This is a genomic window from Kitasatospora sp. NEAU-69 (assembly GCF_057158765.1).
The window spans coordinates 57439-115109 of record NZ_JBWXUE010000012.1; the positions used below are offsets into that span (position 1 = coordinate 57439).

General features: G+C 72.0%; 41 protein-coding genes and 3 tRNA genes (2 of these 44 only partly in view). 37 read left to right on the forward strand and 7 right to left on the reverse strand.

Features of this window, described 5'->3' with window-relative positions; all coding sequences use genetic code 11:
* From AC060L_RS15885 to AC060L_RS15895, 3 genes are all read left to right on the forward strand, one after another.
* Positions 1 to 1260, forward strand: the 3' end of a protein-coding gene (locus AC060L_RS15885; RefSeq protein WP_483799390.1) for an ATP-binding protein. 1299 nt of this gene lie to the left of the window's left edge; 1260 of the gene's 2559 nt are visible here — the last part of the coding sequence; its start codon lies beyond the left edge, outside the window; the stop codon is at positions 1258 to 1260.
* Positions 1257 to 1970 (forward strand): response regulator, encoded by a 714-nt coding sequence (locus tag AC060L_RS15890; RefSeq protein ID WP_483799391.1) that lies wholly within the window; start codon positions 1257 to 1259, stop codon positions 1968 to 1970. The genes AC060L_RS15885 and AC060L_RS15890 overlap by 4 nt, the downstream gene beginning before the upstream one ends.
* 290 nt (positions 1971 to 2260) lie before the next feature.
* A complete protein-coding gene (locus tag AC060L_RS15895; RefSeq protein WP_483799392.1) occupies positions 2261 to 3805 on the forward strand; it encodes a hypothetical protein in 1545 nt (514 codons plus the stop codon).
* 48 nt (positions 3806 to 3853) lie between these two features.
* Here AC060L_RS15895 and AC060L_RS15900 read toward each other — a convergent pair whose 3' ends face one another.
* Positions 3854 to 5368 carry an amidohydrolase family protein gene (locus tag AC060L_RS15900; protein ID WP_483799393.1) on the reverse strand — a complete coding sequence of 505 codons (1515 nt, stop codon included), beginning with the start codon at positions 5366 to 5368 and terminating at the stop codon, positions 3854 to 3856.
* A 318-nt stretch (positions 5369 to 5686) separates the two neighbouring features.
* Between AC060L_RS15900 and AC060L_RS15905 the strand changes: the two genes are divergently transcribed.
* The 17 genes from AC060L_RS15905 (at position 5687) to AC060L_RS15985 (ending at position 32694) form a co-directional block, all read left to right on the forward strand.
* Positions 5687 to 5759: transfer RNA gene (locus AC060L_RS15905), tRNA-Thr, on the forward strand.
* 40 nt (positions 5760 to 5799) lie between these two features.
* Positions 5800 to 5872 (forward strand) — tRNA-Met (locus AC060L_RS15910).
* Between the two features lie 83 nt (positions 5873 to 5955).
* Positions 5956 to 6120, forward strand: coding sequence for a 50S ribosomal protein L33 (rpmG, locus tag AC060L_RS15915; RefSeq protein ID WP_006604855.1), 165 nt, complete (start codon positions 5956 to 5958; stop codon positions 6118 to 6120).
* A 123-nt stretch (positions 6121 to 6243) separates the two neighbouring features.
* Complete coding sequence (locus AC060L_RS15920; protein WP_483799394.1) at positions 6244 to 6705, forward strand: FAS1-like dehydratase domain-containing protein; 462 nt, start codon at positions 6244 to 6246, stop codon at positions 6703 to 6705.
* 2 nt (positions 6706 to 6707) lie between these two features.
* Positions 6708 to 7130 carry a MaoC family dehydratase gene (locus tag AC060L_RS15925; RefSeq protein WP_483799395.1) on the forward strand — a complete coding sequence of 141 codons (423 nt, stop codon included), beginning with the start codon at positions 6708 to 6710 and terminating at the stop codon, positions 7128 to 7130.
* A gap of 706 nt (positions 7131 to 7836) precedes the next feature.
* Positions 7837 to 8112: an acyl carrier protein gene (locus tag AC060L_RS15930; protein WP_483799396.1), complete on the forward strand. Its 276-nt coding sequence runs from the start codon at positions 7837 to 7839 to the stop codon at positions 8110 to 8112.
* Positions 8102 to 8968 carry a thioesterase domain-containing protein gene (locus tag AC060L_RS15935; protein ID WP_483799397.1) on the forward strand — a complete coding sequence of 289 codons (867 nt, stop codon included), beginning with the start codon at positions 8102 to 8104 and terminating at the stop codon, positions 8966 to 8968. The genes AC060L_RS15930 and AC060L_RS15935 overlap by 11 nt, the downstream gene beginning before the upstream one ends.
* Before the next feature lie 15 nt (positions 8969 to 8983).
* Positions 8984 to 15610 (forward strand): SDR family NAD(P)-dependent oxidoreductase, encoded by a 6627-nt coding sequence (locus AC060L_RS15940; protein ID WP_483799398.1) that lies wholly within the window; start codon positions 8984 to 8986, stop codon positions 15608 to 15610.
* An 80-nt stretch (positions 15611 to 15690) separates the two neighbouring features.
* Entirely contained in the window at positions 15691 to 22953 is a 7263-nt protein-coding gene (locus tag AC060L_RS15945; protein WP_483799399.1) for a beta-ketoacyl synthase N-terminal-like domain-containing protein, read from the forward strand.
* A 35-nt stretch (positions 22954 to 22988) separates the two neighbouring features.
* Entirely contained in the window at positions 22989 to 24623 is a 1635-nt protein-coding gene (locus AC060L_RS15950; RefSeq protein WP_483799400.1) for a PfaD family polyunsaturated fatty acid/polyketide biosynthesis protein, read from the forward strand.
* A 41-nt stretch (positions 24624 to 24664) separates the two neighbouring features.
* Positions 24665 to 26440, forward strand: a complete 1776-nt coding sequence (locus tag AC060L_RS15955; protein ID WP_483799401.1) for an acyl-CoA dehydrogenase family protein — start codon at positions 24665 to 24667, stop codon at positions 26438 to 26440.
* 32 nt (positions 26441 to 26472) lie between these two features.
* Positions 26473 to 28275: an acyl-CoA dehydrogenase family protein gene (locus tag AC060L_RS15960; RefSeq protein ID WP_483799402.1), complete on the forward strand. Its 1803-nt coding sequence runs from the start codon at positions 26473 to 26475 to the stop codon at positions 28273 to 28275.
* A 33-nt stretch (positions 28276 to 28308) separates the two neighbouring features.
* Positions 28309 to 28539, forward strand: coding sequence for a hypothetical protein (locus AC060L_RS15965; protein WP_483799403.1), 231 nt, complete (start codon positions 28309 to 28311; stop codon positions 28537 to 28539).
* Entirely contained in the window at positions 28536 to 29249 is a 714-nt protein-coding gene (locus AC060L_RS15970) for a 4'-phosphopantetheinyl transferase family protein (protein WP_483799404.1), read from the forward strand. Before AC060L_RS15965 ends, AC060L_RS15970 begins: the two co-directional genes overlap by 4 nt.
* A gap of 49 nt (positions 29250 to 29298) precedes the next feature.
* Positions 29299 to 30603: an NAD(P)/FAD-dependent oxidoreductase gene (locus AC060L_RS15975; protein ID WP_483799405.1), complete on the forward strand. Its 1305-nt coding sequence runs from the start codon at positions 29299 to 29301 to the stop codon at positions 30601 to 30603.
* Positions 30604 to 30741: 138 nt separating this feature from the next.
* Positions 30742 to 31152, forward strand: coding sequence for a DUF3291 domain-containing protein (locus tag AC060L_RS15980; RefSeq protein WP_483799406.1), 411 nt, complete (start codon positions 30742 to 30744; stop codon positions 31150 to 31152).
* An 84-nt stretch (positions 31153 to 31236) separates the two neighbouring features.
* On the forward strand, positions 31237 to 32694 hold the full coding sequence (locus AC060L_RS15985; protein WP_483799407.1) for an MFS transporter: 1458 nt from the start codon (positions 31237 to 31239) through the stop codon (positions 32692 to 32694).
* A 90-nt stretch (positions 32695 to 32784) separates the two neighbouring features.
* Here AC060L_RS15985 and AC060L_RS15990 read toward each other — a convergent pair whose 3' ends face one another.
* On the reverse strand, positions 32785 to 33411 hold the full coding sequence (locus tag AC060L_RS15990; RefSeq protein WP_483799408.1) for a MerR family transcriptional regulator: 627 nt from the start codon (positions 33409 to 33411) through the stop codon (positions 32785 to 32787).
* Here AC060L_RS15990 and AC060L_RS15995 point away from each other — a divergent pair.
* The gene (locus AC060L_RS15995) at positions 33404 to 34528 is read left to right on the forward strand and encodes a UDP-N-acetylmuramate dehydrogenase (RefSeq protein WP_483799409.1); all 1125 of its coding nucleotides are present in this window, start codon (positions 33404 to 33406) and stop codon (positions 34526 to 34528) included. The genes AC060L_RS15990 and AC060L_RS15995 overlap by 8 nt on opposite strands.
* A gap of 38 nt (positions 34529 to 34566) precedes the next feature.
* On the opposite strand, the gene AC060L_RS16000 is transcribed toward AC060L_RS15995, so the two are convergent.
* From AC060L_RS16000 to AC060L_RS16010, 3 genes are all read right to left on the reverse strand, one after another.
* The gene (locus AC060L_RS16000; RefSeq protein WP_483799410.1) at positions 34567 to 34707 is read right to left on the reverse strand and encodes a hypothetical protein; all 141 of its coding nucleotides are present in this window, start codon (positions 34705 to 34707) and stop codon (positions 34567 to 34569) included.
* 102 nt (positions 34708 to 34809) lie between these two features.
* Positions 34810 to 35874 (reverse strand): adenosine deaminase, encoded by a 1065-nt coding sequence (locus AC060L_RS16005; RefSeq protein ID WP_483799411.1) that lies wholly within the window; start codon positions 35872 to 35874, stop codon positions 34810 to 34812.
* A 151-nt stretch (positions 35875 to 36025) separates the two neighbouring features.
* Positions 36026 to 37261: a pyridoxal phosphate-dependent aminotransferase gene (locus AC060L_RS16010; RefSeq protein WP_483799412.1), complete on the reverse strand. Its 1236-nt coding sequence runs from the start codon at positions 37259 to 37261 to the stop codon at positions 36026 to 36028.
* 213 nt (positions 37262 to 37474) lie between these two features.
* On the opposite strand from AC060L_RS16010, the gene AC060L_RS16015 reads away from it, so the two are divergent.
* From AC060L_RS16015 to AC060L_RS16070, 12 genes are all read left to right on the forward strand, one after another.
* A tRNA-Trp gene (locus AC060L_RS16015) sits at positions 37475 to 37547 on the forward strand.
* Between the two features lie 123 nt (positions 37548 to 37670).
* Positions 37671 to 38030 carry a preprotein translocase subunit SecE gene (gene secE, locus AC060L_RS16020; RefSeq protein WP_483799413.1) on the forward strand — a complete coding sequence of 120 codons (360 nt, stop codon included), beginning with the start codon at positions 37671 to 37673 and terminating at the stop codon, positions 38028 to 38030.
* A gap of 275 nt (positions 38031 to 38305) precedes the next feature.
* A complete protein-coding gene (nusG, locus tag AC060L_RS16025; RefSeq protein WP_483799414.1) occupies positions 38306 to 39235 on the forward strand; it encodes a transcription termination/antitermination protein NusG in 930 nt (309 codons plus the stop codon).
* A gap of 155 nt (positions 39236 to 39390) precedes the next feature.
* A complete protein-coding gene (rplK, locus tag AC060L_RS16030) occupies positions 39391 to 39825 on the forward strand; it encodes a 50S ribosomal protein L11 (protein WP_483799415.1) in 435 nt (144 codons plus the stop codon).
* 72 nt (positions 39826 to 39897) lie between these two features.
* Positions 39898 to 40620 (forward strand): 50S ribosomal protein L1, encoded by a 723-nt coding sequence (gene rplA, locus AC060L_RS16035; protein WP_483799416.1) that lies wholly within the window; start codon positions 39898 to 39900, stop codon positions 40618 to 40620.
* 204 nt (positions 40621 to 40824) lie between these two features.
* Positions 40825 to 41745: an SCO4651 family lipoprotein gene (locus AC060L_RS16040; RefSeq protein ID WP_483799417.1), complete on the forward strand. Its 921-nt coding sequence runs from the start codon at positions 40825 to 40827 to the stop codon at positions 41743 to 41745.
* Between the two features lie 23 nt (positions 41746 to 41768).
* Entirely contained in the window at positions 41769 to 42719 is a 951-nt protein-coding gene (locus AC060L_RS16045) for an SCO4651 family lipoprotein (protein WP_483799418.1), read from the forward strand.
* A gap of 50 nt (positions 42720 to 42769) precedes the next feature.
* Positions 42770 to 43669, forward strand: coding sequence for an SCO4651 family lipoprotein (locus AC060L_RS16050; protein ID WP_483799419.1), 900 nt, complete (start codon positions 42770 to 42772; stop codon positions 43667 to 43669).
* Positions 43670 to 44058: 389 nt separating this feature from the next.
* Positions 44059 to 44622 (forward strand): 50S ribosomal protein L10, encoded by a 564-nt coding sequence (rplJ, locus tag AC060L_RS16055; RefSeq protein ID WP_483799420.1) that lies wholly within the window; start codon positions 44059 to 44061, stop codon positions 44620 to 44622.
* 116 nt (positions 44623 to 44738) lie between these two features.
* Complete coding sequence (rplL, locus tag AC060L_RS16060; RefSeq protein ID WP_483799421.1) at positions 44739 to 45119, forward strand: 50S ribosomal protein L7/L12; 381 nt, start codon at positions 44739 to 44741, stop codon at positions 45117 to 45119.
* 772 nt (positions 45120 to 45891) lie between these two features.
* Positions 45892 to 49368 carry a DNA-directed RNA polymerase subunit beta gene (gene rpoB / locus AC060L_RS16065; RefSeq protein ID WP_483799422.1) on the forward strand — a complete coding sequence of 1159 codons (3477 nt, stop codon included), beginning with the start codon at positions 45892 to 45894 and terminating at the stop codon, positions 49366 to 49368.
* 102 nt (positions 49369 to 49470) lie between these two features.
* On the forward strand, positions 49471 to 53361 hold the full coding sequence (locus AC060L_RS16070) for a DNA-directed RNA polymerase subunit beta' (protein ID WP_483799423.1): 3891 nt from the start codon (positions 49471 to 49473) through the stop codon (positions 53359 to 53361).
* A 78-nt stretch (positions 53362 to 53439) separates the two neighbouring features.
* Here the strand turns inward: AC060L_RS16070 and AC060L_RS16075 are convergent, their stop codons facing one another.
* Positions 53440 to 53964 carry an SRPBCC family protein gene (locus AC060L_RS16075; protein WP_483799424.1) on the reverse strand — a complete coding sequence of 175 codons (525 nt, stop codon included), beginning with the start codon at positions 53962 to 53964 and terminating at the stop codon, positions 53440 to 53442.
* Positions 53961 to 54470 carry an RNA polymerase sigma factor gene (locus tag AC060L_RS16080; RefSeq protein WP_483799425.1) on the reverse strand — a complete coding sequence of 170 codons (510 nt, stop codon included), beginning with the start codon at positions 54468 to 54470 and terminating at the stop codon, positions 53961 to 53963. The genes AC060L_RS16075 and AC060L_RS16080 overlap by 4 nt, the downstream gene beginning before the upstream one ends.
* Before the next feature lie 166 nt (positions 54471 to 54636).
* Here AC060L_RS16080 and AC060L_RS16085 point away from each other — a divergent pair, with 166 nt between their 5' ends.
* The 4 genes from AC060L_RS16085 to AC060L_RS16100 all read left to right on the forward strand — a co-directional run.
* Positions 54637 to 55158, forward strand: coding sequence for a DUF3995 domain-containing protein (locus tag AC060L_RS16085; protein WP_483799426.1), 522 nt, complete (start codon positions 54637 to 54639; stop codon positions 55156 to 55158).
* Between the two features lie 78 nt (positions 55159 to 55236).
* A complete protein-coding gene (locus AC060L_RS16090; RefSeq protein ID WP_483799427.1) occupies positions 55237 to 55929 on the forward strand; it encodes a DUF4097 family beta strand repeat-containing protein in 693 nt (230 codons plus the stop codon).
* A gap of 100 nt (positions 55930 to 56029) precedes the next feature.
* The gene (locus tag AC060L_RS16095; protein WP_483799526.1) at positions 56030 to 57220 is read left to right on the forward strand and encodes a sensor histidine kinase; all 1191 of its coding nucleotides are present in this window, start codon (positions 56030 to 56032) and stop codon (positions 57218 to 57220) included.
* An 8-nt stretch (positions 57221 to 57228) separates the two neighbouring features.
* Positions 57229 to 57671, forward strand: partial view of a response regulator gene (locus AC060L_RS16100; protein WP_483799428.1) — the 5' portion only. The gene runs 244 nt beyond the window's last position; the window shows 443 of its 687 coding nt (coding positions 1-443); the start codon lies at positions 57229 to 57231; its stop codon lies beyond the right edge, outside the window.

Consider the following 57671-nt stretch of genomic DNA (forward strand, 5'->3'; position numbering starts at 1 on the left):
GGCGCGGCCTCGGCGCTGATCGCCTCGCTGATCGCCTCACTGCTGCTCAACTACTACTTCATCCCGCCGGTGCACACCTTCACCATCGGCGAGCCGAACAACGTGATCGCGCTGCTGGTCTTCGCGATGGTCGCGCTGACCGTCTCCACCGTGGTGGACCGGGCCACCAGACTGACCGGACGGGCCGCCCGGGCGACCGCCGAGGCGGAGACGCTCAGCGCGCTGGCCGGCACGGTGCTGCGCAGCCGGGAGGCCGCCCCGGGCAGCGGCGGATCGGCGATCCCGACCCTGCTGGAGCACTCCCGCAACACCTTCGGGCTGGACTCGGTCGCGCTGCTCTCCCGGGAGACCCGCGAGGCGATCGCCCGCAGCGACGCCTCCGGCGCGGTCACCGCCGATCCGGAGGTGACCGAGATCCCGGTCGGCTCCGACGCGCTGCTGATCCTGACCGGCCGCCGGATGCCGGCCGACGAGCAGCGGGTGCTCGCCGCGTTCGCCGCGCACGTGGCCGCCGCACTCGAACGCGACCGGCTCGCCGCGGTGGCCGCCGAGGTCGAGCCGATCAAGGCCGCCGACAAGATGCGCACCGCGCTGCTCGCCGCGGTCAGCCACGACCTGCGCACCCCGCTGGCCGCGGCGCTCGCCTCGGTCGGCTCGCTGCGCAGCCCCGACGTCGAGTTCTCGCCCGAGGACCAAGCCGAGCTGCTGGCCACCGCGGACGAGTCGCTGGTCAAGCTGAACCGCCTGGTGGACAACCTGCTGGACATGAGCCGGCTGCAAGCGGGCGCGCTCACCCTGCACCTCGCGGCCGTCCACGTGGACGACGTGCTGCCGCGCGCGCTGGACTCGCTCGCCGACCCGGACGCGCCGGTGCAGCCGCTCGACCTGGAGACGGTGCCGCCGGTGCTCGCCGACCCGCCGCTGCTGGAGCGGGTGCTGGCGAACGTGATCACCAACGCGCTGCGGCACAACGCGCCGGGCGCGCCGGTGCTGGTCAGCGCGAGCGCGCACCTGGACCAGGTGCAGATCCGGATCGCCGACCGCGGTCCGGGCATTCCGATGGCCGACCGGGACCGGGTCTTCCTGCCGTTCCAGCGCCTCGGCGACACCGACAACACCACCGGCGTGGGCCTGGGCCTGGCGCTCTCCCGCGGCCTCGCCGAGGCGATGGGCGGCACCCTGGAGGTGGAGGACACCCCCGGGGGCGGCACCACGATGCTGCTGACGCTGCCCGCCGCCGCCGAACCGGAGGGGACATGAGCCACATCCTGATCGTGGACGACGAACCACAGCTGCTCCGCGCCCTGCGGATCAACCTGACCGCCCGCGACTACGAGGTGTCCACCGCGGCGACCGCGCTGACCGCGCTGGACGTCGCCCGGCAGCACCACCCGGACGCCGTGCTGCTCGACCTCGGGCTGCCCGACCTGGACGGCGTCGAGGTGATCCACCGGCTGCGCGGCCGCGGCCAGGTCCCGATCATCGTGCTCTCCGGTCGCAGCGGCGCCGACGACAAGATCCAGGCGTTGGACGCCGGGGCCGACGACTACGTCACCAAGCCGTTCCTGATGGACGAGCTGTTCGCCCGGCTGCGCGCGGTGCTGCGCCGGCCGACCGGCGCCACGCCGGTGACCCGGGCGGTGCTGGGCGACTACCTGGTCGACCTGACCGCCGGGACGGTCGTGCGGGCCGACGGCGGGTCTGGCCCGGGGGCGGGGTCGGGGGCGGGCGCGGCCCAGGTGCGGCTGACCCCGACCGAGTGGCGGATCCTCGGGCTCCTGCTGGCCAACCCGGGCCGGCTGCTGCCCGGCCGGCAGATCCTGCGCGCGGTCTGGGGGCCCGAGCAGGAGCAGCGCGGCAACTACCTGCGGGTCTACTTCGCCGGGCTGCGCCGCAAGCTGGAGCGCGATCCGGCCCGCCCACGGCACCTGATCACCGAGCCGGGGATCGGCTACCGCTACGAGCCGTGACCCGGGCCGTTGGCGCGGGCGTTCACCGACTGTCAGGGCAGGCGCTAATGATGCGTCAAGAGATCCCCTTTGATCGCCAAGGGCGCGTAAGGACGGGCAGAATCGATCCGCCCCGGACCTAGCGTCAGTCGTGTGGAAAACGGTTCCGCTCCGCTCCGTGGGGGAGCCCGGTCATCAGCCGGGTCAGGAGCTGGACCGCGCCGGTAACGGCGGCCCCCGTCCGGGGACCGCACCGATCCGGCGGCCAGGTGATGGGGAGGGGACGCGCGGCCATGGCAGCGGGAGTCAGAGTGAAGGCGGCACCGGGGGAGAGCTCGTCGGCGGAGACGAGCTCTGGTGCTGCCGCAAGGATTCCCGCGCCGCGCGATCCCCGCGTCACCGGTGGCGCCGGCGCCACCGGCGCGGCGAAGGCGACCGGCCTGGCCGGCCGGCTGCTGAGCGCCGAGTTCTGGACCACCCCGCGCCGGGTCCGCGCGCTCACCGCGGCCTCGCTCGCGGCGCTGCTGGTCTTCGGCGGTGTCACCGCCACCGTGCTCGGCGGCGCCCGTACCGCCACCGACGGCATCGGCCACCGCAGCGCCCCGCAGGCGGTCCGGGCCGCCGACCTGTACTTCGCCCTCAGCGACATGGACGCACAGGCGGCCAACCTGCTGCTGGTCGGCGCCGACGAGGCCGACTTCGGCAAGCGCAAGGCCGTCATGGACCTCTACGACCAGCGCCGGGCGCAGGCCGACAGCGACCTGGAACAGGCCACCGAGGCGGTCTCCAACGACTCGGGCGCCCGAAAGGCGGTCAGTGCCGAGTTCGACGCCCTCGGCCAGTACGAGGCGCTGGTGGCCCGCTCCGACCTGCAGGAGTCCGAGGCCAAGGCGCTGCCCGGCAAGCCGCCGGCCGACGCGCTCGGCTCGTACCAGCAGGCCACCGACCTGTTGCGGTCCCAGCTGCTGCCCGACGCCGACCAGGTGGCCAACTCGAACGCGGCCACAGTGGACGGCAGTTACGCCACCCAGCACGCCGACCTCGGCTCCGGCTGGTGGTTCCTGCTGCTCACCGGGCTGCTCGCGCTGGCCGTCATCGCCGCGCTCCAGATCACCCTGGCGGTCCGCTACCGACGGCTGATCAGCCCGCCGCTGGTCGCGGCCGCGTTGCTCACCGTGGTCGGCCTGGGCTACGGCCTCAGCCTGGCCGGCGACGCGCAGAGCCGCCTGTACACCGCGAAGGTCCAGGCCTACGACTCGGTGATCGCGCTCGGCCGGGCCAAGGCGGTGGCCTACGACAGCAACGCCGACGAGAGCCGCTGGCTCAGCGACCAGGGCCGGGCGGGCACCTACGCGCAGGCGTTCTTCGACAAGAGCCAGCAGATCGTCAAGCTCGACAACGTGACCCCGGCCGGCTACCTGCCCGCGCTGAACCAGGCCGTCACCGCGCACCAGCGCTCGGACGGCGACGTCACCTTCGGTGGCTTCCTCGGCGACGAGCTGCGCAACATCACCTTCCCCGGCGAGCAGTCGGCGGCGAACCAGGTGCTCGCCGACTTCCGCACCTACCAGCAGGACGACGGCAAGATCCGCCAGCTCGAACAGTCCGGCCACCTCGCGGACGCGATCGCCTTCGACACCGGCACCGAACCCGGCCAGTCCGACGCCGACTTCGGCAAGCTGAGCGACTCCTTCGACCAGGTGATCGCGATCAACCAGCAGGCCTTCGCGCACGCGATCGCGCAGAGCGACGACGCGCTGGGCACCGGCGCCACCATCGCCTGCGCGCTGCTGCTGGCCGGCGCGCTGGCGCTGACGGTGATCGCGGTCCGGCCCCGGCTGCGCGAGTACCGCTGAGCTGAAGCCCGAACTGATCCCTGACGCTTCGCCAGAGCGGGTCGCCGGTTACGGCGGCCCGCTCTGGCGTGGCAGCGCCAGTGCCACGGTGTCCGCGAACTCCCGTACCGCGCTGGTGCGGGAGACCACCCGGCCGCCGTGCACCACCAGCCGGCTGTGGCCGCCGGAGAGCACCGCGGCGAGGTTCTCGCCGCGCACGGCGAGCAGTTCGGCGGGGAAGCCCGCGTCCACCCGGACCGGCGGCAGGCCCATCAGCAGCCGGGCCTGCCCGCTCACCGCCTCGTAGGCGGCCGCCGGGTCGAGCGCGCCGCCGGCCGCGAGCAGGTAGGCGGCCTCCAGCGGATCGGCCCGGCCGACCGGGTTCGCCGCGTCCCGCAGTGCCCCGCTGCCGGCCGCGAGCGGCACCTGGCCCTCGGTCAACTCACGCACCGTCGACGGGCTGAGCCCGCTCGGCCGCCCGCCGCCGCAGCCGCCGCAGGAACCGTTCTGCGGCAGGCAGACCACCCGGACGCCGGCCTCCCGCAGCGCGGCCGCGGAGCCGGGCGGCAGCAGGTCGCACGGGCCGAGCGCGGCCCGGGGGCCGAACGGCGCGAGCGCTGCCGCGAGCCGGGTCAGCAGCGCCGGGTCGGCGCCACGCAGGTGCAGGTCGATCGGGCAGTCGAACTCGCGCGCCGCGGCCAGCACCGCCGCCAGGTGGCCGACCGGGTCCGGGTCGAGCTCGGGAGCGCCGCCCACGGCGTCCGCACCGAGCCGCAGCGCCTCGCGCAGCCGGGCCCGGCCCGCAGGGCCGTCCGGGCCGGTCAGCGGCCCGGGAACGGCCACTGCCTGGAGCTCGGCGAGTCCGCGCAGCGCCTGCCGCGCGGCGAGCACCGCCTCCAGCGGGCGCAGCCCGGCCGGGCCGTCGATCCGCACGTGGGTGCGCTGCGCGGTGGCGCCGTAGCCGAGCGAGCTCAGCGCGGCCTCGGTCACCCGGCGGACCAGGGCGCGCCGGTCGGCCGGCGGGTCCTGCGGGTCGGACCCGTCCGGCTGCGGGTCGGGGGTGCCGGTGAACGCCGTCTCGTGGTGCGCGTGCGGCTCGGCCGGTGCGGGCAGCAGCAGGTAGCCGGTCAGGTCGATCCGGGCGCCGGCCGCGACGGCGGGCCCGTCCGTCTCGCCGGGGCCCAGGTGGCCCGCCACGCTGCCGGGCGGGAGCGCGGAGCGCGGCAGCGGGCCGAGGCTCCCGGTGGTGCCGACGGCCTGGATCCGGTCGCCGCTGATCCGCACGTCCACCACCCGGCCGTCGGGCAGCCGGGCGCCGCTGAGCAGGAGCACCGGGCCGTGGCCGAGCGGGTTGCCGCTGCCGGTACCGCCGGCGCCGGAGGCTCCGGAGCCGGCGGCGCCGCGGGCGCCCGCACCGGAGGCCGTCGAGCCGGAGCCGGTCGGCGCGGACTCGCCCGCGCCTTGCTCACCGGACCCCTGCCCGCCCGCGCCCTGCTCGCCCGCGCCGTGCTCACCGGGCTGCTGCTCGCCGCCGGTCGGCCGGCCGGGGGGTGGGTCGTCCTGGGGTGTGCTGTCCGCGCTCATCGGCCCGCTCCTCCCGTCCGGCTCCAGGGCGGTGCCGGTGCGGCGCCGGTCCCGCGCCCCCGAAAGATCACTGGCGGCCGAGCCTATGGTCAGCGCGGGCGCGGAGCCGGGAGGCTCGCTGGCACCGGGCCGCCGCCGGGCCCGCACCTGCCCGCCACCACCCCGGCACCACCCCGCGTGGGCAGGCCGAGCGGAGATCGAACGGGAGGCCTGGGACCGCCCGTCCGTACGGGCCCGCCGACCTGGGATCTTGCCGCTCGGATACGGATTTCACCTCTGGCTCGGAACCGTGTAATCTCTTCCTCGTTCGACCGGTTCGCCCCTATAGCTCAGTCGGTAGAGCGTCTCCATGGTAAGGAGAAGGTCTGCGGTTCGATTCCGCATGGGGGCTCTGATGGACGGTCCTCGCTTCGGCGAGGTCTGGTCGTCAAAGCGGTGTAGCTCAGTTGGTAGAGCAAGCGGCTCATAATCGCTGTGTCACCGGTTCAAGTCCGGTCACCGCTACCCCGCGTAGTCGGTCGGGAGGTCGAACTCCCGATCGGCTACTCTTGTTGTGTCATCATTCATTGTCCCAGGAAGGCACTCCCGTGGCTGCCACCGATGTCCGCCCGAAGATCACGCTGGCCTGCGTGGAGTGCAAGGAGCGGAACTACATCACCAAGAAGAACCGGCGTAACGACCCGGACCGTCTTGAGATGAAGAAGCACTGCCCCCGCTGCAACTCGCACACCGCGCACCGCGAGACCCGCTGACCATCCAGGTCACCGTGGGTCCTGTGTGAGCACAGGTCATGAACTTCAGGCCGTACCCCTCCGGGGTGCGGCCTGAAGTCGTATCTGCACATCTGCACAAGCGAACTGAGGAGCACGTAGTCCATGGCGCTCGACCCCTCCTTCATCGGGCGGACGTACCCGCCCACCGAGCCCTACGAGGTCGGCCGGGAGAAGATCCGCGAGTTCGCCGTCGCGGTCGGGGACGCCCACCCGGCGTACACCGACCCCGAGGCGGCGAAGGCGCTCGGTCACCCGGACGTGATCGCGCCGCCGACCTTCCCGTTCCTGATCGGCTACGCCTCGGCCGGACAGGTCGTCGAGGACGCCGAGCTCGGGCTGGACTTCAGCCGGGTGGTGCACGGCGACCAGAAGTTCGTCTACACCCGCCCGGTGCGGGCCGGCGACCGGCTGAGCTCGACCGTGACGATCGACAACATCAAGTCGCTGGCCGGCAACGACGTGCTGACCGTGCGTGCCGAACTGGCGCAGGAGAGCGGCGAGCACGTTGTGACGTGCATCATCACCCTGGTCGCCCGCGCGGCCACCGAAGAGGCGGGGGAGTGACCATGGCTGTCAGCTTCGACGAGGTCGAGGTCGGGACCGAACTGCCCGCCCAGTCCTTTCCGGTGACCCGCGCCACACTGGTCCGCTACGCGGGCGCCTCGGGCGACTTCAACCCGATCCACTGGAACGAGAAGTTCGCCCGCGAGGTCGGCCTGCCCGACGTCATCGCCCACGGCATGTTCACCATGGCCGAGGCGGTCCGGGTGATCACCGACTGGACCGGCGACCCGGGCTCGCTGGTCGAGTACGGCGTGCGGTTCACCCGCCCGGTCCCGGTGCCGAACGACGAGACCGGCGCCGTGATCGAGGTCACCGGCAAGGTCGCCGCGCTGCTGGAGGACCGGCGGGTCCGGGTGGACCTGACGGTCACCAGCGGCGGGCAGAAGGTGCTCGGCATGTCCCGCGCGGTGGTGCAGCTCGGCTGACCGCCGCTGTTCCCGTACGGCCCTGGCGCCGCTCCCGGAGTTCTTCCGGGGGCGGCGCTTTCGCGTGCACAGGATCCTCGCCGCACGCCGCTTTGGCTACGGGTATACGAAGCAAGAACGCTGTTCGAGTGGGGAATTCCGGCGGTGTCCGCAGTCGGTTGCCGGGGTGGTCGCCGTGGGAATCCGGTCGGCCCGGTTCCGCATCCCGGGTCGGAGCGGCGGTCTCCGCTCCGGATTCGGCACCTGACGTGCATCTGGACTTGGTGACAGATTGTCAGTTCCGGCGATTCACCGCGATTGTGACCGCGCGGTCGTGCGAACAGTCAAATAGTGTGTTGGCCAAGCGAGTTGTGTTTCCCTACTGGATGCTTGCGCAGTCTGTTCGGGCTCGCGTACGGTCCTGCCCCAGAAGCGAGACAGCTCGCCTCCCGGACCTCCACCGGGTGAGCGGTACCGGGCCGTGCGGCGCCCGGACCGGCGCACCCAAGGGCCCGGCTCCGTTCATTCCAGTTCATTCCCCTCCCTCTTGTCCCAATTTCCGGGCCCTGTTCGGCCGTGCCGTCGTCGTGCCCGGAAACGGCTTCGCGATGCCCTGATCCGTGGAACGTACGCATTCCGACGGCCGGTATATCGCACCGAAAATCCAAGCTTCACAGGACTATTCCAGCCGGCCCGCACAGGGCCGATGATCGGGAAGGACCGTCCCGTGTCCGTAGTGTCAGCGGCCGAGGCCCAGCAGTGGCTGATCGAGAAGATCGCCCATCGTCTCGGGGTGCCGCAGAGCGAGGTCGCGCCGGAGCAGTACTTCGACGAACTGGACCTCGATTCCACCGAGGCCCTCATCCTGGCCGGCGAGATGGAGAGCTGGCTCGGCTTCGAGCTGGGCACCACCACGCTCTGGTACCACCCGACGATCAAGGACCTCGCCGCGTACATCGCGGAGGAGTCCACTGCCCGAGCCGAGGGCAGCCATGCGGCGTAATCCGGGCCCGGCGGCCGTGCACCGGCTGCGGGCCGCGCGGCCCGGGCAGGGCACGGTCCACCTGGTGCACCCCGGTGCGCTGGCCGCCGCCGTGCACCACACGCTGGCGGCCGCGCTGCCGGAGGGCGTCGGGCTCACCGTCCTCGACCTGTCCGGACTGCCCGACTACTGGGAGGCCGCGCTCACCGGTGGCCGGGCCGAGACCACCGTCGAGGCGCTGGCCGGCCGGCTGCTCACGGTGCTCGCCGAGGAGTGGGACGGCGGTCCGTACACGCTGGCCGGCTGGTCGTTCGGCGGGGTGGTGGCGCAGGCGATGGTCGAGCGGCAGCCCGTCGTGGAGCGCCCGGCCAGGCTGGTGCTGCTGGACAGCATCGCTCCCGTCGCGGAGTACCAGCAGCCCGATGATGCGCTCCAACCCGCTTTGCTGCTGGGCTGGTTCGCGATGTACCTGGGTGCCAAGCGGGGCCGTCCGGTGCTGCCGGACCCGGCCCGGCTGGCCGGCAGCGGCACCGAGGACGGGCTGCTGCTGGTGCTGGACGCGGCGGTGGCGAGCGGGGCGCTGCCGGCCGACACCCCGCTGCCGGGACTGCGCAAGCTCTACGACACGTACGTCGACGGCCTGCTGCGCAACAACCGGCTGACCGCGCCCTACCGCCCGGTGCCCGCCAGCGTGCCGCTGGTGCTGGTCACCGCCGAGCGCGGCCTGCTGCCTGGCGACCGCACGCTCGGCTGGGAGCCGCTCGCACCGCGCGGTCTCGAACTCCACCAGAGCCCGGGCGACCACTACACGATGCTCATCCGACCCGACGCCGCGGCCATGATCGCGCGCCTGGTCCACCCGGCCGAGTGCCGCTGACGCAGGAGCCCTGCCGTGAACGAATCCCTCAAGCCCCCGTCCCCCGACGACGACCCGACGCACGATTCCACGCACGATGCCACGTACGACCGCGAGCTGGACAGACGGCTCGCGCGCAACCCGATCGCCATCGTCGGCCTCTCCGCCCTGTATCCCAAGTCCCGTGACCTGCGGGAGTTCTGGGGCAACGTGGTGGCCGCGGCCGACTGCATCGAGGACGTCCCGAGCACGCACTGGGACGTCGCCGAGCACTACGACCCGGACCCGTCCGCGCCGGACAAGACCTACGCCAGGCGCGGCGGCTTCATCCCGCAGGTCCCGTTCAACCCGATGGAGTTCGGCCTGCCGCCGACCACCCTCGAAGTCACCGACGTGCTCCAGCTGCTCAGCCTGGTGGTCGCCCGCGACGTGCTCAAGGACGCGGGCGCGCAGGGGAGTTGGTACCGCCCCGAGCGGACCGGCGTGGTGCTCGGGATCACCGGCGCCAACCAGCTGACCCAGCCGCTCTCGGCGCGCCTGCAGACGCCGGTGCTCAAGGAGGTGGTGCGCAGCTGCGGGCTCTCCGAGCGGGACGCCGAGGAGATCGCCGAGAAGTTCAAGCTGGCCTTCGCGCCCTGGGAGGAGAACTCCTTCCCCGGCATGCTCGGCAACGTGGTGGCCGGCCGGATCGCCAACCGGCTGGACCTCGGCGGCACCAACATGACGATCGACGCGGCCTGCGCCAGCTCGCTCGCGGCGACCAAGGCCGCGGTCAGCGAGCTGCTGGAGGGCCGGGCCGACACGATGCTGGCCGGCGGCTGCGACGCCGAGAACACCATCTTCATGTACCTCTGCTTCAGCAAGACCCCGGCCTTCTCGAAGGTCGGCCGGATCCGCCCGTTCGACAAGGACGCGGACGGCACGCTGATCGGTGAGGGCATCGGGATGCTGGCGCTGCGCCGGCTCGCCGACGCCGAGCGGGACGGCAACGAGATCTACGCGGTGATCCGCGGCATCGGCACCTCCAGCGACGGGCGGTTCAAGTCCATCTACGCCCCGCGCAAGGAGGGCCAGATGGTCGCGCTGCGCCGCGCGTACGAGGACGCCGACTGCTCGCCGGCCGGCGTCGAGCTCTTCGAGGCGCACGGCACCGGCACCGCGGTCGGCGACGCGACCGAGCTCGCCGCGCTCGCCGCTGTGGTCGGCGAGAGCACCGGGGAGCGGCGGTTCGCGGCCGTCGGCAGCGTGAAGTCGCAGATCGGGCACACCAAGGCGGCGGCCGGCGCGGCCGGCATGATCAAGCTCGCGCTCGCGCTGCACCACAAGCTGCTGCCGCCCACCATCAACGTCGACGAGCCGAACCCGGCGATCGACTTCGAGACCGGCCCGTTCTACGTCAACACCGAGAGCCGGCCGTGGATCAAGCACCCGGAGCGGCCCGAGCGCCGGGCGGCGATCTCGTCCTTCGGCTTCGGCGGCACCAACTTCCACTTCGTGCTGGCGGAGCACGGCGAGGGCGAGGACCTGCGGGTGCTCTTCCCGGTCGCCCGGGTGCACCTGTGGCACGCGCCGGACGCCGCCGCGCTGTCGGCGCTGCTCGACTCCGGTGCGCCGGCCACCGAGGGGCCGGTGCCGGCCGGGCACGCCAGGGTGGCGCTCGCGGCCCGGGGCGACGAGGAGGCGGCGCAGCTGCGCGCGCTCGCCGTCGAGCAGCTGCGGGCGCAGCCCGAGGCGGCCGACTGGGCGCACCCGAAGGGCGTCTGGTACCGCCGCCGGGCGGCCGACACCGGGCTGGTCGGCGCGCTCTTCGCCGGTCAGGGCAGCCAGTACGTCAACCTCGGGCACCGCGCGGTGCTCGCGCTGCCGCCGCTGCGCGCGGCTTTCGACGAGGCCAACCGGCAGTTCCCCGGCACCGGGGCGCTGGGCCGGGCCGCCTTCCCGCCGCCGGCCTTCGACGCGGCCGGGCGGGCCGCGCAGGAGGAGGAGCTGCGCCGCACCGAGCACGCGCAGCCCGCGATCGGCGCGCTGGCCGTCGGCCAGTTCCGCTACCTGAGCGAGCTGGGCTTCACCGCCGACGGCCACCTCGGCCACAGTTTCGGTGAGTTGACCGCGCTCTGGGCCGCCGGTGCGCTGGCCGACGACGCCTTCTTCGCGCTCGCCCGGGCGCGTGGCTCGGCGATGGCGCCGCCGGCCGATCCCGGCTTCGATGCGGGTGCGATGGCCGCGATCTCCGCCGACGATGGGGTGGTTGCCGAACTGCTGCTCGGCTACCCGGAGTTGACGGTCTGCAACCGCAATGCTGCGGACCAGATCGTGGTCGGCGGCGCGACCGAGGCGGTGCAGCGGCTGGTCGCCGCGGCGCCCGAGGGCGTCCGGATCAGCCGGCTGCCGGTCTCGGCGGCCTTCCACACGCCGTTCGTGGCGCACGCGCTGGACCGGTTCCGGGCGGCCGTGGAGCTGGTCGAGGTGGCCGCGCCGAAGGCTGCGGTGTACGCCAACACGCCTGGTGCGACGTATGGTTCGGACCTCGCGGTGAACCGTGCGGTGCTCGCCGAGCAGCTGGTCAACCCGGTGCACTTTGCCGAGCGGGTCGAGCAGATGTACGCCGCCGGGCACCGGACCTTCGTCGAGTTCGGGCCGCAGGGCGTGCTGACCAGGCTGGTCCGCCGGATCCTCGGCGACCGGCCGCACCACGCCGTCCAGCTGGACGGCGGCCCGGGTGCCGACGCCGACCTTGCGATGAAGCGAGCCGTCGCCCAACTCGCGATGCTGGGGCTGCCGTTGCAGACCAGTGACCGGTACGTCGCGGAGCCGGTGGTGGAGCAGCCGAGCAAGGGCATGACGGTTGCGCTGAACGGCATCAACTACGTCTCCGAGCCGCGAAAGGCGGCCTACCGGGAGGCGCTGGAGAACGGCTACCGGGTCGCGCTGCCGGCGGCTGCCGCTGCTTCCGTTCTCTCCGCTGTGCCCGTTCTCCCCGATGGCCCCGTTTCCCCCGATATCCCCGCTGCCGTCGAGGCCGGACCGGTGGCTCCTGCGCTGCTCCCGGTCGCTGCCCAGGCCGTCCCGTACTCCAACGCCCAGGAGGGCGCGTCCGTGGACCACGAACCCCGCACCGACGACCGGATGGCCGAGCTGATCGCCGACCACCTGGCCCTGCACGACGACTACCTCAACGGGCAGTTGCAGAGCGCCCAGCGGCTCGCCGGGCTGCTGGAGAACGCGGCCGGCCAGGGCCGGGTGGACGATGTGCTGGCCGGGGTCGCTGCGGTCAAGGAGCACGGCCTGGCGATCGGGCGGACCCACCTGCGGGCGAACGAGATCCTGCGCGACCTGGCGGCGATGGAGCTGGTGCCCGGTGCGGGTGCTGGCGCGGGTGCTGCTGCCCCTGCCGGTCCCGTTCCTGCGGCTGCTCCGGTTCAGGGGCCGGCCGCGGTGCCCGCCGTGATGCCTGCGCCGTTGCCCGCTCCGATGCCCGCTGCGGTGGCGGTCGCCGCGCCGCAGCCCGCGCCGGTCGAGCAGCCCGTGCCGCCGACCCCTGCCTCCCCGGCCGGTGTCTCGGCGGGTGAGGTGGCTGAGGCGCTGTTGGCCGTGGTGGCCCAGAAGACGGGTTACCCGGTGGAGATGCTTGAGCTGGGGATGGATGTGGAGGCGGATCTGGGGATCGACTCGATCAAGCGGGTCGAGATCCTGGGTGTGCTTTCGGAGCGGTTCCCGAGTGATGTGCAGGTGGGTCCTGAGCAGTTGGGTGAGTTGCGGACGCTCGGTCAGATCGTGGAGTTCATGGCCGGGGTGGCCGCCGAGGCGCCGGCTTCGGTCGATGCGCCCGCCTCGGTCGGTGTGTCGGCGGGTGAGGTGGCTGAGGCGTTGCTGGCTGTGGTGGCCCAGAAGACGGGCTATCCGGTGGAGATGCTTGAGCTGGGGATGGATGTGGAGGCGGATCTGGGGATCGACTCGATCAAGCGGGTCGAGATCCTGGGTGTGCTTTCGGAGCGGTTCCCGAGTGATGTGCAGATGGGTCCTGAGCAGTTGGGTGAGTTGCGGACGCTCGGTCAGATCGTCGAGTTCATGACCGGCGGTCCGGCTGCGGTCGCCGCAGCGCCTGCCGAGGCGGTTCCCGTTCCCGCGCCCAGCGCCGCTCCCGCTCCCGCTGCGCCTGCTCCCGCCGCCCGGCCCGCGCAGATCGGCCGGGCCCAGGCCGCGCTGGTCGAGCTCCCGCACCCCGACCAGCTGGTGGCCGCGTACCCGGCCGGGTCCGCCGCGCTGCTGCTGGACGACGGCGGCGAGCTCACCCCGCTGGTCGCCGAGCAGCTGCGCGCCACCGGCTGGACCGTCCGGGTGCTCCGGCTGCCCACGGTCACCCGGGTGATCGACGGCGTCGAGGACTTCCCGCTCACCGGCTGGGGCGTCACCGAGCTGGCCGAGTGCGCCGAGCGGTTCCTGGGCTCCCCGGCCGCGGGCTCGCCGGTCGCGCTGGCGGTGGCCTTCGGCACCCGCCGCGACCTGGACTGGGCCGAGGGCGTGCGCCGGCTCGGCCACGCCCTGCTGCTGGCCAAGCACCTGGTCGAGCCGCTGACCAGGGCGACCACCGCCGGTCGGGCCGGCTTCCTGACGGTGACCAGCCTCGACGGGGCCTTCGGGCTGCGCGGCGTCGCCGAGGAGCTGGTTCCGGCCGGCGGCTACGGCGGCCTGGTCAAGACGCTGGCGGTGGAGGCGCCCGAGCTGTTCTGCCGGGCCCTCGACCTGTCGCCCGAGCTGGCCCCGGCGCAGGCCGCCCGGCTGGTCCTCGCCGAGGCGCGGGACGCCTGCGCGACGCCCGTCCAGATCGGCCGGGACGGCAGGGACGGCGCCCGTCGGCTCGCGCTGACGCTCGGCGAGCACCCGCTGGCGGTCGGCCAGAGCGGCCCGATCACCCAGATCACCCCGAGCGCCTCGAACAGCGCGGCCCCCGCGCCGACCCCGGCCGACCTGCTGGTGGTCACCGGCGGAGCGCGCGGCATCACCGCCCGCTGCGTGGTGGACCTGGCCGCCGCCCACCGCCCCGGCCTGCTGCTGCTCGGCCGCACCGCGCTCGGCACCGAGCCGGACTGGGCGCACGGCATCACCGCCGAGGCCGAGCTGAAGGCCGCTGCCGTGGCCGCGCTCAAGGCGGCGGGGGAGAAGCCGACCCCGAAGCGGGTCGAGCAGCTCTACCAGGCCGTGGCCGGCGAGCGCGAGGTGCGCCGGACGCTGGCCGAGCTGAAGGCGGCCGGCAGCGAGGCCGAGTACCTGGCCTGCGACATCACCGACGCCGCCGCCACCGCCGCCGCGCTCGCGCCGTACGCCCGGCGCGTCACCGGCGTGGTGCACGGGGCCGGGGTGCTGGCCGACGCGCTGATCGCGCAGAAGCGGGCCTCCGAGATCGACCGGGTCTTCGCCGCCAAGCTCGGCGGCCTGCGCTCGGTGCTGGACGCGCTGCCGGCCGACCAGCTGCGGCACGTGCTGCTCTTCTCCTCGGTCGCCGGGTTCTTCGGCAACCAGGGCCAGTCGGACTACGCGATGGCGAACGAGGTGCTCAACGCCTGGGCCGCCTCGTTCAAGCGCCGCCACCCGCAGGCCCGGGTCTCCTCGCTCAACTGGGGCGCCTGGGACAGCGGGATGGTCTCGCCGCAGATCAAGGCGGTGTTCCGGGAGCGCGGTATCACGCTGATCCCGCAGGACGCCGGCGCGGCGCTCTTCACCGGCCAGTTCGCCCCCGAGCGCGGCGGCGACGTGGTCACCGTGCTCGGCCCGACCACCCCGCTGTCGGTGCGCGAGCAGTCGGCGCCGAGCCGGCCGGCCGTGCTGGAGCGGGAGTTGGCCGAGGTCGCGCAGGAGCCGATCGTCACCGACCACGTGATCGGCGACGCCCCGGTGCTGCCGGCGGCGCTGGCGCTCGGCTGGGCGATCGGCGCGGTCGAGCGGCTGAGCGGAGGCACGGTCCGTCAGGTGCGGGACTTCGCGGTGCACAAGGGCGTCGTCTTCGACGCCACCGCGCCGGCCCGGCTCCAGCTGGCCGCCACCCCGGCCGGCGACGGGACCACCACCGAGGTCGTGATCCGCTCGACCGGCGCGGACGGCGCGGTGCGCCCGCACTACGCGGCCGGCGTGGTGCTCGGCGCCGACCCGGCCTCGGAGCTCAACCACCCGGTGGCCGGCGGGCTGCCGACCCCGGGCCAGGGCGGCGGCCGGGACGCGAGCGGCTTCTACACCGACGGCACGCTCTTCCACCGCGCCTCCCTGCAGGGGGTGCGCCGGGTGCTGGCCGAGGACCCGTCCCGCCTGGTGCTGGAGTGCGCGCTGGCCGAGCACCGGCCGGCCGGCGGCGCCTGGGGCGGCAAGCTCTACGCGCCCGGCACCGCCGACCTGTTGCTGCAAGCCGGCCTGGTCTGGATGCGGCTCTTCAAGGAGACCGCGAGCCTGCCGCTCTCGGTGGCCCGGGCGGAGTTCCACCAGCCGCTGCCGGACGGCGAGCCGTTCCTCGTGGTGGTCGAGCCGGCTGCCGCCAACGGAGATCGGCGCAGTGGGAGCTCGGCGAGCGTGACGGTCACCGCTGTCGGCCGGGGTGGCCGGGTGCTGGCCCGGCTGACCGGTGTCAGCCTCGTCTCCACCCCGCAGCTGGCCGCCAAGTTCGTCGTCGGCTGACGACCGTATCGATCGGTCCGGTCCGGCTGCCGTGCGCTCCCGGACCGGACCGGCCGAACCCCTGGAGGGACAGAACTCCCATGCCCAAGTACGCCATCGTCGGCCTCTCCTGCCTCTTCCCGGGCGCTGCGGACCCGGACGCGTTCTGGCGCAACCTGCGCTCCGGCACCGACAGCCGGACCGAGGGCGGCCCCGAGGTCTTCGGACCGGCCGGCGAGCCCGACGCCGACCCGCAGCACCGGATCTACTGCACCAAGGGCGGTTTCGTCCGCGACTTCACCTTCGACCCGACCGGTTACCGGCTGCGCCAGGACCGGCTGGCCGGCCTCGACCCGGTCTTCCACTGGTCGCTGCACGTGGCCCGCGAGGCACTGCGCGACGGCGGCTTCGCCGAGCGCGCCGAGCTGCTCGCCCGCACCGGCCTGGTGCTCGGCAACTACTCGTTCCCGACGCCGGGTTCGGCCCGGATCAGCCTGCCGCTGGTGGACCAGGCGGTGCACGAGGGCCTGCGCCGGGCCGGCCTGCGGCTGCCCACGGCCGGTGCTGGCAGTGCGGCCGGGGCAGCCGGTGCGGCGGGTGCTCCGGTGGAGCCGCTGGACGCCAGTGTCAGCGGCGCCCCCGCCCGGATCGCCGCCGCCGCGCTCGGCCTCGGCGGTCCGCGCTACGCGCTGGACGCGGCCTGCTCCTCGGCGCTCTACGCGCTCAAGCTCGCCTGTGACCACCTGGCCACCGGTCAGGCCGACCTGATGCTGGCCGGCGGCGTCTGCGCGCCGGACCCGACGCTGATCCACCTCTCCTTCTCCGACCTGCACGCCTACCCCGAGAGCGGTTTCAGCCAGCCCTTCGACGCCCGCTCCGGCGGCATCCTGACCGGCCAGGGCGCGGGCATGTTCGCGATCCGGCGCCTGGCCGACGCGCAGCGCGACGGCGACGTGATCCACGCGGTGATCGACGGCATCGGCCTGAGCAACGACGGTGCCGGGCGCCACCTGCTGGTGCCCAGCGGCGCCGGCCAGCAGCAGGCGTACGAACGTGCGTACGCCGAGGCCGACGGCAAGCCGGCCGAGATCGACTACCTGGAGTGCCACGCGACCGGCACGCCGATCGGCGACAGCACCGAGGCCGCCTCGGTGGCCGCCTTCTTCGGCGCGCACGGCGAGCCGCCGCTGCTCGGTTCGGTCAAGGGCAACCTCGGCCACCTGCTGACGGTGGCCGGGGTGAGCAGCATGCTCAAGGTGATCCTGGCGATGCGCCACGGCGAGCTGCCGCCGACCATCGGGGTCGCCGAGCCGATCGAGGCGGCCGACACGCTGGTCCGCGAACTCCGGCCGTGGCCTGCCAGGTTGGGCGATTCGGGCGAGCCGGGCGAGCGCCGGGCCGCAGTCTCCGCGTTCGGCTTCGGCGGCACCAACGCGCACGTGGTGCTGACCGACCGCGCGAGCGCCGCAGCGCCGTCCGGTCCCGCCGCGCCGTCCGGGCCCGCCGCGCCGCTCGTGCTCGACATCACCGGCGTCGGCGCGCACTTCGGCTCCTTCGACGGCGCGGCCGCCTTCGAGCGCGCCGTGCACGACGGCACCGACGCGTTCGGCCCGCTGCCCGAGCGGCGCTGGCGCGGCCTGGAGGAGACCGGCGGTGGCACGCTGGCCGCCGCCGGCCTGACCCGGGAGCAGCTGCCGCCCGGCGCGTTCGTGGACACCGTCGCGCTGGACCCGGTGGACTACCGGATCCCGCCCGCCGACCTGCGCAACTACAACCTCCAGCACGCGCTGATCTCCAAGGTCGCCGACGAGGCGCTCGCCGATGCCGGCTTCAGCCGCGCGCCGGCGCCCGGGCAGTCCGCGCCAGCCGCCCGCCGGGTGGCCGTCGTGGTCGCGATGGAGATCGAGCCCAGCGCCCACCTGCACCTGGCCCGGTACGGCCTCGGCGCCCGGCTGCGCGAGCAGTTCGCCGCCGCGGGGGTCGAACTGACCGAGCACCAGCGGGAGCAGCTCACCGAGCTGTCCCGGGCGGGCGTGCACGAGCCGATCGTCGCGAACGAGGTGCTCAGCTACATCGGCAACATCATGGCGAGCCGGATCTCCTCGCTGTGGAACTTCACCGGCCCGTCATTCACCATCTCGGCCGAGGGCGCCGGCACCGCGCAGGGCCTGGAGACCGCCCGGCTGCTGCTGCTCGACCCGAGCATCGAGGCGGTCCTGGTCGGCGCGGTGGACCTGGCCGGCTCGCCTGAGCGCCTGCTGCTGCGGGTCGGCGCCGAGGGGGCCGGCGCGCCGGTCGCCGGCGCCGGTCTGACCTTCGGCGACGGCGGCCACGGCTGGCGGATCGGCGAGGGGGCGGGCGCGGTGCTGCTCACCCGCACGGGCGAGGGGTCCCGCCGGGCGTACGCCCGGCTGGACGCCGTCGCCGTCCGGCACGCCACCCCGGTCGATGGCGAGCTGCCGGAGGCCGACGCCGAGGCGCTCGCCGCGGCCGCCGCGGCCGCGCTGGCCGAGGCCCGGATCGAGGCCTCGGCGATCGGCTACCTGGAGGCGCACGCGGGTGGCACCGAGGCCCAGGACGCCGCCGAACTCGCCGCGCTGGCCGCCGTCTACCCGGCCGGGCGCAGCGAGTTCGCGCTCGGCAGCGCCAAGGCGCAGATCGGCGACACCCAGGGCGCGGCCGCGATGGCCGGCCTGCTGCGCGCGGTCTTCGCGCTGCACCACGGCTACCTGCCGGGCGTGCCCGGCTGGCAGCGCCCGTCCGCCGCGGCCGACGAACGGCTCGCCGCCGCCGGTGCCTACCTGCCCGACGCCTCCCGCCCGTGGCTGCGCGCCGAGCGGGACGGCCGGCGCCACGCCGCGGTCTCCTTCCTCGGCGCCGGCGGAGCGCACGGGCACCTGGTGCTCTCCGCCGAGCGGACCAGCGGCTCGATCGAGGAGCGCGGCTGGCAGCGCGCGGGCGGTCCGGTGCTGCTCGCGCTCAGCGCGGCCGAGGGGGCCGGTCTGCTCGCCGAACTCGACCGGCAGCGCGAGCTGCTGGCCGGTGGCGCCGACCCGTACCAGCTGGCGCGTGAGTCGGCGTCCGGGCTGCGGCCCGGCGGCGTCCGGGTCGTGCTGGTCGGCCGGGACGGCGTCGAGCTGGGGCGCCAACTCGAGCTCGCGGCCAGGGATCTGCCGCAGGCACTGGCCAAGGGTGAGGACTGGGCGACCCCGGCGGGCAGCTTCTTCGCGGCCCGCCCGATCGGGCCGGACGGCAAGGTCGCGCTGGTCTTCCCCGGCGCGGTGAACTCCTACCCGGGCCTGGGCCGCGACCTGTTCCGGGCCTTCCCCGGCCTGCTGGAGCGGTTCGAGGCCGAAGTGGCCACGCCGGACCGCACGTTCCGCGCCGCGAGCCTCTACCCGCGCACCCGGACCACGCCCGGCCGGCGCGAGCTGATGGCGCTGGAGGAGCGGCTCGCCGAGGACCTGCCGTTCATGCTGGCCACCGGCACCACCTTCGCGATCCTGCACACCGACCTGGTCCGGGAGATCCTCGGGGTCCGGGCGGACGGCGCGTTCGGCTACAGCCTGGGCGAGAGCAGCATGCTCTTCGCCACCGGCGGCTGGCAGCGCGGTGCCCGCCGGGACGACCGGATCAGCGCCACCCCGCTGTTCCGGCACCGGCTGACCGGCCCGCGCCGCACGGTGCGCGAGCTCTGGGGCCTGCCGGAGCAGACCGCGGACGCGGCGGTCTGGGCGAGCCACGTGCTGCTCACCGACGCGGACACGGTCCGGGCGGCGCTGGCGCGGCGCTACGACCGGGTCTTCCTGACCCACGTCAACACGCCCGGCGAGCTGGTGGTGGCCGGCGATCCGGCGCAGTGCCGCGCGCTGATCGAGGAACTGGGCTGCCCGGCGGCCCGCTCGCCGGTCAACGCGGTGATGCACTGCCCGGTGGTGGACGGCGAGCTGGCCGGCCTGGCCGGGCTGAACGACCACCCGGTCGGCTCCACCGGCGGCCTGGAGCTCTTCAGCGCCTACGACTACCAGCGGATCCCGGCCTTCGACCAGCAGCAACTGGCCGCCCGGATCGCGCACACGCTGCGCAGCACCATCGACTTCCCGCGCCTGGTGCGCACCGCCTATGACCAGGGCTTCCGCTACTTCATCGAGGTCGGCCCGAGCGCCACCTGCACCCGCTGGGTGCGCGAGACGCTCGGCGAGGCGGCGCACGTCGCGGTCTCGGTGGACCGCCGGGGGGTGCCGGCGGTGCGCGCGGTGGCGCAGCTGGTGTCCCGGCTGGTCGCGCACGGGCTGCCGGTGGACCTGACCGGTCTGCTCGGGCCGGCACCGGTGGCGGCCGGGCACGCGGCGCGGCTGCGGGTCCCGGTCGGCGGCGGTCCCTCGATCCCGGCCCGGATCGCGGCCGGCGCGAGCGCGGTGCTCGCCGCGGCGCCGCGGCCCGTGCTGGTCGGCGCCGGTGGGGGAGCGCTGCCGCCCGGCCCGCCTGCCGCCCTGCCCGTCCCGCCTTCCCCCGTCCCATCGCCGTCTCCCGTCCCTTCCCCGCCCCCGTCCGCGCACCTTCCGTTGGAGGAGCACGTCCCGATGCCCGCCGACCCCGTCCTCGCCGATCCGGACGCCATCTCCTTCGACGGTGAGCCGATCGCCTTCGTCCCGTGGGCCGATCCGGTCCCGACCGCCTCCGCCGTGCCGGCCGTCGCAGCTGCGCCGGTCACCCCGGCCACGCCGGCCACCCGGTCCGCGCCCGCGCCCGCCACGACTGCCCAGGCCCTGGTGCGCGAACTGCGCGAGCAGCTGATGAGCACCCACTCCGTGGTGATGGAGACGCAGCGCGTCCTCCAGGAGCACACGCTCGCCCGCACCGAGGCGCTGCTCAGCCCGTCCGGCCCGTCCGGCCGGCCTGCCCAGCCCGCCGTCGAGGAGCCGCTCACCGGCATCCTGCTCCCCGCCCCCGAGCCCCTCGCGCTCGCCGCCGAGCCGCAGGCCCCCGGCGTGCTGTGGAACCAGGCCGACCTGCTGGAGTTCGCCACCGGTTCGCTGGCCAAGGTGTTCGGCCCGGCCTTCGCCGAGATCGACGGCTACGCCAAGCGGGTGCGGCTGCCCGCCCCGCCGTACCACTTCGTCACCCGGGTCACCGGGCTGCGCGCCGAGACCGGCGTCTACCAGCCGTCCTTCATCCGCACCGAGTACGACGTGCCCGAGGACGCCTGGTACACCGTCGATGACGGCGTGCCGCCGGCCGTCGCGATCGAGGCCGGTCAGTGCGACCTGCTGCTGATCAGCTACCTCGGCATCGACTTCCGCAACAAGGGCGAGCGGGTCTACCGGCTGCTGGACAGCACGCTGGTCTTCCACGGCGACCTGCCGCGGGCCGGCCAGACGCTGCGCTACGACATCTCGATCAACCGTTTCGTCACCCAGGGCGACACCACGCTCTTCTTCTTCAGCTACCTCTGCTACGCGGACGGCGAGTTGATCCTGGAGCTGAAGGACGCCTCGGCCGGGTTCTTCAGCCAGGCCGAACTGGACACCCCGCTCGGCGTGGTGATCACCGAGAAGGAGCGGGCGGCCCGCGCGGCGCTGACCAAGGGCTGGTTCAAGCCGCTGGCCCGCACCGAGAAGAACCGGCTGACCGTCGCCGACCTGGAGCTGCTCGCGCAGGGCCGCCCCGGCCAGGTCTTCGGCCCCGAGCACGCCCAGGACGCCGGCCTCAACCCGGCGCTGCGACTGCCGGACGCCCGGCTGCGGATGGTCGACGAGCTCACCATCGACCGCACCGGCGGCCCGCGCGGCCTCGGCGCGATCAGCGCGACCAAGCGACTCGACCCGAACGCCTGGTACTTCGAGTGCCACTTCCCGGACGATCCGGTGCTGGCGGGCTCGCTGGTGGCCGAGGGCGCGGTGCAGGCGCTGCAGACGTACCTGCTGCACCAGGGCATGCACCTGGTGCTGCCCGACGCGCGGTTCCAGACCATCATCGGCCTGCAGACCGAGGTGCAGGTGCGCGGCCAGATCACCCCGGCGCACCGCGAGATCCGCTACGAGATCGAGGTGATGGAGCTGACCATGCTGCCGCGCCCCTCGGTGATCGCGGACGTGCTGGTCTACCTCGGCGACAAGCCGGTGATCCGGATGCGCAACTTCGGCATCCAGATCCGGGAGAAGGAGGGCACCCCGTACCGGCCCGAACTCGGCGGCGTCCCCGCGTTCCTGGGGCGGCGCAACCGCTCCGGCGAGCCGGCGATGATCAACGAGCTGCACCTGGCGCACGCCGCCAAGGGCGACCTGGGCACCGCGATGGGCCCGGAGTTCGACGTCTACGCGAACTCCCGCGCGCCGTACATCCCCAACGGGGACTTCCAGTTCGTCGATCGGATCATGTCGCTCAAGGGCACCCGCGGCGACCTCGACCCCGGCTCGGAGATGGTCACCGAGTACGACTCGCCGGCCGACGCCTGGTACTACCGGCAGAACAGCCACCCGCACATGCCGAACGCGGTGTACATGGAGAGTTCGCTGCAGGCGGCGATCCTGCTCGGCTACTACCTCGGCGCGACGCTCAAGCAGCCGAAGACCGAGTACGCGATCCGCAACCTGGACGGCCGGGCCACCCTGGTCAAGGACCTCGACCTGCGCGGCAAGACCATCAGGCACCACTCCAGGCTGCTGATGACCAGCGCGGTCTCCGGCGCGGTGCTGCAGAACTTCAGCTACGAACTCTCCGCCGACGGCGAGGTGTTCTACCGCGGCGAGTCGCTGTTCGGCTACTTCAGCGAGGCCGCGCTGGCCAACCAGGCCGGTCTGGACGCCGGGCGGTACGTCGCGCCCTGGCTGGAGGAGCACCGGCCCGCCGGCGTCCGACGGATCGAACTTCCCTCCGACGCACCGCAGTTCAGCGACCCGACCGGCGGCGCCCTGCACCTGCCGGGCGGGCACTTCCACCTGGTGGACCGGGTCGATCTGGTGGCCGACGGCGGCCGGTACGGCAAGGGCTACCTGCACGGGCAGCGCGAAGTCCGGCCGGACGAGTGGTACTTCGACTGCCACTTCCACCGCGACCCGGTGATGCCCGGCTCGCTCGGGGTGGAGGCGGTGCTCCAGGCGCTGCGCCTGTACGTGCTGGACCAGGGCCTCGCCGCAGACCTGGCGAACCCGCGCTTCGCGCTCGCCACCGACGTCGAGACGGCCTGGAAGTACCGCGGCCAGATCCTGCGCGAGGACCGCGAGTTGCGCTTCGACGTGCACATCAAGGAGGTCCGCCGCGAGGCCGGCCGGATCCTGCTGATCGCGGACGCCGACCTGTGGAAGCCGGGCCTGCGGATCTACGAACTGACCGACGTGGCCATCGAGGTCCGCGCCCAATGACCGCCGCACCGCCGCCTGAGGAGACGACTTCCCCCATGAGCCACCCGCCCACGCCACTGCACTGGCAGGGGACCGCGTACCCGAGCACCGACCCGGCCGGCGTCTACCAGGCCCTGGCCGACCTGGAGCGGCCCTGCTTCATCGTCAGCACCCCGCGCGGACTCGGCGCGGCGTCCGGCGGCCGGGCCGTGCCCGCCGGCACCGCCGGGCCCGACGGCCTGCCGCTGCTCGCCGCGGTCGCCCCGCTGCCGCCGCACCGGCTCGGCTCCTCGGCCTTCCTCACCGCGCACGGCGTGCGCCAGCCGTACGTCGCCGGCGCGATGGCCGGCGGGATCGCCTCCGCCGACCTGGTGATCGCGCTCGCCCGGGAGGGCTTCCTGGCCTCGTTCGGCGCGGCCGGGCTGCTGCCGGAGAGCATCGAGAAGGCACTGGCCCGGTTCGCGGCCGAGATCCCGGGCCTGCCGTTCGCCGTCAACCTGATCCACAGCCCGAGCGAGGAGCGGCTGGAGCGCGAGGCCGTCGAGCTCTTCCTGCGCTATGGCGTGCGCTGCGTGGAGGCCTCGGCGTTCATGGCGCTCAGCCCGCACATCGTCCGTTACCGGCTGGCCGGCCTGCGCCAGGACGCGAACGGCCGGCCGGTAGCCGAGCACCGGGTGATCGCCAAGATCTCCCGGACCGAGACCGCCGAGCGGTTCATGCGCCCGGCCCCGGCCGCGCTGGTCGGCTCGCTGCTCACCCAGGGCCTGATCACGCCCGCCCAGGCCGAGCTGGCCAAGTACGTGCCGATGGCCGACGACATCACGGTGGAGGCGGACTCCGGCGGCCACACCGACCGCCGGCCGCTGCCCGCGCTGCTGCCGAGCATCCTGCGGCTGCGCGACTCGGTGCAGCGCGAGCACCGCTACCCGACCCCGATCCGGGTCGGCGCGGCCGGTGGGCTGGGCAGCCCGGTGGCGATCTCGGCGGCGTTCGCGATGGGCGCCGCGTACGTGGTGACCGGCTCGGTCAACCAGGCCTGCGTGGAGTCCGGCGCGTCCAAAGCGACCAAGGCGCTGCTCGCCGAGGCGGGCATCGCGGACTGCGAGATGGCGCCGGCCGCCGACATGTTCGAGCTCGGCGTCGAGCTCCAGGTGCTGAAGAAGGGCACGCTCTTCCCGATGCGGGCCAAGCGGCTCTACGAGCTGTACCAGACCTACGACGGGCTGGAGGCGATCCCCGAGACGGACCGGGTCCGGCTGGAGACGCAGCTCTTCCGCCGCCCGCTGGAGGACGTCTGGCGCGAGTGCGTCGGCTACTTCGAGCGCCGCGACCCCGAGCAGCTGGCCCGCGCGGTGGACAGCCCCAAGCGGCGGATGGCGCTGGTCTTCCGCTGGTACCTGGGGATGAGCTCGCGCTGGTCCACCACCGGTGACCCGGACCGCACGCTGGACTACCAGATCTGGTGCGGGCCGGCGATGGGCAGCTTCAACGACTGGGTGACGGCCAGCTACCTCAAGGCGCCCGGCAACCGGCGGGTGGCCGAGGTTGCGCACCACCTGATGCGCGGCGCGGCCTTCCACACCCGGCTCGCGGCGCTGCGCACGGCCGGCGTGCAGATCCCGGCCGCTGCGGCGGACTACCGGCCGGTCCCGCTGGAGACCTCGCTGGGCAGCCTGGCAGGTGCGCTGTGACATTCAGGAGCGTGACATCCAGGAGCGGGACATTCAGGACCGTGACCTTCGACGCGGTGATGGACGAACTGGTCAGGAAGGCCGCCGAGCTGGAGCTCAAGCTCGGCGACGCCGACGACCCGGCCAACCCGTACGGCTTCGCCGCCGCCGCCCGGCGCGACGAACGCGACGAGTTCCCGGCCGAGTTGGCGGCGGTGCTGCGCGAGGCGGGGTTCCACCTCGACTACCTGCCGGCCGAGTGGGGCGGCAGCTTCGAGTCCTTCGACCGGAGCCTGATGCTGGTCCGGGCAGCCGCCCGGCGGGACCTCAACGCGATGCCGGCCACCATGTTCAGCATCACCGCGGCGACCTGCCTGCGGCTGCACGGCTCGGCGGAGCAGCAGGCCAGGGCGGCCGAACTGCTGCGCGGCGGCGGCGCGATCGGCTTCGCGCTCTCCGAGGCGGAGCACGGCAGCGACCTGCTGGCCAACGCGGTGCGGCTGGAGGAGACCGCGGCCGGGCTCCGGCTCAGCGGCCGCAAGTGGATGGTCGGGCTCGGCCGGCGCTGCGAGGCGCTCTACCTGGTGGCCCGGAGCGTCCCCCGGCCTTCGGCCGGGGGGACCCCCATGCGCGGCCCCGGGGCGTTCTCCGCGGTGCTGCTCGACCTCGCGACGGCCGGTCCCGGGCTGGACCGCGGCGCGCCGGTGCGCACCTCCGGCATGCGCGGGATCGACTTCGCGCACCCGGCCTTCAGCCAACTGCCGGTGGCGGCGGGCGATCTGGTCGGCAAGCCGGGCGAGGCGCTGGAGGTCGCGGTCAAGGCGCAGCAGGTGGTCCGGGTGATGAGCACCGCGGGCAGCCTCGGCTGCGCCGACACCGCGCTGCGGCTCACCCTGGACTTCGCCGCCGAGCGCCGCACCGGCCGTCAGGTGCTGCTGGAAACCCCATACCAGCGCCGCGAGTTGGCGATCGCCTCGGCGGCTCTGCTGGCCGCCGACGCGGTCGCGCTGGCGGCCGCGCGCGGGATCCACGTGGCGCCCGAGCAGTTCAGCGTCTGGGGCTGCGCGGCCAAGCACGTGGTCGCCGAGACGGTCGAGGACCTGCTCGCCCGTTGCGCCGCCACGCTGGCCACCCGCTCGGTGCTGCGCGGCGAGGGGCCGGGTGGCGGGCTCTTCCAGAAACTCCAGCGGGATGCCGCGCTGGTCCGGGTGGTGGACACCAGCACACTCGCCAACCTGCGTTCGTTCAGCGGCCAACTGCCGGCGATCGCCGCAGGATTGGGGAGCGGGGCGGCGGCCGGCCAGGACGCACTGCGGACCGCATTCGCGCTGGACGAGCCGCTGCCGCCGTTCGACCCGGCTCGGCTCGACCTGAACGCACGCGGCCGGGACCTCGTCACCGACGGGCTGGTCACAGGCAGTCTGGCGGACACCGCCGAGCTCGCCGTCCGCGAGCTGGCCGGGGCCGGCGCGCCCGCCGTGGCCGCGCTGGTGCAGCGGCTGCGTGCCGAGCTCCGGCAGCTGCCGGCCGAGGTTGCCGAGGCCCGGCCCGGCATCGAACTCGTCGATCTGGCCGAGAAGTTCGCCTGGCTGCACGCCGCCGCGAGCTGCCTGCGGCTCTGGTGGGCCAACCGCCACCTGCCGCTGCACGGCGCCAAGCCGGGACAGGCCGGCTGGCTCGGCGCCTGCCTCGGCTACCTGCTGGCCCGCGCCGAGGGCAGCACGCCCCGGCGCGCGGCCGAGCCGGCGGCGCCCGCGCTGGACCTGCTGCTCGCACTGCACGAGGACCACCGGCTCTTCAGTGCCCTGCCCGTCCCGCTCGCCAGGTGCTCGGCTTAGGGCCGGTCCGGCCCCTTCACTTCGGAGTCACCATGCCGTACCAAGAACTCACCAAGCTCGCCGCCGAGTTGGAGGCGTACCTCGGCGATCCGCACGACCCCGCCAGCCGGATGCCGTTCGCCGGGATCCTGGAGCACGACGAGCGCGAGGAGTACCCGTACACGTTCGTCAACCTGCTCCAGCGCTGGGGCGTGCACGAGTACAACATCCCCGAGGCGCAGGGTGGCCGGGCCGGGGACGTGGAGACCGGCTTCAACCTGCTGCGGCTGATCGCCCGCCGTGACCCGACCACCGCGACCGCGCTGATCATCACCAGCCTGGCCTTCATGCCCGCCTGGATCGCCGGCACCGAGGAGCAGAAGCAGTACCTGGCCGACGCGATGAAGCGCGGCAGCCGCTACGCCTGGGGCCTGTCCGAGCGCAACCACGGCAGCGACGTGCTGAGCAACGAGCTGAGCGCCGAAAAGGTCGAGGGCGGCTGGCTGCTGACCGGCGAGAAGTGGCTGATCGGCAACGCCCGGGTGGCCGACGGCCTGACCGTCTTCGCCAGGACCGGCGCCAAGGGTGGCCCGGCCGGCTACTCGATCTTCCTGCTGGAGAAGCGCCGCACCCCGGCCGGCGCCGTCGAGGAGCTGCCGAACGAGCGGTTGCACGGCCTGCGCGCGCTCGACATGAGCGGGATCCGGCTGGACCGGGTCTTCGTGCCGGACAGCGCGCTGATCGGCGCCGAGGGCGCCGGCCTGGAGATCGCACTGAAGACCTCCCAGGTGGCCCGCACGCTGATCGGCTCGATCGCGCTCTCGGCAGTGGACACCGCGCTGCGGATCACCCTGGACTTCACCGAACGGCGGGTGATCTTCGGCCGCACGGTCAGCGAGATGCCCTACTCGAAGCGCCAGCTGGTGGAGTGCTTCGCCGACCTGACGATCGCCGACGCGGTCAGCCTGGGGGCCGTGCGCAGCCTGCAGCTGCTGCCCGAGCAGGCCAGCGTCTGGTCCTCGGTGGCCAAGTACTTCGTCCCCACGCTGCTGGAACGCACCATGTCCCAGCTGAACATCGTGCTCGGCGCCCGGTTCTACCTGCGCGCCACCGAGCACTACGGCATTCACCAGAAGATGCTCCGCGACCTGCCGGTGGCGAACTTCGCCGACGGCAACACGGTGGTCAACCTGAAGAACCTGGCACTCCAGCTGGACGGTCTGCTCAGTGCGGCCGCCGCCCCGCCGCCGGCCGCGGCCGAGGCGGCCGGGGAGAACGTGCGCACGCTCTACGGTCCGGACCGCCCGCTGCCGCTCTACCGGCCGTGGGACCAGGAGCTCTACAGCCGCGGCCGGGACGACGCGCTGCTCGCCGCGCCCGCCGCACTGCGCGCGCTGCGCGAGCGGGCCACCGCGGCGACGGGGGAGCAGGGCGACTGGCTGCACCGGGCCGCCGAGGTCGCCGCCGAGCTGCTCGGCCAGGCCGGGCCGCTCGGCGCGCGCTGCACCGAACTGCGCGCCGAACTCGGCCGGGAGTACGGCCAGTCGGCCGAGCTATTCGACCTGGCGAAGCAGTACTGCCTGCTGCACGCGGTCGCCGCCTGCCTGCACGGCCACCTGCACGGTGACGTTCACCCGGGCCCGTCCGCAGCCGAAGCCCAACCCAACGCGGCGCTGCTGCTGCTCCAGCTGGAGCGGCTGCGCCGGCAGTGGTACCCGCACCAGGCGGTCACCGACGCCCGGGTGGTGGACGAGGTGATGCGGGTGCTGCGGCACCTCTACTCGGCGGACCGGCTCTTCTCCGCCTGGCAGTTCCAGCTCGCCGAGCGCGGCGGGCTCAGCGCCGCCGACAGCTGACCGCCGCACGGCCGACCGGATCAGGAGCTCCCCATGGCGCAGCAAACCGCCCGAACCAGCACCACCCGTACCCGCACCCGAACCAGCGCCACCCGGACCCGCACCGCATGCCCGCACTGCCGGCGAGCCGTCCCCGCCGACCGGCTCGACCAGGACCTCAAGCTCTGCCCCGCCTGCTGTGCGGAGCTGCGCAGCACCATGACCCAGTGGCTGGGCCAGCTGGTCGGCCTCGGCGGCTACCTCCCCGAGGCGAGCCGGCCGTGACCTCCGACTGCCACCTGTGGCTGCTCCCCGAGCAGGCCGTGGACCGCTTCGCGGCCCGGCACGGCGGCCCGGAGCTGCTCACCGCCGAGGAGCGCGGCCGGCTGGACCGGCTGCGCTCGCCGGCGGCCCGCCGCCGCCACCTGGGCGCCCGGGTGCTCTCCCGGTACGCCCTGAGCGCCCGCTCCGGCCGGCCGCTGACCGCCTGGCGGTTCCGGACGGCCGAGGGCGGCCGCCCGGAGCCCGGCCCCGGCGCCGACGGACTGCGCTTCAACCTCTCGCACACCGAGGGCCTGATCGTCTGTCTGGTCAGCCGCGACGCCAGCTGCGGGGTGGACGTCGAGCGCACCCCGGCCGGTCCCGACGCGCTGCGCCACCTGCCGCGACTGCTCGCCGAACCGGAGCGGGCGGATCTGGAATCCTCCGAACCGGCCACGCGTTCCGCTAAGTTGGCGTCGTACTGGGTGCTCAAGGAGGCCTATCTCAAGGCTCTCGGCACCGGCCTGCGGCGCAGTCTGGCCGGCTTCTCGTTCCACCCGCCGGCCGACGCCCCGCTCCGTCCGCACGCCGAGATCCGGCTGCAGGATCCGGCCGAGCCGCCCGCCCGCAACGCCGGGTGGAAGTTCGAACTGCTCAGCCCCGCACCGGGTTTCGTGCTCGCCACAGCCGTCGAGAACGGCGCCGGCGGACACCTGCACACCACGTACCTCTGAACCCTCGGTACCCCCGCATCCTCGAACCTTCGACCAAAGGGATTTTCCGATGCCCACCAACCAGCAGCCCCGGGTCGCCGTCGTCGGTGCCGGCGTGGCCGGCCTGTCCGCCGCCTACCGCCTGCGCGAGCACGCCGAGATCACGCTGTTCGAGAAGGACGACCGGCTCGGCGGCCACGCCAACACGATCGAGGTCGAGGACGCGGGCCGCACCCTCGGCATCGACACCGCCTTCGTGGTGATGAACCGTCCGAGCTACCCGAACTTCGGGAAGTTCCTCGACGAGCTCGGGGTGGCCACCCGTCGGCACGAGGGCGGCTTCAACTTCTTCGACCTGGACAACGGACTCCAGTACGGCACGGCCGAGATGGCCCTGGCCGAGGAGGAGGTGGCGACCCGCTACTCGGCGCAGTTCCGCACCCTCTGGCGCGAGGCCCGCCGGTTCCACACCGAGGGCCGCCGGGACTTCCTGCGCAAGCGCACCGACCTGCCGCTCGGCGAGTACCTCGACCGCGGCGGCTACAGCCAGGAGTTCCGCCACGGCTACGTGATCCTGCTCTGCACCGCGGTCTGGTCGGTGCCCGCCGAGCTGATCTGGGAGATGCCCGCGACCACCGTGATCGCCTTCTTCATGGCGCACGACGAGGGCGGCCTCGGCGGCCGGCAGGTCGACTGGCAGACCGTGGTCGGCGGCTCGATCTCGTACGTCCGCAAGGCCGTTGCCGCGATCGACCCCAAGGTGCGGCGGGCCGAGCCGGTCACCGCGATCACCGAGCGGCCGTACGGCGTGACGGTGCGGACCGCGGCCGGCAGCGAGCAGTTCGACTACGCGGTGGTCGCGGTGCACGGCGACCAGGCGCGCGACATCCTCGTCGAGCCCACCGACCTGCAGCGCAGCACGCTCTCCCGGATCCGGTACAACGCCTCGACCGCAGTGCTGCACACCGACGCGAGCGCGATGCCCGCCGACCGCTCCCGCTGGGACAACTGGAACTACGGCAAGGTCACCGTCGCCGGCGAGATCCGCCCCTACGTCGCCTACTACATGAACCGGCTGCACGGCTTCGAGTCCGAGCGGGACTACTTCGTCACGCTGGACTGCCCGCTGCCGCTGCGCGAAGAGCTGGTGATCCGCGAACTGCGGTACGAGCACCCGGTGATCGACATGGACCTGCGCAACCTCCAGCAGACCATCTACCGGGTCAACGAGGGGACCAGGGTCAAGCTCTGCGGCTCCTACTTCCACTCCAAGCGGCTCTACCACGACCAGATCGGCTCGCACGAGGCCGCGTTCTCGTCCGGCCAGGAGGCCGCCGAGCAGCTGCTGCGCGAGCTCGGCCGCGACGCCGGCTGATCCCCGGTCGAACACCGGCCGAAGCCGACCGGCCTGAAACCGATCGGCTTGAAACCGGTCGTGCCGAAGCCGTTTGAAGCCTGCCGCCATCCGGCATAATGGATAGTGTCAGGTGCCACTATCCGCCGAGGAGGCATCATGCCCACCCTGCCCTGGACCACCCCCAACCCGCCCCGCCCGCAGACCCGGGCGCTCGTCATGGCCTCGCGGCTGGAGGTCCGCTCGTTCCGGGACGTGCCCCGCTTCTTCCTGAAGTCGCTGGCCGCCTGGCGGCAGGTGAAGAGCGCTCCGGGCGCTCTCGGTGCCTCCCTGATCGCCCAGCCGCTCAAGCGGACCTTCTGGACGCTCTCCGCCTGGGAGACCCGCGAGCAGCTCTACACCTACGCCAAGACCGAGCCGCACAAGTCCGTGATGACCTCGCTGCGCCCGACCATGCGGGAGTCCGTCTTCACGTTCTGGGAGGTCCCGGTCGAGGAGCTCCCGATCCGCTGGCCCGACGCGCAGCGCCGGCTCGCCGAGCAGCAGCGCGCCGACGCGGCCCAGGGCTGACCGCCGCCCTGTCCTTCCAGCTTCCTTCCGACTTCCTTCCAGCCTTTCCGAGCAGAACCGAAGTTCCCCAGGGAGGGAACCGTCATGTCCACCCAGGACCGCCCCACAGTGCCGCTCTGGCTCTCGATCGTCGCCTGCAGCCTGCCGATGTTCATGGTCGCGCTGGACAACCTGGTCGTCTCCACCGCGCTGCACACGCTGGCGATCGACCTGAAGGCGAACACCACCGACCTCCAGTGGTTCGTCAACGCCTACGTGCTCAGCTTCTCCTGCCTGCTGCTGATCGGCGCGGCCCTCGGTGACCGGTTCGGCCGCCGCAAGGTCTTCGCGATCGGCATCGCGATCTTCACGCTGGCCTCGATCTCCTGCGGCCTGGCGACCACCAGCGGCGAGCTGATCGCGGCCCGCACCGTGCAGGGCTTCGGCGCGGCGGCGGTCATGCCGCTCTCGCTCACGCTGCTCTCGCAGGCCGTCCCCGAGCGGCTGCGCAGCCTCTCGCTCGGCCTCTGGGGTGCGGTCAGCGGCCTGGCCATCGCGCTCGGCCCGGTGGTCGGCGGCGCGGTCGTGGACGGCCTGGCCTGGCAGTGGATCTTCTGGATCAACGTGCCGGTCGGCATCATCGCGATCCCGCTGATCTTCAAGGTGCTGCGGGAGAGCAAGGGCGAGCGGGTCGCGCTGGACCTGGTCGGCATGCTGCTGGCCGCGGCCGGGCTGCTCGCGGTGGTCTGGGGCATCGTCAACGGCAGCTCCGACGGCTGGACGGACGGCCGGATCGTCGGCGCGTTCACGGCCGGCGCGGTGCTGCTGGTGGCGTTCGTGCTCTGGGAGCGCCGGGTCGAGCACCCGCTGCTGCCGCTCGGCTTCTACCGGATCCGCGCGTTCACGCTCACCAACATCGTCTCCGCCTCGATGTACTTCGGGGTCTTCGGCTCGATCTTCTTCCTCTCCCAGTACCTGCAGATCGCGCCGCCGCGCTCGCCGCTCCAGGCCGGCGTGCTGACGCTGTCCTGGACGCTGATGCCGATGTTCATCGCGCCGGTGGCCGGCGCGATCACCGACCGGGTCGGCGGCGGGCGGCTGATGGCGCTCGGGCTCTTCCTGCAGGCCGGCGGACTCGCCTGGATCGACCTGGTGGCCGGCGCGGACACGCCGTACTCGCACCTGGTCGGCGCGATGATCCTGGCCGGCGCCGGGATGGGCTTCGCGATCGCGCCGACCGCCTCGGTGGTGCTCGGCGCGGTCGGGGCCGAGCACCGCGGCAAGGCGTCCGGCGCCAACACCACGGTGCGCGAGATCGGCGGCGCGCTCGGCATCGCCGTGCTGAGCAGCGTCTTCCTGGCGCACGGCAGCGCCGCGAGCGCGGCCGACTTCGCCCGCGGACTGCACCCGGCGGTCTGGGTCGGGGTCGGCGTGGTGGTCTTCGGCGGCGTCTGCGCGCTCTTCATCCCGCACACCCGGCGCCCGGCAGCCGAGCCCGCGGCGGCCGAGCAGCAGCCGCCGGCCGAGCCCTCGCCGCTGGACGAGGTGCCGGCCGCGGTCTGACCCGGCCCACGAGCGAAGCCCCCGTCACGCACCAGGCGTGACGGGGGCTTCGCTCACTTCTCCCGCCGGCTCACCGGCTCTCGCGGCTCCTCAGCCCTCGAACAGCCGGTGCGAGGCGTCCGACTGCGCGAGCCGGCGCATCGAGCCGAACACCGCCTCGCCCAGCACGGTGCCGAGCACCGCGCCCTCCACGATGCTGTCCACGCCGTCCCGGCGCCCGATCAGCGCGAGCTCGGCGGTGGAGAGCCGCTCGGCCGCGTTCGCGTAGTCGTCGAAGACGTCCAGCAGGTCGTCCTGCCCCAGGTCGCGGATGGTGACCACCAGCTGGGCCAGCGCCCGCCGGGCCGGGTTCGCGGGCTTGACCGCCCAGCCGTGCCGCTCGATCAGCTCGTCCACCAGCCGTTCGGCCTGCTCCCAGTCGGCGCTGTCGCCGCCGGTGACCTGCGGGGTGACGGCCGACTGGGCGACGCCGAGCACCTCGTGCAGGCCGGTGCCGGGCTCGTCGATCGCGCCGAGCACCTCCCGGGTGGCGGCCACCGAGAGCTTGCCCACCTCGGTCATCGCCCGGACCAGCTTCAGCCGGTGCAGGTGCCCGTCGCCGTACTGCGCCTGGTTGTGGCTGGTCAGCTCGCCGGCGGGCAGCAGGCCCTCCCGCAGGTAGTACTTGATGGTGGGCACCGGCACCCCGGTCCGCCTGCTCAGCTCTCCGATGCGCATATGGATAGCATACGTCTCCACAATCCATCCTGACCGGAGGGTGAACCGGTCATCCACTACCGTGGTGGGCGTGCACGTGACCGAGAACGCCCCCCTCGCCCCGCTGACCACGCTGCGGCTCGGCGGCCCCGCCCGCCGACTGGTGACCGCGCAGACCGACGACGAGGTGGTGGCCGCCGTCCGCGCGGCCGACGCCGCCGGTGAGCCGCTGCTGGTGATCGGTGGCGGCAGCAACCTGGTGATCGGCGACGCGGGCTTCGACGGCACCGTGCTGCGGATCGCCACCACGGGCTTCGCGCTGGACGGCACGAGCCTGGAGCTGGCGGCCGGCGAGGTCTGGTCCGAGGCGGTCACCCGGACCGTCGAGGCGGGGCTCGCGGGCATCGAGTTCCTGGCGGGCATCCCCGGCTCGGCCGGTGCCACGCCGGTGCAGAACGTCGGCGCATACGGCCAGGAGGTCGCGCAGAGCATCACCGAGGTCCTCGCGTACGACCGCGTCGCCGGCGAGACCCTGGTGCTCACCAACGAGGAGTGCGCCTTCTCCTACCGGCACAGCCGCTTCAAGGCCGAGCCGGACCGCTACGTGGTGCTCCGGGTCCGCTTCGCGCTGGAGGACGCCGCCGGCTCGTCCAGCCCGATCCGGTACCCCGAGGTGGCCGGCACGCTCGGCGCGGCGGCCGGCGACCGGGTCGCGCTGCGCACGGCGTACGAGACGGTGCTGCGGCTGCGGGCCGGCAAGGGCATGGTGCTGGACCCGGCCGACCACGACACCTGGTCCGCCGGCTCCTTCTTCACCAACCCGCTGCTGACGCCCGAGCAGTACGCCGGCTTCCTCGCGAAGGTGACCGAGCGCGAGCTGACCGCCCCGGCCTTCCCGGGCCCGGACGGCCGGACCAAGACCTCGGCCGCCTGGCTGATCGACCGGGCCGGCTTCGGCAAGGGCTACGGCTCCGGCCCGGCGACGCTCTCCACCAAGCACACCCTGGCGCTGACCAACCGCGGCCGGGCCAGCACCGAGGACCTGCTCGCGCTGGCCCGGGAGATCCGGGACGGCGTGCGGGCGGCCTTCGGCGTCGAGCTGGTCAACGAGCCGGTGATGGTCGGCGTCGAGCTCTGAATTGTCGAGCTCTGACTTTCCGAGTCGGGCTCCGAGCGTCAGAACCGGCGGCGGGCCGAGCGCAGCGCGAGCACGACCACCAGCGCGACCAGCACCAGCAGCACGGTGAGCAGGATGCCGAGCCCACCCCCGTGCGTGCTCCGGTAGTAGTAGCTGTGGTGCACGACGTGGTGCACCATGACGTGATGCGTCGTGTGGCTACTGCTGTGGCTGGTGCTGTGACTGCTACTGCTGTGGCTGCTGCTGGTGCTGTGACTGCTGTGGTGTGAGCTCACGAGCGGTCAGCTTGCCACGCCCCCCACCGGCGAGTTCAGCCAGGTGTCGATATCGGCGAGCAGCTCCTTGCGCACCCCCTCCGGTGCCTGCGAGCCGCGCACCGACTGCCGGGCCAGTTCGGCCAGTTCGGCGTCCGAGAAACCGTGTGCCTCACGGGCGAGCCGGTACTGCGCGGCCAGCCGGGAGCCGAAGAGCAGCGGGTCGTCGGCGCCCAGCGCGAGCGGTACACCGGCCTCGAAGAGGGCCCGCAGCGGGACGTCCTCGGCCTTGTCGTAGACGCCGAGCGAAACGTTCGAGGACGGACAGACCTCGCAGGTCACCTGACGGTCCGCCAGCCGCTGGAGCAGCCGGGCGTCCTCGGCGGCCCGCACGCCGTGGCCGATCCGGCCCGCGCCCAGGTCGTCCAGGCAGTCCCGGACCGACTCGGGGCCGGCCAGCTCGCCACCGTGCGGCGCGGCCAGCAGGCCGCCCCGGCGCGCGATCGCGAAGGCCCGGTCGAAGTCGCGGGCCAGCCCGCGCCGCTCGTCGTTGGAGAGCCCGAAGCCGACCACGCCCTGATCGGCGTAGCGCACGGCGAGCCGGGCCAGCGTGCGGGCGTCCATCTCCGACTTCATCCGGTTCGCCGCGACCAGCACCCGGATCCCCACCCCGGTCGCGGCCGAGGCCTCCCGGACGGCGTCCAGGACCAGTTCGAGCGCCGGGATCAGACCGCCGAGCCGCGGTGCGTACGAGGTCGGGTCGACCTGGATCTCCAGCCAGCGCGAGCCGTCCGTGACCTCGTCCTCGGCGGTCTCGCGGACCAGCCGGCGGATGTCGTCCTCGTCGCGCAGCACCGAGCGCGCGGTGTCGTAGAGCCGCTGGAACCGGAACCAGCCGCGCTCGTCCGTCGCGCTGAACCGTTTGGGTGCATTGGAGGTGGTGCCGGAGCTGAGCGCCTCCGGCAGCCGGACCCGGTGCTTCTCGGCCAGCTCCAGCAGCGTGGCCGGACGCATCGAGCCGGTGAAGTGCAGGTGCAGATGGGCCTTCGGCAGCGCCCGCAAGCAACGGTCGTTCTTGGCTTGCTGTTCCATCCACGAATCCTGCCGCATCGACCCCGGCGGCAGCCACCCCGATAACGAGGAAACCGCCCCTTTCGGATCCCTCGAAGGGGTGAAAGGGGCGGTCAGCCGAATCTGACGCCGGCTCGGGGCCTGTCCCGCCTGTCCGGTGTGTCCGGTGTGCTCAGTCGCGGGCCTCGGCGAGCAGCTTCTGCATCCGGGCCACGCCCTCGGCCAGGTCGGCGTCACCGAGCGCGTAGGAGAGGCGCAGGTAGCCGGGGGTGCCGAAGGCCTCGCCCGGGACCACCGCGACCTCGGCCTCGTCCAGGATCAGCGTCGCCAGCTCGGCCGAGGTCTGCGGGCGCTTGCCGCGGATCTCCTTGCCGAGCAGGCCCTTCACCGACGGGTAGGCGTAGAACGCGCCCTGCGGCTCCGGGCAGTAGACGCCCTCGATCTCGTTGAGCATCCGGACGATGGTCTGCCGGCGCCGGTCGAACGCGACCTTCATCTCCTCGACCGCCGTCAGGTCGCCGCTCACCGCGGCCAGCGCGGCCCGCTGCGCGACGTTGCTCACGTTGGAGGTGGCGTGCGACTGCAGGTTGGCCGCGGCGGCCACCACGTCCTTGGGGCCGATCATCCAGCCGACCCGCCAGCCGGTCATCGCGTACGTCTTCGCCACGCCGTTGACCACGATGCACTTGTCGGCCAGCTCCGGCAGCAGCGCGGGCAGTGAGGTGAACGTCGCGTCGCCGTAGACCAGGTGCTCGTAGATCTCGTCGGTCAGCACCCACAGGCCGTGCTCCAGCGCCCAGCGGCCGATCGCCTCGGCCTCCGCCTCGGTGTAGACCGCGCCGGTCGGGTTGGACGGCGAGACGAAGAGCACCACCTTGGTGTTCTCGGTGCGGGCGGCCTCCAGCTGCTCCACCGAGACCTTGTAGCCGGTGGTCTCGTCCGCCACCACGGTGACCGGGACGCCGCCGGCGAGCTGGATCGACTCGGGGTAGGTGGTCCAGTACGGGGCCGGGACGATGACCTCGTCGCCCGGGTCCAGGATCGCGGCGAAGGCCTCGTAGATCGCCTGCTTGCCACCGTTGGTCACCAGCACCTGGGAGGCCTCGACCTGGTAGCCGGAGTCGCGCAGCGTCTTGGCCGCGATGGCCGCCTTGAGCTCGGGCAGGCCGCCGGCGGGGGTGTACCGGTGGTTCTTCGGGTCCTGGCAGGCCTCGACGGCCGCTGCGACGATGTAGTCCGGCGTCGGGAAGTCCGGCTCGCCGGCGCCGAAGCCGATCACGGGGCGGCCGGCCGCCTTGAGGGCCTTGGCCTTGGCGTCGACGGCGAGGGTCGCGGACTCGGCGATGGCGCCGATCCGGGCGGAGACCCGACGGTCGGAGGGGCGGGTGGCGGGGGTGGGAGCGCTCATGTCTGCATGGTCGCAGAAGCCGGGGGGCCGGTGCCGGGCGGTTTCAGCATCCAAGCGGACTCGTCCGGTGGGTGAATCCGGTTCGACCAAACGCCGGTGAACCCGTACACTCACTGATCGACGGCAGCGACCGCCGACACCGGCACCGAAAGCGTTCTCCACGTGGACGGTCCGATGAGGTAGGTTGTCGTCCAAGGCGCTGCGAGGCGCCGTAGGGTACTAGCTCAATTGGTAGAGCACCGGTCTCCAAAACCGGCGGTTGGGGGTTCAAGTCCCTCGTGCCCTGCTGCTTGATCCAAGTCCAGCCCGTTCGCTCAGCTAGAGCGAGCGGGCTTGATGCGGAGATGGCCCCAATCGCTCTGCCAGGGTCGGTTGACCTTCGGCTCGACCCGGATTCAGGTGAGGACGAGTGACGGAGACCACGGGCTCCACGGCAACGCCTGAGAGCGGTAACTCCGAGGGTGCCGAGGACGCGGTCGATGGCGCCTCGGCCGCCGAGGACAAGACCCTCTCACGGCGCGAGCGCAAGCGCGCCAACAAGGCCGGTGGCGAGAAGGGTTCGGGCAAGCGCGCCAAGCGCGGCCTGTTCGCCCGCATCAGCCTGTACTACCGCCAGATCATCGCGGAACTCCGCAAGGTCGTCTGGCCCACCCGCAGCGAGCTGATGAACTACACCACCGTCGTGGTGGTCTTCGTCGCTGTGATGATCGGCCTGGTCGCGACCCTGGACTGGGGCTTCGCCAAGGCCAGCTTCGCCATCTTCGGCTGAGCACCGGACTCTCCGCTCGACCGGGCTTCACCGCCCCGCCGACCGCCGCCGGTGCGCCGCGTACAGCTTTCCCCCGACCCGGGTCGGCCCCCTTCGAACACCGACGGGGGACCGGTCCGGGTCGAGCTGTCGGCGCCGGACGGACGAGCCCGCTACCGTTGACTCGGTACTGTTGATACTTCGAGCCGTGCCACCCGCGCGCCCACCCCGTCCTCGCGGGGCCGGCGGGCTCGGAGCCGTACCATCTCCACACCTCCAGGAAAGAAGCAGCCACCGTGTCTGAGTCCCCCCTGTACGACGCCGACGAGACCGTCCGCGAGGCGGATGCGGATGTCGCCGCCGAGCTGGATGCGGCTGAGGCTGCCGACGTCGAGGCCGACGACATCGACGACGCCGAGCAGATCGCCGACGCCGTGGACAGCGACGAGGACGAGGTCGAGGCGTTCGACGAGGCCGAGGCCGGCGTGCCCGCCGAGCAGGCCGCCGTGCACGAGGTCGGCGACGAGGAGTCGGCCGCCGCCGAGGAGGCCGAGGAGGAGACCGAGGACGAGTTCGCGGCCGCCGAGGCCGCCGAGGTCTTCGAGGAGCCGGCCGAGGACATCGACCCGGTCGCCAAGTTCCGCGAGGAGCTGCGCCACGTCCCCGGCGAGTGGTACGTCATCCACACCTACGCGGGTTACGAGAACCGCGTGAAGCAGAACCTCGAGCAGCGTGCCGTCTCGCTGAACGTCGAGGAGTACATCTTCCAGGCCGAGGTGCCGCAGGAAGAGGTCGTCCAGATCAAGAACGGCGACCGCAAGACGATCCGGCAGAACAAGCTCCCCGGCTACGTGCTGGTGCGCATGGACCTCACCCCGGAGTCCTGGGGCGTCGTGCGCAACACCCCGGGTGTCACCGGCTTCGTCGGCAACGCCTACGACCCGTACCCGCTGACCCTGGACGAGGTCGTCAAGATGCTCGCCCCCGACGTGGAGCGCGCGGCGGCCAAGGAGGCCGGCAAGCCCTCCCCGGTCAAGCCCAGCGAGATCCAGGTCCTCGACTTCGAGGTCGGCGACTCGGTCACCGTCACCGACGGCCCGTTCGCGACGCTGCAGGCGACCATCAACGAGATCAACCCGGACTCGAAGAAGGTCAAGGGCCTGGTCGAGATCTTCGGTCGCGAGACCCCGGTCGAGCTCTCGTTCGACCAGATCCAGAAGAACTGATCCCACAGTCTTCTCGGGGCGGGGCCGCGGCCCCGCCCCGAACCCGTTTTGGCCCAGCGGCGCGTTCGCGTTAGCCTGGTCAGCTGTGTGTACCTGTACCCGGGTGTCGCCCCGGAGTCGTACACACGTCCATCGAAGGAAGGACCCGGAGAGACATGCCTCCCAAGAAGAAGAAGGTCACGGGGCTTATCAAGCTCCAGATCAACGCCGGTGCGGCGAACCCGGCTCCGCCGGTCGGCCCCGCGCTGGGTCAGCACGGCGTCAACATCATGGAGTTCTGCAAGGCCTACAACGCCGCGACCGAGTCGCAGCGTGGCATGGTCGTGCCGGTGGAGATCACGGTCTACGAAGACCGCAGCTTCACCTTCATCACCAAGACCCCGCCGGCCGCGCGCCTCATCCTGAAGGCCGCTGGCATCGAGAAGGGCTCCGGCGAGCCGCACAAGACCAAGGTCGCCAAGCTGACCTCGGCTCAGGTGCGCGAGATCGCCACCACGAAGCTCCCCGACCTGAACGCCAACGACCTGGACGCCGCGGAGAAGATCATCGCGGGTACCGCCCGGTCCATGGGCATCACGGTCGAGGGCTGAGACCCTTCTTTCCCCTGTGGTAGGGCCCGGCGCGGCCCGTAACACCACGACTCCAAGAATTCAGGAGCAGCAGTGAAGCGCAGCAAGGCCCTCAAGGCCGCTGACCTCAAGGTCGACAGCACCCGCCTGTACGGCCCGCTCGAGGCCGTTCGTCTCGCCCGCGAGACGTCCACCACCAAGTTCGACGCGACCGTCGAGGTTGCCATGCGTCTGGGCGTCGACCCGCGCAAGGCCGACCAGATGGTCCGCAGCACCGTCAACCTGCCGCACGGTACCGGTAAGACCGCCCGGGTCCTGGTCTTCGCGACCGGTGACCGTGCCGCGGCTGCGGAGGCTGCTGGCGCCGACATCGTCGGCTCCGACGAGCTCATCGACGAGGTTGCCAAGGGCCGCCTCGACTTCGACGCCGTCGTCGCCACCCCGGACCTCATGGGCAAGGTCGGCCGCCTGGGCCGCGTGCTCGGTCCCCGTGGTCTGATGCCGAACCCGAAGACCGGCACTGTCACCCCGGACGTGGCCAAGGCCGTCACGGACATCAAGGGCGGCAAGATCGAGTTCCGCGTCGACAAGCACTCGAACCTGCACTTCATCATCGGTAAGACCTCCTTCACCGATGAGCAGCTGGTCGAGAACTACGCCGCCGCGCTCGACGAGGTCCTGCGGGCCAAGCCGTCCGCCGCCAAGGGCCGCTACATCAAGAAGACCGCGATCTCGACCACCATGGGCCCCGGTGTCCAGGTGGACCCGAACCGCACCCGCAACCTGCTGGTCGAGGAGGACCCGGCCGCTCTCTGATCTCCGCTGAGATCCGATAGCACCGGCGTCTGACGCACACAGGGCCCGTTCCCCCGCTCGGGGGGACGGGCCCTGTGGCATGTCCGGGGGCGGGTCGGTGGAACCGAAATCGGTTGTGGTGCTGTCACCACTCTCAGCTAGAGTCCGCTGGTCATCTGATGAGATGACAGCTCTGAGAGAACCATGGGGGAGACCGTGCGCACTGTGCGGATCGCATCGGCACTGACCGCCTCGGCGCTGCTCGTCGGCGGCCTGGCCGCCTGCAGCAGCAGTAGCAGCAAGGGCAGCGACAAGCTGCCGGCCGGCGGCAGCGCCGTGAGTGGGGCACCGACCGGCGCGGCGCAGGCCGGCGGGGCGGACGCCGGGAGCAAGGGCGAGTTGCTGGCGGCCGCGGCCGTGATGCAGAAGGCCGGCAGCTCCAAGGTGGACATCAACGACGCCGGCGCCGCGACCGGCAACGGCACCGGCGTCTACGCCTGGGGTGCCAAGCCCGCGATGGACCTCCAGCAGCAGGGCGCCACGGGCATGAAGATCCGGGTGGTCGACGGCAGCGAGTACCTCGGGGTCTCCGGCGCCCAGACCGCCGCGCTCGGCGGCAAGCACTGGGTCAAGCTCGCCGACTCCGGCCCGTCCGGCAGCATGGGGCAGAGCTTCCAGGGGCTGATGCTGCTGACGGACCCGGCCGTCCAGCTCACCGCGGCGGCCCAGAACGGGCAGGTCACCAAGGTCGGCGCGGAGACCGTGAACGGCGCGGCCACCCAGCACTACCACAGCACCACCCCGGTGGACTCGCTGGTCAGCAGCGCCCCGAACCTCTCGGCCGACCAGCGCACCGCGCTGCTGGCCACGCTCAAGCAGAACGGCGGCTCGACCGTCACCCAGGACTTCTGGCTGGACGGTAGCCGCCACCTGGTCCAGCTCAAGGAGACCAGCACCGACGGTGCCTCCCCCGCCACGGGTGCGGACGCCGCCGCCGGCAGCGGCGCGACGGTCACCAAGTTCTCGGACTTCGGCGTCAAGGTCTCCGTCACGGCCCCGCCGGCCAGTGACCAGGCGGACCCGAACGACGCGATGAAGCTGTTCAGCGGCATGGCCGGTCTGAACGGCACCAACGGCACCAACTGAGCAGGTAACGAAGGAACCCCTCGATGACCCCTACCCGTACGCTCGCGGCGGCCGTGGCCGTGCTCGCCCTGGCCGGCACCGCCGCCTGCGGCAGGAACACCGGTCCGGTGGCCGCCAAGCTGCCGTCGGCCACCGCGACGGCGGTAGCCGTGACCCCGACGGCCGCGGCGAGCTCCGCGGCCGCCTCGGCCAGCCCCAGCCAGTCGGCCGCCGCCGCGGACCCCACCGCAGCCCTCCAGCAGGTCATCGCGAAGACCAGCGCGGCCAAGTCGGCCGAGATCTCGGAGACGCTCGACGACGCGAGCGGTACCACCACCGGGCAGGGGGCCTTCGCCTGGGGCAACGGGGGCACGGCCAGCCTGCAACTGCAGCCGCCGGCGTCGGTCACGAGCAAGCTGTCCACCGGCACGGTGGACACGGTCTTCACGGCCGACGCGCTCTACCTGAACCTGCACCTGCCAGCGGCCGTCACCGATCAGCTGGGCGGCCGGCACTGGATCAAGGAGACGTACGCCGACCTGGCCAAGACCCCGGGGGCGCAGGCCGGCGTCAGCACGTTCCATGACGTCCTGGCCAAGGCGGACCCGGCGTCCTCGGTCCGGATGCTGCTCGCCTCCGGCAAGGCGAGCGTGCTGGGCCAGGAGACCATCGACGGCTACCTGACCACGCACTACGCCGGAGACGTGGACGTCACCGACGCCAAGCTGCAGAGCGATCCCGCGATCGGTGACCAGCTGAAGGAGCTCCAGACGCAGGGGGCCGGCACGCTGCACATCGACGTCTGGGTCAACGGCGACCAGCTCCTCTTCAAGAAGGAGGAGACCGCCAAGACCAAGTCCGGCTCGCTGGACGTCGTGATCCGGTACTCGAACTACGGCAACGCCACCCCGGACGGCCCGCCGGACGCCTCGGACACCGCCACCATGGCCGAGTTCCAGGCCCTGGCGAAGGCGCAGCAGCCCGCCGGAACGTGACCAGGACTCCCATGGCACCCTGAAGTGACACCCCGGATCAGGAGGCACGCGTGGCGGGACGGCGGAAGGCAGCGGCCCTGGCGGTCGCCGCCGCGCTGATCGGCGCTCTGGCGGCCTGTGGCGGCGGGGGCGGCAGCGGGGGCAGTGGCGGCGGTGGGGGCGGCGACCGGCCCTCGCCGTCGCCGAGCGCCGCCTCGCCGTCCCCGACCGGGGCCAAGCCGACCGACCGCTCGCCGCGCGGCGTGATGCTCTCCTCGGCGCAGGGGCTGCAGACCGCCCGCCGGGCCAAGCTCAGCTACGCGATGGACAGCCCGGACGGCAAGAGCGACAGCGCCGACGGCGTCCTGTACTGGGCGCCGCGCACGATCATGCAGCTCAAGAAGACCACCCCGGGCGCCACCGACCAGATCATCGTGATGGACACCGTCAGCTACACCGGCGGCGACGCGGCCACCGCGGCCCGGCTCGACGGCAAGCACTGGGAGAAGTCCGACGAGGTGATCGGGCCGGACGGCCGCAAGGAGACCCCGTTCGCCCCGCTGGTGGACGAGCTCAACCCGCTGCTCACGGTGACCGCCGCGGCCGCCGCCGGCGACCTCCAGCTGATCGGCGCCGAGAAGATCACCGACGCCAGCTCGGCCGACCAGGGCGTGGAGCAGGTGGAGCACTACCGGGCCACCGTCTCGGTCGCCGACTACGTGGCCGCCCAGCAGGACCTGCTGACCGCCGACCGCCGCAGTCAGCTCCTCGCCGCGCTCGGCCAGGGCGGCGTGACCACGCTGACGCTCGACCTCTGGCTCAACGACAAGGACCAGCCGGTCCGGCTGCAGCGCAGTGGACAGGGCAGCCAGGGCAATCTCGACCAGGTGATCGACTACAGCGAGTTCGGCGGCCCGCTCGCCGTGCAGGCCCCGGCGGAGAGCGACACCGTGGACGCCGCCGGCCACTGACCAGGTCGAGCAGGTCTCGAATTCGAGAGGTGCTACCTCCCGGTTCGAGGCCTGCTATCTCCCGGATTTGGTAGGCGCCCGGTTCGTCCCGTACGCTGGTCGAAGCCAAAGACCGCTGGTTGTCGCCGTGTGTCCGCAAGGAGACGCGCGACCGAAGGATCTGCGCATCGTCGCAGGCAGCCCGCGCAGGAGTGTTTGGAGCTTTGACTTCCGGTCCCGCGGTTTCACCGTGTGACCGTCGAGGTCTGATCGAGCCCCGTGCGCCTGCCTGCGCACCGGGGCTCTCACTGTTTCTGCAGGGGCTTTCCTTCCAGCCGGTGGTCGAGGCGTAGTAGGTCGACTTGTCCAAGGTCGGCCGACCTCGACATCACGGAAGGAGGCGTAAGCCTATGGCCAGGCCCGACAAGGCTGCTGCCGTCGCGGAGATCACGGAGAAGTTCCGTTCCTCCAACGCGGCCGTGCTGACCGAGTACCGCGGTCTGAGCGTCAAGCAGGTCAAGACTCTGCGTCGCTCGCTGGGTGCCAACGCCCAGTACGCCGTGGTGAAGAACACGCTGACCAAGATTGCGGCCAACGAGGCCGGGATCACGGAGCTCGACGACCAGTTCAACGGTCCGACGGCTGTTGCCTTCGTCACCGGTGACCCGGTGGAGTCGGCAAAGGCTCTGCGTGACTTCGCCAAGGAGAACCCGGCTCTCATCATCAAGGGCGGTGTCCTTGACGGTAAGGCGCTGACCGCCGATGACATCAAGAAGCTCGCGGACCTCGAGTCCCGCGAGGTTCTGCTCGCCAAGCTGGCGGGTGCCCTGAAGGCCAAGCCTTCGCAGGCTGCCGCGGTCTTCCAGGCCCTGCCCTCGAAGCTCGTCCGCACCGTGGACGCGCTGCGCGAGAAGAAGGCCGAGCAGGGCGGTGCCGGTACGCCGGCTCCCGCCGAGGACGCTGCCGCCGAGTAGTCACACCATGCCCCTCCGGGGGCGTGGCGGCGGGAGCTAGCTCCTCGCAGCGGGCCCGCGCCCGCCAACCCCGTACATCCCGGCACCACCTGCCGAATTAGTGGAAGGACGCCATCATGGCGAAGCTGTCTCAGGACGACCTGCTCGCGCAGTTCGAGGAGATGACCCTCATCGAGCTCTCCGAGTTCGTGAAGGCGTTCGAGGAGAAGTTCGACGTCACCGCTGCCGTCGCCGTCGCCGCCGGCCCGGCCGGCCCGGCCGCCGCGGTCGAGGCCGTCGAGGAGCAGGACGAGTTCGACGTCATCCTCGATGGCCCGGGCGACAAGAAGATCCAGGTCATCAAGGAGGTGCGCACCCTGACCTCCCTCGGCCTGAAGGAGGCCAAGGACCTCGTCGACACCGCCGGTGCCGTTGTCCTGGAGAAGGTTGCCAAGGACGTTGCCGAGAAGGCCAAGGCTGCCCTCGAGGCCGCTGGCGCCAAGGTCACCGTCAAGTGACTTTGAGCTCCTAGCGAGTTCTTTTCCGGCCGGGCCGGTCACCCCACGCGGGGTGGCCGGCCCGGCCTGCTTTGTATCCCGGTCAGTCCGGTCGGTCCGATCCGTCCGGTTCGTCCGGCCCGGCCGCTGCGACCCGACCCGGCCCGTTTGTACCGGTTGGTACCTGGCGGAGTACGGACCGGACAGGCTGGCCGAATGTGCCCTCGGCACTGTCGGTGCCGTTGGGTAGGGTGATCATCGTTGTCGGCCCGGTGCCGGCGGGCGGTGGCCGCGAGGCCCCCACCACGGCTTCTGTGGCCCGATCCTGTAACGCCGGGGCCGCTGGAAGCGATGAAGAGCTCGAGGTTCGCGCTTCGGCCGGGCCTTGACGAACGGCACGCGGCGCGCGATTCTCAAGCGTGCCGACACCGCCGAGGCGGTCGGCCGTTAGTTGGAGTGGCCCCGGATGCATAACCGGGTGCCGCGGCGGGAACTGACTCCACGTGAGTCGCGGTGTCGGCCTCCAGGCGAGGTTGGGCACCGTTGTAGTGCGCGGTAGCAGACTTGTAGTGCTCGGTAGCAGTGTGCAACCGAAGGGAGTGTCCGATTCGGTCTCCGAATCAGGACTGGACAGCAGTGTGCCGTTTGGCTACACTGTCCCTTTGCGCTGCCTGTTAGCTGCTCCGTGACTCGTCGCCCGGAGTCGGCGTTGCCCTGACCTGGGGTTTCCCCCTCGGCTTGGCCCGGCCGGTACGCGCGTAGTGAGCTCCGAGCCCTCGGAAGGACCCCCCTCTTGGCCGCGCCGCGCAACGCCTCGAACAATTCCGCCGCATCCACCGCCCCGCTCCGCGTCTCGTTCGCGAAGATCAAGGAGCCCCTTGAGGTCCCGAACCTCCTGGCCCTGCAGACCGAGAGCTTTGACTGGCTGCTCGGCAATGCGGCCTGGAAGTCCCGGGTCGAGGCGGCGCTGGACAGTGGTCAGGACGTCCCCACGAAGTCCGGTCTGGAGGAGATCTTCGAAGAGATCTCCCCGATCGAGGACTTCAGTGGGTCGATGTCGCTGACTTTCCGCGACCACCGTTTCGAGCCGCCGAAGAACTCCATTGACGAGTGCAAGGACCGCGACTTCACGTTCGCGGCCCCGCTCTTCGTCACCGCCGAGTTCACCAACAACGAGACCGGTGAGATCAAGTCTCAGACGGTCTTCATGGGCGACTTCCCGCTCATGACCCACAAGGGCACGTTCGTGATCAACGGCACCGAGCGTGTCGTCGTCTCGCAGCTGGTCCGTTCCCCGGGTGTGTACTTCGACTCCACCCTGGACAAGGTGTCCGACAAGGACATCTACTCCTGCAAGGTCATCCCCTCGCGTGGTGCCTGGCTGGAGATGGAGATCGACAAGCGCGACATGGTCGGTGTCCGCATCGACCGCAAGCGCAAGCAGTCGGTCACCGTGCTCCTCAAGGCGCTCGGCTGGACCAACGAGATGATTCTCGAGGAGTTCGGCGAGTACGAGTCGATGCGCGCCACCCTGGAGAAGGACCACACCCAGGGCCAGGACGACGCGCTGCTGGACATCTACCGCAAGCTGCGTCCGGGCGAGCCGCCGACCCGTGAGGCCGCGCAGACGCTGCTCGAGAACCTCTACTTCAACCCGAAGCGCTACGACCTCGCGAAGGTCGGCCGCTACAAGGTCAACCGGAAGCTGGGCAACGCCGAGTCGCTGGACTCCGGCGTGCTCACCGAGCCCGACATCATCGGTGCGATCAAGTACCTGGTGAAGCTGCACGCGGGCGAGACCGAGTGGCGTGACGACGCCGGCCGCGACATCGTGGTCGAGGTCGACGACATCGACCACTTCGGCAACCGTCGCCTGCGCAACGTCGGCGAGCTCATCCAGAACCAGGTCCGCACGGGTCTGGCTCGTATGGAGCGCGTCGTGCGCGAGCGCATGACGACCCAGGACGTCGAGGCGATCACGCCGCAGACCCTGATCAACATCCGGCCGGTCGTCGCCTCCATCAAGGAGTTCTTCGGCACCAGCCAGCTGTCGCAGTTCATGGACCAGACGAACCCGCTCTCGGGTCTGACCCACAAGCGTCGTCTGTCCGCGCTCGGCCCCGGTGGTCTGTCCCGTGAGCGGGCCGGCTTCGAGGTCCGTGACGTGCACCCCTCGCACTACGGCCGCATGTGCCCGATCGAGACCCCCGAAGGCCCGAACATCGGTCTGATCGGGTCGCTGGCCTCGTACGGCCGGGTGAACGCCTTCGGCTTCATCGAGACCCCGTACCGCAAGGTCGTCGACGGCATCGTCACCGAGCAGGTGGACTACCTGACCGCTGACGAGGAGGACCGCTACGTCATCGCGCAGGCCAACGCGCCGCTGACCGAGGACCTGCACTTCGCCGAGCCGCGTGTCCTGGTCCGCCGCCGTGGCGGCGAGATCGACTACATCCCGGGCACCGAGATCGACTACATGGACGTCTCGCCGCGCCAGATGGTGTCGGTCGCGACCGCCATGATCCCGTTCCTCGAGCACGACGACGCCAACCGCGCGCTCATGGGCTCGAACATGATGCGCCAGGCCGTCCCGCTGCTGCGCAGCGAGGCGCCCGTCGTCGGCACCGGCATGGAGTACCGCTGCGCCGTTGACGCCGCGGACGTCATCACCGCCGAGAAGGCCGGTGTGGTGCAGGAGGTCTCGGCCGACTACGTCACCGTGGCCAACGACGACGGCACGTACAACACGTACCGCGCCGCCAAGTTCACCCGCTCGAACCAGGGCACCGCCTTCAACCAGAAGGTGCTCGTGGACGAGGGCGTCCGGGTCGAGGCCGGCCAGGTGCTGGCCGACGGCCCGTGCACCGACGAGGGCGAGATGGCGCTGGGCAAGAACCTGCTCGTCGCCTTCATGTCCTGGGAGGGTCACAACTACGAGGACGCGATCATCCTGTCGCAGCGCCTCGTGCAGGACGACGTCCTCTCCTCGATCCACATCGAGGAGCACGAGGTCGACGCCCGTGACACCAAGCTGGGCCCGGAGGAGATCACCCGGGACATCCCGAACGTCTCCGAGGAGGTCCTCGCCGACCTCGACGAGCGCGGCATCATCCGCATCGGTGCGGACGTCGTCACCGGCGACATCCTGGTCGGCAAGGTCACGCCCAAGGGTGAGACCGAGCTGACCCCGGAGGAGCGCCTGCTCCGCGCGATCTTCGGTGAGAAGGCCCGTGAGGTCCGCGACACCTCGCTGAAGGTGCCGCACGGTGAGTCCGGCAAGGTCATCGGCGTGCGCGTCTTCGACCGCGAAGAGGGCGACGAGCTGCCCCCGGGCGTGAACCAGCTGGTCCGCGTCTACGTGGCGCAGAAGCGCAAGATCACCAACGGTGACAAGCTCGCCGGCCGTCACGGCAACAAGGGTGTCATCTCCAAGATCCTCCCGGTCGAGGACATGCCGTTCCTCGAGGACGGCACCCCGGTCGACATCATCCTGAACCCGCTGGGTGTCCCGTCCCGAATGAACCCGGGACAGGTCCTGGAGATCCACCTCGGCTGGCTCGCCAAGCAGGGCTGGGACGTCTCCGGCCTCAGCGAGGAGTGGGCCCGCCGCCTCCAGGTGATCGGCGCCGACAAGGTCGAGGGCGGCACCAACCTCGCCACCCCGGTCTTCGACGGCGCCCGCGAGGACGAGATCACCGGCCTGCTGGACCACACCACCCTCACCCGTGACGGTGAGCGCCTGGTGAACTCCACCGGTAAGGCCCGGCTCTTCGACGGCCGCTCCGGCGAGCCGTTCCCGATGCCGGTCTCGGTCGGCTACATGTACATCCTCAAGCTGCACCACCTGGTCGACGACAAGCTGCACGCCCGTTCGACCGGTCCGTACTCGATGATCACCCAGCAGCCGCTCGGTGGTAAGGCGCAGTTCGGTGGTCAGCGCTTCGGTGAGATGGAGGTGTGGGCCCTTGAGGCGTACGGCGCGGCCTACGCGCTGCAGGAGCTCCTCACCATCAAGTCCGACGACGTCCTGGGCCGCGTGAAGGTCTACGAGGCGATCGTCAAGGGCGAGAACATCCCCGAGCCCGGCATTCCCGAGTCCTTCAAGGTCCTCATCAAGGAAATGCAGTCGCTCTGCCTCAACGTTGAGGTGCTGTCCTCGGACGGCTCCAACATCGAGCTGCGGGACTCCGACGAGGATGTCTTCCGCGCAGCCGAGGAGCTCGGTATTGACCTGTCCCGGCGCGAGCCGAGCAGCGTCGAAGAGGTCTGACGGAGGCCGGGTCGGCCGCTGACTCCAGCGGCCGGCCCGCCCCCAGGCCCCCCTCAGACCAGATGAACGACTTTCGACTTACGAAAGAGGGCTTGACGACCAGTGCTTGACGTCAACTTCTTCGACGAGCTCCGCATCGGCCTCGCGACCGCCGACGACATCCGCCAGTGGTCGCACGGCGAGGTCAAGAAGCCGGAGACCATCAACTACCGCACGCTGAAGCCGGAAAAGGACGGCCTTTTCTGCGAGAAGATCTTCGGTCCCACCCGGGACTGGGAGTGCTACTGCGGTAAGTACAAGCGTGTCCGCTTCAAGGGCATCATCTGTGAGCGCTGCGGCGTCGAGGTGACCCGCGCCAAGGTGCGCCGTGAGCGGATGGGCCACATCGAGCTGGCCGCTCCGGTCACCCACATCTGGTACTTCAAGGGTGTGCCGTCCCGCCTGGGCTACCTGCTCGACCTCGCGCCGAAGGACCTCGAGAAGGTCATCTACTTCGCCGCCTACATGATCACCTGGGTCGACGACGAGCGTCGTCAGCGCGACCTGCCGTCGCTGGAGGCGCACGTCTCCGTCGAGCGCCAGCAGATCGAGAACCGCCGCGACTCGGACCTCGAGGCCCGTGCCAAGAAGGCCGAGACCGACCTGGCCGAGCTGGAGGCCGAGGGCGCCAAGGCCGACGTGCGCCGCAAGGTGCGCGAGGGTGCCGAGCGCGAGATGAAGCAGCTGCGCGACCGTGCGCAGCGCGAGCTGGACCGTCTGGACGAGGTCTGGGCCCGCTTCAAGAACCTCAAGGTCCAGGACCTCGAGGGCGACGAGCTGCTCTACCGCGAGCTGCGCGACCGCTTCGGCACGTACTTCTCCGGCTCGATGGGTGCCGCGGCCCTCAAGGACCGCCTGGAGACCTTCGACCTGGCGGAGGAGTCCGAGCGCCTGCGCGAGATCATCCGCACCGGCAAGGGCCAGAAGAAGACCCGTGCGCTCAAGCGCCTCAAGGTCGTCTCCGCGTTCCTGCAGACCACCAACAAGCCCAACGGCATGGTGCTGGACTGCGTCCCGGTCATCCCGCCGGACCTGCGTCCGATGGTGCAGCTGGACGGTGGCCGCTTCGCGACCTCCGACCTGAACGACCTGTACCGCCGCGTGATCAACCGCAACAACCGCCTGAAGCGGCTTCTCGACCTCGGCGCGCCCGAGATCATCGTGAACAACGAGAAGCGCATGCTCCAGGAGGCGGTCGACGCCCTCTTCGACAACGGCCGTCGTGGTCGCCCGGTCACGGGCCCCGGCAACCGTCCGCTGAAGTCCCTCAGCGACATGCTGAAGGGCAAGCAGGGTCGTTTCCGTCAGAACCTGCTCGGCAAGCGCGTCGACTACTCGGCCCGTTCGGTCATCGTCGTCGGCCCGCAGCTCAAGCTGCACCAGTGTGGTCTGCCCAAGGCCATGGCACTGGAGCTCTTCAAGCCGTTCGTGATGAAGCGCCTGGTCGACCTCAACCACGCGCAGAACATCAAGTCGGCCAAGCGCATGGTCGAGCGCGCCCGCCCGGTCGTCTGGGACGTCCTCGAAGAGGTCATCGCCGAGCACCCGGTGCTGCTGAACCGTGCACCCACCCTGCACCGCCTCGGCATCCAGGCCTTCGAGCCGCAGCTGGTCGAGGGCAAGGCCATCCAGATCCACCCGCTCGTCTGCACCGCGTTCAACGCGGACTTCGACGGTGACCAGATGGCCGTCCACCTGCCGCTCTCCGCGGAGGCGCAGGCCGAGGCCCGCATCCTGATGCTGTCCTCGAACAACATCCTGAAGCCGGCCGACGGTCGCCCCGTCACCATGCCGACCCAGGACATGGTGCTCGGTCTCTTCTTCCTGACCTCGGACCGGGACGAGGTGAGGGGCGGTGGCCGTTCCTTCTCCTCCACCGCCGAGGCGATCATGGCCTTCGACGCCCGCGAGCTGGACGTCCAGGCCCCGATCGACCTGCGCCTGCCGATCGGCACCGTGCCGCCCCGCGGCTGGACCGCGCCGGTGGACGAGGACGGTCAGTCGTCCTGGTTCGAGGGCGAGTCCTTCCGCCTGCGCACCACCCTGGGCCGCGCGCTCTTCAACGAGCTGCTGCCCGAGGACTACCCGTTCGTTGACTACGAGGTGGGCAAGAAGCAGCTCTCCGCGATCGTCAACGACCTGGCGGAGCGCTACCCCAAGGTCATCGTCGCGGCGACGCTGGACAACCTGAAGGCGGCCGGCTTCCACTGGTCGACCCGTTCGGGCGTCACCGTCTCGATCTCGGACGTCGTCGTGCCGCCGAGCAAGCCGCAGATTCTCGAGGGCTACGAGGCTCAGGCCGAGAAGGTCCAGAAGAACTACGAGCGCGGTCTGATGACCAACGACGAGCGCAAGCAGGAAATGGTCAACATCTGGACCAAGGCGACCAACGAGGTTGCCGAGGCCATGAACGCGAACTTCCCGAAGACGAACCCCATCTTCATGATGGTCGACTCGGGTGCTCGTGGAAACATGATGCAGATGCGTCAGATCGCCGGTATGCGTGGTCTGGTGTCGAACGCCAAGAACGAGACCATCCCGCGACCCATCAAGGCGTCGTTCCGTGAGGGTCTGTCCGTGCTGGAGTACTTCATCTCCACCCACGGTGCCCGTAAGGGTCTGGCCGACACCGCGCTGCGTACCGCCGACTCGGGTTACCTGACCCGTCGTCTGGTGGACGTCTCGCAGGACGTGATCATCCGCGAGGAGGACTGTGGCACCGAGCGCGGTCTGAAGCTGGCGATCGGCACGGTCGACAACGGCGTCCTGCGCAAGACGGACGACGTCGAGACCAGCGTCTACGCCCGCATGCTGGCCGAGGACATCACGGTCGACGGCAAGCTCATCGCGACCGCGAACACCGACCTCGGTGACGTGCTGATCGACGAGCTGATCCGCCACGGCATCAGCGAGGTCAAGACCCGCTCGATCCTGACCTGTGAGTCCGCCGTCGGCACCTGCGCCATGTGCTACGGCCGCTCGCTGGCCACCGGCAAGCTGGTCGACATCGGTGAGGCGGTCGGCATCATCGCCGCCCAGTCCATCGGTGAGCCCGGTACCCAGCTGACGATGCGTACCTTCCACACCGGTGGTGTGGCCGGTGACGACATCACCCAGGGTCTGCCCCGTGTCGTCGAGCTCTTCGAGGCCCGTACCCCCAAGGGTGTGGCCCCGATCTCGGAGGCGCAGGGCCGGGTCCGGATCGAGGACACCGAGAAGACCCGCAAGATCGTCATCACCCCGGACGACGGCACCGACGAGATCAGCTACCCGGTCTCCAAGCGTGTCAAGCTCATGGTGAGCGAGGGCGAGGCGGTCGAGGTCGGCCAGAAGCTGACCATGGGTGCCACGAACCCGCACGACGTGCTGCGGATCATGGGCCAGCGTGCCGTCCAGATCCACCTGGTCGCCGAGGTCCAGAAGGTCTACAACTCGCAGGGTGTGTCGATCCACGACAAGCACATCGAGATCATCATCCGGCAGATGCTCCGCCGCGTGACGATCATCGAGTCGGGCGACGCCGAGCTGCTCCCGGGCGAGCTCGTCGAGCGCGGCCGCTTCGAGACCGAGAACCGTCGCGTGGTCTCCGAGGGCGGTCACCCCGCCTCCGGCCGTCCGCAGCTGATGGGTATCACCAAGGCCTCGCTGGCCACCGAGTCCTGGCTGTCGGCCGCCTCCTTCCAGGAGACGACCCGGGTGCTCACCGACGCGGCGATCCACGCCAAGTCGGACCCGCTGCTGGGCCTCAAGGAGAACGTCATCCTCGGTAAGCTCATCCCGGCCGGTACGGGTCTGCCCCGTTACCGCAACATCCGGGTCGAGCCCACCGAAGAGGCCAAGGCCGCGATGTACTCGGCCGTCGGCTACGACGACTACGACCTGTCGCCCTTCGGCGCCGGCTCCGGCCAGGCCGTCCCGCTGGACGACTACGACTACGGCCCGTACACCGGCTGAGTCACCGCTTGACCGCATGAAGCCGCTGGGCGGCCACCCTCCGGGGTGGCCGCCCAGCGGCTTTTCCGTGCGCTCCCGTCACTCCCGCAGCAACGCCGCGAACCGCGCCAGCGGGTCGCCGGTGAACGGGCGCAGCAGTGGCGCGAGGCAGCGGGCACCGGGGAAGCGCAGGCCGCCGAGGAAGGCGAAGCGGGTGGCGTCGGCGCCCTCCGGACGGGCGGCCATGCCGCCGAGCACGAAGCGGCTCTGCATCAGGCACCAGCCGGGGGCGAGGTCGATCGCGAAGGTGGTGCGCAGCCGGGAGTGGCCGTGGATCCGGGCCCGCAGCAGGCCGTCCGGCGCCGGTTCGGTGAGGCGGACGGTGCGCACGTCCGGGATCCACAGCGGCATGGTGCGTTCCAGGTCCCGGGCGACGGACCAGACCTGCTCGAACGGCGCCTCGATCACCGTCTCGCCGACCCGGGCGGCACCCGGCGCGGTGGCGGCGATCACGTGCAGGCGCCGGACCGGGTCGAAGTCCGCGACCGGCCAGGCGCCGTCGTGCTGCTGCTCGTGCTGCCGGCCCTGCTGCTCGCTCTGCCGCTCGTTCTGCCGCTCGGTCATTGCTGCCACGCCTTTCGGAAGCTGAGTCGGGCCCGGGAGAGCCGGGATTTCACGGTGCCCGGAGCGACCGCGAGGAGCTCGGCGGTCTGTCGTTCGTCCAGGCCCTCCAGATCCCGCAGCAGCAGCACGGCGCGGTGCTCGGGGGAGAGGCGCTCCAGCACGTCGCGGATGTCCGTGGCGAGCTGCGGGTCACCGGGGGCCGGCAGCTCGGTCAGCTCGGCGGGCCGGAACCGGGATGCCCGGGCGGCGTGCCGCACCGCCTCGCGCACCGCGATGGCGCGGACCCAGCCGAACAGCGCGGCCGGCTCGTCGAGCTGGCGCAGCTTGCGGAAGACCGCGATCAGCGCCTCCTGCGCCGCGTCCGCGCCGTCGTCGAGCGCGATCGGGCCGCAGAGCCGGCGGACGTACGGGCTGATCAGGTCGAGCAGCCGGGAGACCGCGAGCTGGTCGCCGCGCTGGGCGGCGCGGACCAGCGCGGCGAGGTCGGGCGGCGGTTGCTCCTGCAAGGCGGTCTCCGTCACTAGAGAGCGGGCCCAGGAGGGAGGGGCCGAACGGGCAGAAGGTTCCCAGCGGATTCCGGGCCGGCGCAGTGGCGCTCGTCACAGGAACGGATCGCCGGGCCGGCCGCTCCTCGGGGCGTCCAGATCTTCCGACACCCCATGAGGTGATGACATGACGTCAGTCAGCAGCGCCGGTTCGGCCAAGGCGGTTGCCGCCGTCCTGGCGGTCGACGGCCTGATCCACGCGTACTGGGCGACCGGGCGCACCTGGCCGGTGCGCGACGATGCCCGGCTCTCCCACCTGGTGCTGAACATGCAGGTGCCGTTCACTCCGCAGGGCCTGATCCCGCTCTCCGGCCTGCTCTTCTCCGCCTCCGCGCTGGTCCTGGTCCGGGCCGGCCGGCTGCCCGCGCTCGGCCGGCTGCTGCCCTCGGCGCTGCCGCGCTGGGGGAGCCGGGCGGTGGCCGGCGGGCTGCTGGCCCGGGGCGCGGTGGGGCTGGTCTGGGTGACCGGGACCGGTGCGGATCCGCGGGACGCCTTCTACTGGCTCAATCTGCTGCTCTACACCCCGCTCTGCCTGCTGCTCGGCCGGGCCGCCTGGCAGGTCGCGGACGTTCCGTCGGGCCTGCGTGGGGTCGGCCGCGCGGTCGGCTCCCTCGTACGGGGGAGGCGGCTGAACCGCTCGGGCGGGTGATCCGGGGGAGGGGTGGCGGCGGGCAGGCTCTGGGGTGTCGGTTCGGAGCGTCCGGGCCACCGCCCGAGGGGACCTCAGATGAACCAGCGCCTGGCCCGCCTGCTCACGTACACCGCGATCACCGGCGCCATCACGTTCGGGATGTCCGGCTGCTTCCTGGGCGACGACGACCAGCACGACCTCGTCCGGTACGGGATCGAGCAGCCGGTGCACACGCTCGTCGTGCAGGGCCGGACCGGGGACATCCGGGTGGTCGGCGCGGGCAGTGCGGTGAGCGTGATCGAGCACCAGAACTACCGGAGCAAGCCGCCCGCCTCGACCCACGCCGTCTCGTCCGACGGCACGCTCACGCTCACCTACAGCTGCCCCGACCAGGACTGCGGCGTCGGCTACGAGGTGGACGTCCCGGCCGGCACGGTGGTCAGGGTCAGCGCGGGCACCGGCTCGGTGCACCTGGACGGGCTGACCGCCGGGGTGACGGCCGACACCGGCACCGGGAACGTGGAGGCGGTCCGGCTCGGCGCGGCGACGGCCGAGCTGAGCTCGTCCACCGGCGACGTCACGGCCGGCTTCAGCGCCGCGCCCGGTTCGGTGACGGCCCGCACCTCGACCGGCAACGTCACCGTGAAGGTCCCGGACGGGCTCGGCTACGCCGTGCGGACCAAGGCCGACACCGGCGGCGCGAAGGTGACCGTCCGGCAGGACCCCACGGCTCCCCGCGTGATCGACGCGGAGACGGACACCGGCAACCTCACCATCACCCGTGCCTGAGCCGGGCAGGCTGCCGCGGACGGGCCCGCGACCGGCGTTCGACCTGCTCAGCGCGGGCGGTAGGCTCCCCCGGGACGCGGAGGGGGCGGACGTGGAGGTCATGAAGCGCTGGCAGGGCCGGCTGGCCGACCAGGGGCGGCGGGTGCAGCGGCGGTTCGGCGGGATCAACCCGTACGTCACGGACACCGTGATCGCGCTCGTCTCGGCAGCGATCTCGCTCTGGGCGGTCTACAACGACGACACGCACTGGCCGGTCTGGACGTACCTGCTGGCCGGCGGCTGTTCGCTGCCGCTGCCGTGGCGCCGCCGGGCGCCGTTCGCGGTCTTCTGGATCTCCGGCCTGCTCTCGATCGCCCTCGGCGTGCTCGCGCACTCGGCGCAGCCGCAGATCGCGCTCTTCGGCATCGTGATCATCTACACCGTCGCCGACCTGGGGCGGGACTGGCAGCGCTGGCTGATGCTGGCGATCCTGGTGCCGTCCAGCATCCTGGGCACCCACTCGCCGAACGGGATGATCTTCAGCGAGCTCACCGGGATCGGCTCCTTCGTGCTCGGCTCCGCGGTGCGCGAGCTGCGCCGGCTCGCCCGCGCCGAGGCCGACCGGGCCAGGGAGACCGGGCAGCGGGCGGCCAGTGACGCGGCCCGCGCGGTCGCCGAGGAGCGGGCCCGGATCGCCCGCGAGATGCACGACATCCTGGCGCACGCCGTCTCGCTGATGGTGATCCACGCCGAGGCCGGCCCGGTCGTGGTGCACAGCCACCCGGAGAAGGCGATCAAGGCCTTCGACACCATCGCCGACTCCGGCCGTGACGCGATGGTGCAGCTGCGCCGGGTGCTCGGCGTGCTCAAGGAGGAGGGCGCCGGGCCCGAGCTGGCACCGCAGCCGAGGCTGGTGGAGCTGTCGGCGGTCGCCGAGCGGGTCCGCCAGGCCGGTGTCGCCGTCGAGCTGGAGCTGCCGCAGGCCGGCCGGGCGCTGCCCGCCGACGTCGAGGCGGCCGCCTACCGGATCGTCCAGGAGGCGCTGACCAACATCGTCAAGCACTCCGGCGCGGACGCCGTGGAGGTGCGGATCGCCGAGCTGGACCAGGCGCTGGAGCTGGCGGTCAGCGACAACGGGCGCGGCCTCGGGGACGTGTCGGGCACCGTCAGCGGCTTCTCCGGCGGGCGCGGGCTGGTCGGCATCCGGGAGCGCGCGGCCGCCTGCGGTGGCCGGGCCGCGGCCGGCCCCGGGCCGGACGGCCGTGGGTTCGTGGTGACCGCCCGGCTGCCGCTGGGCGCGGGAAGTCTGTGAGGGGAAGCATGTCGATTCGCGTAGTGGTGGCCGATGACCAGGAGCTGGTCCGGGCCGGGTTCGGGATGATCCTGGACGCGCAGCCGGACATCGAGGTGGTCGCCGAGGCCTGCAACGGCCTGGAGGCCGTCGCGGCGGTCGCCGAACACCGCCCGGACGTCCTGCTGCTGGACGTCCGGATGCCCGAGATGGACGGCCTGGAGGCGGCCCGCCGGGTCTGCGCTGAGTACCCCGAGACCAGGGTGATCATGCTGACCACCTTCGACATCGACGACTACGTCTACGACGCGCTGTACGCGGGGGCCAGCGGGTTCCTGCTCAAGGACGTCCGCCGGGACGACCTCGCGCACGGCGTGCGGCTGGTCGCCGGCGGTGAGGCACTGCTTGCGCCGTCCGTCACCAAGCGGCTGATCAGCGAGTTCTCCGCGCGCCGCCCGGTCGGCGCGGCGAG

Coding starts and splice junctions, on each gene's coding strand:
- AC060L_RS15890 (WP_483799391.1), top strand. CDS start 1,257: ATGAGCCACATCCTGATCGTGGACGACGAACCACAGCTGCTCCGCGCC.
- AC060L_RS15900 (WP_483799393.1), bottom strand. CDS start 5,368: ATGAGCGCGGACAGCACACCCCAGGACGACCCACCCCCCGGCCGGCCG.
- AC060L_RS15920 (WP_483799394.1), top strand. CDS start 6,244: ATGGCGCTCGACCCCTCCTTCATCGGGCGGACGTACCCGCCCACCGAG.
- AC060L_RS15925 (WP_483799395.1), top strand. CDS start 6,708: ATGGCTGTCAGCTTCGACGAGGTCGAGGTCGGGACCGAACTGCCCGCC.
- AC060L_RS15935 (WP_483799397.1), top strand. CDS start 8,102: ATGCGGCGTAATCCGGGCCCGGCGGCCGTGCACCGGCTGCGGGCCGCG.
- AC060L_RS15945 (WP_483799399.1), top strand. CDS start 15,691: ATGCCCAAGTACGCCATCGTCGGCCTCTCCTGCCTCTTCCCGGGCGCT.
- AC060L_RS15950 (WP_483799400.1), top strand. CDS start 22,989: ATGAGCCACCCGCCCACGCCACTGCACTGGCAGGGGACCGCGTACCCG.
- AC060L_RS15960 (WP_483799402.1), top strand. CDS start 26,473: ATGCCGTACCAAGAACTCACCAAGCTCGCCGCCGAGTTGGAGGCGTAC.
- AC060L_RS15965 (WP_483799403.1), top strand. CDS start 28,309: ATGGCGCAGCAAACCGCCCGAACCAGCACCACCCGTACCCGCACCCGA.
- AC060L_RS15975 (WP_483799405.1), top strand. CDS start 29,299: ATGCCCACCAACCAGCAGCCCCGGGTCGCCGTCGTCGGTGCCGGCGTG.
- AC060L_RS15980 (WP_483799406.1), top strand. CDS start 30,742: ATGCCCACCCTGCCCTGGACCACCCCCAACCCGCCCCGCCCGCAGACC.
- AC060L_RS15985 (WP_483799407.1), top strand. CDS start 31,237: ATGTCCACCCAGGACCGCCCCACAGTGCCGCTCTGGCTCTCGATCGTC.
- AC060L_RS15995 (WP_483799409.1), top strand. CDS start 33,404: ATGCGCATATGGATAGCATACGTCTCCACAATCCATCCTGACCGGAGG.
- AC060L_RS15990 (WP_483799408.1), bottom strand. CDS start 33,411: ATGCGCATCGGAGAGCTGAGCAGGCGGACCGGGGTGCCGGTGCCCACC.
- AC060L_RS16000 (WP_483799410.1), bottom strand. CDS start 34,707: ATGGTGCACCACGTCGTGCACCACAGCTACTACTACCGGAGCACGCAC.
- AC060L_RS16005 (WP_483799411.1), bottom strand. CDS start 35,874: ATGGAACAGCAAGCCAAGAACGACCGTTGCTTGCGGGCGCTGCCGAAG.
- AC060L_RS16010 (WP_483799412.1), bottom strand. CDS start 37,261: ATGAGCGCTCCCACCCCCGCCACCCGCCCCTCCGACCGTCGGGTCTCC.
- rplK (WP_483799415.1), top strand. CDS start 39,391: ATGCCTCCCAAGAAGAAGAAGGTCACGGGGCTTATCAAGCTCCAGATC.
- AC060L_RS16045 (WP_483799418.1), top strand. CDS start 41,769: ATGACCCCTACCCGTACGCTCGCGGCGGCCGTGGCCGTGCTCGCCCTG.
- rplJ (WP_483799420.1), top strand. CDS start 44,059: ATGGCCAGGCCCGACAAGGCTGCTGCCGTCGCGGAGATCACGGAGAAG.
- rplL (WP_483799421.1), top strand. CDS start 44,739: ATGGCGAAGCTGTCTCAGGACGACCTGCTCGCGCAGTTCGAGGAGATG.
- AC060L_RS16075 (WP_483799424.1), bottom strand. CDS start 53,964: ATGACCGAGCGGCAGAACGAGCGGCAGAGCGAGCAGCAGGGCCGGCAG.
- AC060L_RS16085 (WP_483799426.1), top strand. CDS start 54,637: ATGACGTCAGTCAGCAGCGCCGGTTCGGCCAAGGCGGTTGCCGCCGTC.
- AC060L_RS16090 (WP_483799427.1), top strand. CDS start 55,237: ATGAACCAGCGCCTGGCCCGCCTGCTCACGTACACCGCGATCACCGGC.
- AC060L_RS16095 (WP_483799526.1), top strand. CDS start 56,030: ATGAAGCGCTGGCAGGGCCGGCTGGCCGACCAGGGGCGGCGGGTGCAG.